Origin of the sequence: Clostridium uliginosum (assembly GCF_900112485.1) — a bacterium.
Classification (GTDB): Bacteria; Bacillota; Clostridia; order Clostridiales; family Clostridiaceae; genus Clostridium; species Clostridium uliginosum.
Window position 1 is genome coordinate 115,343 of record NZ_FOMG01000002.1, and the last position, 57,671, is coordinate 173,013.

The 57,671-nt window shown below is 27.2% G+C and carries 53 protein-coding genes and 1 tRNA gene (2 of these 54 running past the window's edge); 6 read left to right on the forward strand and 48 right to left on the reverse strand.

Features of this window, described 5'->3' with window-relative positions; translation table 11 throughout:
* The 3 genes from BM027_RS02025 to BM027_RS02035 form a co-directional block, all read right to left on the reverse strand.
* Positions 1-280, reverse strand: the 5' portion of a protein-coding gene (locus BM027_RS02025) for an RDD family protein (protein ID WP_090088326.1). 143 nt of this gene lie to the left of the window's left edge; 280 of the gene's 423 nt are visible here — the first part of the coding sequence; the start codon lies at positions 278-280; its stop codon lies beyond the left edge, outside the window.
* 21 nt (positions 281-301) lie between these two features.
* A complete protein-coding gene (locus tag BM027_RS02030; protein WP_090088328.1) occupies positions 302-997 on the reverse strand; it encodes a hypothetical protein in 696 nt (231 codons plus the stop codon).
* A gap of 236 nt (positions 998-1,233) precedes the next feature.
* Positions 1,234-1,860 carry a ComEA family DNA-binding protein gene (locus BM027_RS02035; RefSeq protein ID WP_090088329.1) on the reverse strand — a complete coding sequence of 209 codons (627 nt, stop codon included), beginning with the start codon at positions 1,858-1,860 and terminating at the stop codon, positions 1,234-1,236.
* Positions 1,861-2,049: 189 nt separating this feature from the next.
* On the opposite strand from BM027_RS02035, the gene BM027_RS02040 reads away from it, so the two are divergent.
* Positions 2,050-3,300: a D-alanyl-D-alanine carboxypeptidase family protein gene (locus BM027_RS02040; RefSeq protein ID WP_090088331.1), complete on the forward strand. Its 1,251-nt coding sequence runs from the start codon at positions 2,050-2,052 to the stop codon at positions 3,298-3,300.
* Between the two features lie 465 nt (positions 3,301-3,765).
* Here BM027_RS02040 and BM027_RS02045 read toward each other — a convergent pair whose 3' ends face one another.
* The 35 genes from BM027_RS02045 to BM027_RS02215 form a co-directional block, all read right to left on the reverse strand.
* Entirely contained in the window at positions 3,766-4,671 is a 906-nt protein-coding gene (locus BM027_RS02045) for an RluA family pseudouridine synthase (RefSeq protein WP_090088333.1), read from the reverse strand.
* Positions 4,672-4,775: 104 nt separating this feature from the next.
* Positions 4,776-6,059: an LCP family protein gene (locus BM027_RS02050; protein WP_090088335.1), complete on the reverse strand. Its 1,284-nt coding sequence runs from the start codon at positions 6,057-6,059 to the stop codon at positions 4,776-4,778.
* Positions 6,060-6,173: 114 nt separating this feature from the next.
* Positions 6,174-6,737 carry a bis(5'-nucleosyl)-tetraphosphatase (symmetrical) YqeK gene (yqeK, locus tag BM027_RS02055; RefSeq protein ID WP_090088336.1) on the reverse strand — a complete coding sequence of 188 codons (564 nt, stop codon included), beginning with the start codon at positions 6,735-6,737 and terminating at the stop codon, positions 6,174-6,176.
* 3 nt (positions 6,738-6,740) lie between these two features.
* Entirely contained in the window at positions 6,741-7,343 is a 603-nt protein-coding gene (gene nadD / locus BM027_RS02060; RefSeq protein WP_090088338.1) for a nicotinate-nucleotide adenylyltransferase, read from the reverse strand.
* A gap of 3 nt (positions 7,344-7,346) precedes the next feature.
* Positions 7,347-7,643: a ribosome assembly RNA-binding protein YhbY gene (gene yhbY, locus BM027_RS02065; RefSeq protein ID WP_090088339.1), complete on the reverse strand. Its 297-nt coding sequence runs from the start codon at positions 7,641-7,643 to the stop codon at positions 7,347-7,349.
* A gap of 124 nt (positions 7,644-7,767) precedes the next feature.
* Positions 7,768-9,054 carry a GTPase ObgE gene (gene obgE, locus BM027_RS02070; RefSeq protein WP_090088340.1) on the reverse strand — a complete coding sequence of 429 codons (1,287 nt, stop codon included), beginning with the start codon at positions 9,052-9,054 and terminating at the stop codon, positions 7,768-7,770.
* 331 nt (positions 9,055-9,385) lie between these two features.
* On the reverse strand, positions 9,386-9,685 hold the full coding sequence (rpmA, locus tag BM027_RS02075) for a 50S ribosomal protein L27 (RefSeq protein ID WP_090088342.1): 300 nt from the start codon (positions 9,683-9,685) through the stop codon (positions 9,386-9,388).
* 4 nt (positions 9,686-9,689) lie between these two features.
* Positions 9,690-10,079 carry a ribosomal-processing cysteine protease Prp gene (locus BM027_RS02080; RefSeq protein WP_090088344.1) on the reverse strand — a complete coding sequence of 130 codons (390 nt, stop codon included), beginning with the start codon at positions 10,077-10,079 and terminating at the stop codon, positions 9,690-9,692.
* A 4-nt stretch (positions 10,080-10,083) separates the two neighbouring features.
* On the reverse strand, positions 10,084-10,395 hold the full coding sequence (gene rplU / locus BM027_RS02085) for a 50S ribosomal protein L21 (protein WP_090088346.1): 312 nt from the start codon (positions 10,393-10,395) through the stop codon (positions 10,084-10,086).
* A 160-nt stretch (positions 10,396-10,555) separates the two neighbouring features.
* Positions 10,556-12,004, reverse strand: coding sequence for an Rne/Rng family ribonuclease (locus tag BM027_RS02090; RefSeq protein WP_090088354.1), 1,449 nt, complete (start codon positions 12,002-12,004; stop codon positions 10,556-10,558).
* Position 12,005: 1 nt separating this feature from the next.
* On the reverse strand, positions 12,006-12,761 hold the full coding sequence (locus tag BM027_RS02095) for a TIGR03936 family radical SAM-associated protein (protein ID WP_090088356.1): 756 nt from the start codon (positions 12,759-12,761) through the stop codon (positions 12,006-12,008).
* Positions 12,745-14,598, reverse strand: a complete 1,854-nt coding sequence (locus BM027_RS02100; protein ID WP_090088358.1) for a TIGR03960 family B12-binding radical SAM protein — start codon at positions 14,596-14,598, stop codon at positions 12,745-12,747. The genes BM027_RS02095 and BM027_RS02100 overlap by 17 nt, the downstream gene beginning before the upstream one ends.
* Positions 14,599-14,655: 57 nt before the next feature.
* On the reverse strand, positions 14,656-16,449 hold the full coding sequence (locus BM027_RS02105) for an HD domain-containing phosphohydrolase (protein ID WP_090088589.1): 1,794 nt from the start codon (positions 16,447-16,449) through the stop codon (positions 14,656-14,658).
* A gap of 517 nt (positions 16,450-16,966) precedes the next feature.
* Complete coding sequence (locus tag BM027_RS02110; RefSeq protein WP_090088359.1) at positions 16,967-18,451, reverse strand: response regulator transcription factor; 1,485 nt, start codon at positions 18,449-18,451, stop codon at positions 16,967-16,969.
* Complete coding sequence (locus BM027_RS02115; protein ID WP_090088361.1) at positions 18,444-20,180, reverse strand: cache domain-containing sensor histidine kinase; 1,737 nt, start codon at positions 20,178-20,180, stop codon at positions 18,444-18,446. Before BM027_RS02115 ends, BM027_RS02110 begins: the two co-directional genes overlap by 8 nt.
* Positions 20,181-20,625: 445 nt before the next feature.
* Positions 20,626-21,333, reverse strand: a complete 708-nt coding sequence (locus BM027_RS02120) for an MgtC/SapB family protein (protein ID WP_090088363.1) — start codon at positions 21,331-21,333, stop codon at positions 20,626-20,628.
* Between the two features lie 18 nt (positions 21,334-21,351).
* Positions 21,352-22,425, reverse strand: coding sequence for an ABC transporter ATP-binding protein (locus BM027_RS02125; protein WP_090088369.1), 1,074 nt, complete (start codon positions 22,423-22,425; stop codon positions 21,352-21,354).
* 14 nt (positions 22,426-22,439) lie between these two features.
* Positions 22,440-24,137 carry an ABC transporter permease gene (locus BM027_RS02130; RefSeq protein WP_341465513.1) on the reverse strand — a complete coding sequence of 566 codons (1,698 nt, stop codon included), beginning with the start codon at positions 24,135-24,137 and terminating at the stop codon, positions 22,440-22,442.
* A 196-nt stretch (positions 24,138-24,333) separates the two neighbouring features.
* Positions 24,334-25,359 (reverse strand): ABC transporter substrate-binding protein, encoded by a 1,026-nt coding sequence (locus tag BM027_RS02135; RefSeq protein WP_090088371.1) that lies wholly within the window; start codon positions 25,357-25,359, stop codon positions 24,334-24,336.
* 317 nt (positions 25,360-25,676) lie between these two features.
* Entirely contained in the window at positions 25,677-26,525 is an 849-nt protein-coding gene (locus tag BM027_RS02140) for a site-2 protease family protein (RefSeq protein WP_090088373.1), read from the reverse strand.
* A gap of 29 nt (positions 26,526-26,554) precedes the next feature.
* Entirely contained in the window at positions 26,555-27,373 is an 819-nt protein-coding gene (locus tag BM027_RS02145) for a M23 family metallopeptidase (RefSeq protein ID WP_090088374.1), read from the reverse strand.
* A 586-nt stretch (positions 27,374-27,959) separates the two neighbouring features.
* A complete protein-coding gene (gene mgsA, locus BM027_RS02150; protein WP_090088375.1) occupies positions 27,960-28,319 on the reverse strand; it encodes a methylglyoxal synthase in 360 nt (119 codons plus the stop codon).
* A gap of 215 nt (positions 28,320-28,534) precedes the next feature.
* Entirely contained in the window at positions 28,535-29,668 is a 1,134-nt protein-coding gene (gene rodA / locus BM027_RS02155) for a rod shape-determining protein RodA (RefSeq protein ID WP_090088377.1), read from the reverse strand.
* 157 nt (positions 29,669-29,825) lie between these two features.
* Positions 29,826-30,092, reverse strand: a complete 267-nt coding sequence (gene minE / locus BM027_RS02160) for a cell division topological specificity factor MinE (RefSeq protein ID WP_090088379.1) — start codon at positions 30,090-30,092, stop codon at positions 29,826-29,828.
* An 11-nt stretch (positions 30,093-30,103) separates the two neighbouring features.
* Complete coding sequence (gene minD, locus BM027_RS02165) at positions 30,104-30,901, reverse strand: septum site-determining protein MinD (RefSeq protein WP_090088381.1); 798 nt, start codon at positions 30,899-30,901, stop codon at positions 30,104-30,106.
* Positions 30,902-30,926: 25 nt separating this feature from the next.
* Positions 30,927-31,571: a septum site-determining protein MinC gene (gene minC / locus BM027_RS02170; RefSeq protein WP_090088384.1), complete on the reverse strand. Its 645-nt coding sequence runs from the start codon at positions 31,569-31,571 to the stop codon at positions 30,927-30,929.
* 547 nt (positions 31,572-32,118) lie between these two features.
* Positions 32,119-35,061 carry a penicillin-binding transpeptidase domain-containing protein gene (locus BM027_RS02175; protein ID WP_090088385.1) on the reverse strand — a complete coding sequence of 981 codons (2,943 nt, stop codon included), beginning with the start codon at positions 35,059-35,061 and terminating at the stop codon, positions 32,119-32,121.
* Positions 35,058-35,549, reverse strand: coding sequence for a rod shape-determining protein MreD (gene mreD, locus BM027_RS02180; RefSeq protein WP_090088386.1), 492 nt, complete (start codon positions 35,547-35,549; stop codon positions 35,058-35,060). The genes BM027_RS02175 and mreD overlap by 4 nt, the downstream gene beginning before the upstream one ends.
* An 11-nt stretch (positions 35,550-35,560) precedes the next feature.
* On the reverse strand, positions 35,561-36,403 hold the full coding sequence (gene mreC, locus BM027_RS02185) for a rod shape-determining protein MreC (protein WP_090088388.1): 843 nt from the start codon (positions 36,401-36,403) through the stop codon (positions 35,561-35,563).
* A gap of 4 nt (positions 36,404-36,407) precedes the next feature.
* Complete coding sequence (locus BM027_RS02190) at positions 36,408-37,427, reverse strand: rod shape-determining protein (protein ID WP_090088390.1); 1,020 nt, start codon at positions 37,425-37,427, stop codon at positions 36,408-36,410.
* A gap of 21 nt (positions 37,428-37,448) precedes the next feature.
* Positions 37,449-38,138 (reverse strand): RadC family protein, encoded by a 690-nt coding sequence (gene radC / locus BM027_RS02195; protein WP_090088392.1) that lies wholly within the window; start codon positions 38,136-38,138, stop codon positions 37,449-37,451.
* Positions 38,139-38,180: 42 nt separating this feature from the next.
* Positions 38,181-38,747: a Maf-like protein gene (locus BM027_RS02200; protein ID WP_090088394.1), complete on the reverse strand. Its 567-nt coding sequence runs from the start codon at positions 38,745-38,747 to the stop codon at positions 38,181-38,183.
* Positions 38,748-38,992: 245 nt separating this feature from the next.
* Positions 38,993-39,655 (reverse strand): SPOR domain-containing protein, encoded by a 663-nt coding sequence (locus tag BM027_RS02205; protein ID WP_090088396.1) that lies wholly within the window; start codon positions 39,653-39,655, stop codon positions 38,993-38,995.
* 159 nt (positions 39,656-39,814) lie between these two features.
* The gene (locus BM027_RS02210) at positions 39,815-40,327 is read right to left on the reverse strand and encodes a GNAT family N-acetyltransferase (protein WP_090088397.1); all 513 of its coding nucleotides are present in this window, start codon (positions 40,325-40,327) and stop codon (positions 39,815-39,817) included.
* Between the two features lie 354 nt (positions 40,328-40,681).
* The gene (locus BM027_RS02215; protein WP_090088399.1) at positions 40,682-42,136 is read right to left on the reverse strand and encodes an aminoacyl-histidine dipeptidase; all 1,455 of its coding nucleotides are present in this window, start codon (positions 42,134-42,136) and stop codon (positions 40,682-40,684) included.
* Between the two features lie 205 nt (positions 42,137-42,341).
* On the opposite strand from BM027_RS02215, the gene pyk reads away from it, so the two are divergent.
* Positions 42,342-43,760, forward strand: coding sequence for a pyruvate kinase (gene pyk, locus BM027_RS02220; protein ID WP_090088401.1), 1,419 nt, complete (start codon positions 42,342-42,344; stop codon positions 43,758-43,760).
* A 351-nt stretch (positions 43,761-44,111) separates the two neighbouring features.
* Here the strand turns inward: pyk and rpsA are convergent, their stop codons facing one another.
* On the reverse strand, positions 44,112-45,260 hold the full coding sequence (rpsA, locus tag BM027_RS02225) for a 30S ribosomal protein S1 (protein WP_090088402.1): 1,149 nt from the start codon (positions 45,258-45,260) through the stop codon (positions 44,112-44,114).
* Positions 45,261-45,732: 472 nt separating this feature from the next.
* On the opposite strand from rpsA, the gene BM027_RS02230 reads away from it, so the two are divergent.
* From BM027_RS02230 to BM027_RS02240, 3 genes are read left to right on the forward strand one after another with little or no spacing between them, the layout of a single operon-like run.
* Complete coding sequence (locus tag BM027_RS02230; protein WP_090088404.1) at positions 45,733-46,449, forward strand: hypothetical protein; 717 nt, start codon at positions 45,733-45,735, stop codon at positions 46,447-46,449.
* A 23-nt stretch (positions 46,450-46,472) separates the two neighbouring features.
* Complete coding sequence (locus BM027_RS02235; protein WP_090088406.1) at positions 46,473-47,126, forward strand: PspA/IM30 family protein; 654 nt, start codon at positions 46,473-46,475, stop codon at positions 47,124-47,126.
* 8 nt (positions 47,127-47,134) lie between these two features.
* A complete protein-coding gene (locus tag BM027_RS02240) occupies positions 47,135-47,791 on the forward strand; it encodes a DUF1292 domain-containing protein (protein ID WP_090088408.1) in 657 nt (218 codons plus the stop codon).
* Between the two features lie 219 nt (positions 47,792-48,010).
* Here the strand turns inward: BM027_RS02240 and BM027_RS02245 are convergent, their stop codons facing one another.
* The 9 genes from BM027_RS02245 to BM027_RS02280 all read right to left on the reverse strand — a co-directional run bounded on the left by BM027_RS02245 (position 48,011) and on the right by BM027_RS02280 (position 57,324).
* A complete protein-coding gene (locus tag BM027_RS02245) occupies positions 48,011-48,430 on the reverse strand; it encodes a CBS domain-containing protein (RefSeq protein WP_090088409.1) in 420 nt (139 codons plus the stop codon).
* An 86-nt stretch (positions 48,431-48,516) separates the two neighbouring features.
* Positions 48,517-49,428 (reverse strand): 3'-5' exonuclease, encoded by a 912-nt coding sequence (locus tag BM027_RS02250; protein ID WP_090088411.1) that lies wholly within the window; start codon positions 49,426-49,428, stop codon positions 48,517-48,519.
* 87 nt (positions 49,429-49,515) lie between these two features.
* Positions 49,516-51,309 carry a MutS-related protein gene (locus BM027_RS02255; RefSeq protein ID WP_090088413.1) on the reverse strand — a complete coding sequence of 598 codons (1,794 nt, stop codon included), beginning with the start codon at positions 51,307-51,309 and terminating at the stop codon, positions 49,516-49,518.
* A gap of 230 nt (positions 51,310-51,539) precedes the next feature.
* Positions 51,540-52,436 carry a metal ABC transporter solute-binding protein, Zn/Mn family gene (locus tag BM027_RS02260; protein ID WP_090088415.1) on the reverse strand — a complete coding sequence of 299 codons (897 nt, stop codon included), beginning with the start codon at positions 52,434-52,436 and terminating at the stop codon, positions 51,540-51,542.
* Positions 52,437-52,647: 211 nt separating this feature from the next.
* Positions 52,648-55,389 (reverse strand): AAA family ATPase, encoded by a 2,742-nt coding sequence (locus BM027_RS02265; RefSeq protein WP_090088417.1) that lies wholly within the window; start codon positions 55,387-55,389, stop codon positions 52,648-52,650.
* Entirely contained in the window at positions 55,379-56,512 is a 1,134-nt protein-coding gene (locus tag BM027_RS02270) for a metallophosphoesterase family protein (RefSeq protein ID WP_090088420.1), read from the reverse strand. The genes BM027_RS02265 and BM027_RS02270 overlap by 11 nt, the downstream gene beginning before the upstream one ends.
* Positions 56,513-56,656: 144 nt before the next feature.
* The gene (locus tag BM027_RS02275) at positions 56,657-56,839 is read right to left on the reverse strand and encodes an alpha/beta-type small acid-soluble spore protein (protein WP_090088422.1); all 183 of its coding nucleotides are present in this window, start codon (positions 56,837-56,839) and stop codon (positions 56,657-56,659) included.
* Between the two features lie 88 nt (positions 56,840-56,927).
* Positions 56,928-57,071 carry a hypothetical protein gene (locus BM027_RS18135; protein ID WP_175559921.1) on the reverse strand — a complete coding sequence of 48 codons (144 nt, stop codon included), beginning with the start codon at positions 57,069-57,071 and terminating at the stop codon, positions 56,928-56,930.
* 178 nt (positions 57,072-57,249) lie between these two features.
* Positions 57,250-57,324: transfer RNA gene (locus BM027_RS02280), tRNA-Trp, on the reverse strand.
* A gap of 176 nt (positions 57,325-57,500) precedes the next feature.
* Between BM027_RS02280 and BM027_RS02285 the strand changes: the two genes are divergently transcribed.
* A protein-coding gene (locus BM027_RS02285) for an NAD(P)H-dependent flavin oxidoreductase (RefSeq protein ID WP_090088424.1) crosses the window boundary here: on the forward strand, positions 57,501-57,671 show its 5' end (the start). 897 nt of this gene lie beyond the right edge of the window; 171 of the gene's 1,068 nt are visible here — the first part of the coding sequence; it begins with the start codon at positions 57,501-57,503; its stop codon lies off the right edge, out of view.

Consider the following 57,671-nt stretch of genomic DNA (forward strand, 5'->3'; position numbering starts at 1 on the left):
ATATAAAATCAAAAATTACTAATACAATTCCTGAAATTGCAAGTGTTACTATTTGATCAATTGCAGTTGAAAATAACTTTAATAATAATGATGGTTTATAATTAATTTCTTTTTTAATGTCTTCATTAATGCAGTCTTCGTTTTTTACTGTTATAAAATCTTCAACTTCATTATCTGAATTAGTTGATTTTTCTTGTGAGCTTTCATTTTTCATTGTTTCATCGTCTACTTTCTTATCTTGTATTTTGCTTTCATTAATATTGTTTTTGTCTTGATTCAAAATATTGTCCCCCTTAAAATTCTACTTTAAAGTAGTGTTTGGCTTTGTAAAATCATATTTTTTAGTAGCTAATTTATATAATATGTAATCTTTACTTACCGTTATTTCTTCTTTTAATCCATCTATACTATCTTTTATAATAATATCAGATTTTCCTTCTTTTAATCCATCTATTATTTGCTTATTTATTGATGAATAATCTCTTTTTTCTTTACCTGTAAAAGCTGCTATATATTTATTGAAAGATGTTTTTCCTAAATCAAAGTCTTGATTTTTAATAGTATCTTTACTATCAAATTTTAAACTTAATTTTAATTCTATATCACCTGATGATAAATCTTCACCATATATTTTCATTCCAAAATACATACTTTCAATTCTATTTGGTTCTGGATTTTTATTATCAAAATATATTGAATTATCATTTATAGTTTGATCATTTTCTTTTTTTACAGTTTCGTCTTTTGAATATTTTAATTCAAATTCCTTTGTTATATTCTCCATCTTAGTTAAATAACTATTAAAAAAGGATTTAGTTTGATCTAAACTATAATCTTCAGACCATGATCCTTTTAAATTTTCATCGTCACTGCTCTGTTCCGTTTTTCCTTTACTATTATTACTTTGTTCTGTGTTCTGTGTTTCAGAATTACCACATCCTATTAAGGAAGCTGCAATTATTAGACTCATTATTATACCACAAATTCTTTTGGACATTAGAAAATCCCCCTAATTTACAAGTTTTATTTTAATTGAATGTAGTTAAAGATATTATATATTTTTTCTAAAAACCATTGTTCATCTAAATTTTAATTTATCTAAATACTACCTATTTAGAATACCACAATACTAACATATAGTGTATCATTATTATGTTTCAACTATGTGTCAACTTCAAAAATTAAATCAAACATTATAAAGAGTAACTTTTTGTGTTATTATTTTTTTAATTATTAAACTTCTATTTCTTCTTTTAATTTTTCAAACATCTTTTGACCAATTCCTTCTATGTTTTTTAAGTCCTCTATAGAATTAAATCCTCCCTTAATTTGCCTATAATCAATTATCTTTTGTGCTTTTGCATCACCTATTCCATTTAGTTTTTTCAACTCTTCTAATTGTGCAGAATTTATATTTATTTTTCCACTGTTATTTGTTAAATTTCCTTTCACTTGTGGACAATTTATTGCAGTAACCACATCATTTTTATTACTTATATATATTAATTCATGATTTCGAAGTTTTTTAGCTCTATTAATGTTAGAAAGCTCAGCATTTCCTGTAAGCCCTCCAGCCTTTTCTATAAGATCTTTAATAATAGAATCTTCTTCTAATTCATATACATCTGGCTTGTTTACTTCTCCTTTTATCTCTACTACTATTGATTTCTTTTTTAATGTAACTTGTTTTTCTTTAATGTCTTCCATGTTATTTTGCGGTATATTTTCTTCCACAAAAATTTGTTTATCATTATTCTTTTTTAATTCCTTAAATCCACCTTTAAAATATGTAAATGTAGATATTATTAGAAATATTACTAATATTGAAATTATACCTATCTTCTTTTTTTCTTTAAGCACAGCATATTCCCCTCCTTTATATATTACATATACAAAATTTCTTTTCAAATGTCTTATATCAAAATTATTGACATAATATATTACCAATATGCTATTAAATATCTTTTTATAATATTTTTATAGCACAATAATCTTTTTTTTGGTAAAATTGAAATAATAAAAAATATGTAATACATTATGGAGAATATTATGAAAAACATTTTTAAAATATTTAGTGCGCTTTTTTTATGTTTAGTTTTATTTCCGTCTATTAGTGCTAAAGCATTAACAGATCCACCTCAAATAAATGCTGAAGGATCTGTTTTAATGGATGCGTCCACTGGTAAGATCTTATACAGTAAAAATGGTGATAAGGTATTAGAACCAGCCTCAACAACTAAAGTTATGACTGCAATAATAGCTTTAGAAAAATGTAAACTAGATGATGAGGTTACAATAGAAAAAGATTTTACACAAGTTGATGGTACAACTATAGGACTTTTAAAAGGCGATGTAGTAACTGTACATGATTTATTACTAGGACTTCTCTTAGAATCAGGAAATGATGCTGCTGAAGCTTTAGCCTATCATATTTCTTCTTCTCTTGAGGATTTTGCAATACTTATGAATGATAAAGCAAAAGAACTTGGCGCTTTACATACAAATTTTAAAAATCCTAGTGGATTACCTGATCCTGAACATGTAACTACTGCTAATGATTTAGCATTAATAATGAGAGAAGCTATAAAAAATAAAGATTACATTGATATTTCTAATGTAAAATCTTATGAAATTATACCTAAAAATGATTCTTCTAAAAAAATTTGGCTTAATAATAAAAATTATATGATAAACCAGGTATCAAAGTATTATTGTCCTTATGCAATCTCAGGAAAAAATGGATATACTACTAAATCTAATCATACATATACAGCCGCAGCACAAAAAAATGGACATGTATTAGTTGCTTCTTTTCTTAATGCATTAGATAAAAATCAAAATTTTCAAGATATGAAAACTGTTTTTAACTATGGATTTGATAATTTTGTTTTTGTAAATCTATACAAAGAAGGTCAGCAAGTAGATACATATAAAATAAATGATGATCTTACAATTCCTCTTCTTGCTACAAAAGACATAGATTATGTTATTCCAAAGGATGAAACAGAAAATGCAACTACATTTCTTAAGGTCGATGAAAAAGATCTCGATAAAGCTTCTTTTAATACGGGAGATGTGATTTTAAAAGGAACTCTATATTTAAATAATGAAGAATTTTGTTCTATGGATTTAGCTTCTGGTGTTTCAAAAGAATCTAGTCTTAAAGCAAACATAATTTCTCTTAGTAATAAATATAACTTAAAATTAATTATAACTACTACTGCATTAATTATAGGTGCATTAAGTTTATTACGTTACTTTACAAAAAAGAAAAGAAAAAGGAAAAAAAGTAAACATTAGTTTTAGTTCAAAAAATTAGGCTATGTTTTAGAATAGTGTTGATATTGTCACATTAATTGCTTGTCCGAAGCTTGTCTTTGGAGCAAGCTGGAATTGGACAATACTCATTTAGATGTTCTTAAGTGAGAGTCAAAATTTTATATTTTGTTGCTCGAACTTACTCAGTGAATGAATATGAGTCGAGTTTCCTATATTAATTCTTTAGCCCACTGAACAATATGTAACAATATCAACACGGTTTTAAAACATAGCCAAAAATTAAAGATATTGTGTCTGATGAATGAAATAAGGCATTGTAAAAAAACTAAAAATAAGAACTTTAGATATATAATGGAACCTATATGATAGACACTTATAAAAAGAGTCTATTTATATAGGTTCCATTTTTTAATATACTAAGGCACATTCAAAAAAATAATAGACCAGTAAGCTCGTCTATTTGGCCTATTATTTTATTTCATGTGCCTAAAGTCTTTTTATCTTCTCTAATAATTCTTTTATATCTTCTGGTAAATCTGCTCTTAATGAAAGCATTTCACCACATCTTGGAGAGTTAAAATCTAATCCATAAGCGTGAAGAGCTTGTCGTTTTATTAAATCTTCCTCCTCTTCTCCATGTCCATATAAAGTATCACCATAAATAGGATAACCTAAGTGACTTAAATGTACTCTTATTTGATGAGTTCTTCCTGTTTCTAAAAGGCACTCTACTAAATCTCCATGTTCAAAACTTTTAATCACTTTATAATGTGTTATACTTCTTTGTCCTCTTTCATCTACAACTCGCACATTCCCATACTCTAACCCTTCTGGTTTATAGATAGGCAAATCAATAGTCCCTTCTTTTTCTTTTAAATTTCCATGAACTACTGCTAAATATCTTTTTTGTAATTTCTCTTTCATATCCTTAGATAGTGTTCCATGTGAAAATTGATTTTTAGCTATTATAATAAGTCCTGATGTATTCATATCTAGTCTAGAAACCAACCTAACTATACACTTTTGATTAGTTTCTTGAAAATAATTTAATATTCCATTAGCTAGGGTTCCACTTCTATGATTTTTAGTTGGGTGGACTATCATAAATGGTTTTTTATTAATAACTAAAATATCTTCATCTTCATAAACAATGTCTAAATCCATTTTTTCTGGAATTATATCTTGACCTTCATCCTTATCTAAATCGATCTTTATAACATCTCCAGTTTTAACCATATAATTCATTCTCACTACTTGATTATTAACAAATATTCTTTGATCTTTTGATGCACTCCTTATTAATCTTGTAGATAATTCAAGTTTTGCTTTTAGGTACTCTCTTATTTTAATTTTATCTTCCACATCTTTAACTTGTTCTTGTAAAATGCTCATTTACCAAAGTTTCCCCCTTACAACATTATAGGCATTGTAAAATAAATAACTAGTCAGTATTTTTCTATATGTTGAGTTAATTATTTTCCTTCAAATGTCTAAATCTACTCTCCAAAATTTTTAAAGTCTTTACCTAAGATTATGACTATATCATAATCTTTATATTCTGCTTTTTCAGGCTTTTCTTCATGCTTCTCTACATTAAGATCTTCTGTAAGCATTTTTATAATAACTTCATTGTTAGATAATATTACACTATCATCCCTTATTTCAATATTACCAGTGTCAATTCTTCTATATCCAAGATTATTTAATTGTTGCTTTAATCCAGCTGCTAAACCATTAATCTTAGTTGCATTTAATATTTTTACCGTAATATCTTTCTTAGATAAATCTTCTGTACTTCCTCCAGATGATGATAATGAAGTTATTAAATCTTTATTAGAGTTTTTATCAAATACTAAAAAAGATTCACCATTTATAGTCTTTGGAACTCCTTGAGCAGTTTTCATAGTCATATTTTTACTATTTATTCTCATAAACTTAAGTCCATAAGATATAACTCTGCTACCAGGCATATTAGTTTCTATATTATCTCCTAAAGCTTTAATTATACTAGGAATTTTAAATAAAATAGTTGGACTTGTACATTTATCTACTACTTTTGAAATAAATTTTTGTTGATTTTCTATTCTATCCAAATCTCCATTAGCAAGTCCAGATCCATCATTATTTTTTCTCCATCTAAAAAATTCTTCAGCTTTTTTTCCATCTAATTTAACAGTTTCCCCTGCTTTAAAATTAATGTGAAGATTTTGTCCTTCATCATCATATATCATATTTCTTTCTATATTCATATTAATGCCTCCAATAGAATCAATAAATTCTCTAAAAGCATTATAATCTATCTTAACAATATAATTTACATTTATACTGAGTAATTTCTCTACTTCTGTTTTTATTCTTTGCTCTTTCCCAATTGCATAAGCTGCATTTATCTTAAAATTTTTACCATTTACTTCTATTAAAGTGTCTCTTGGAATTGATACTATCTGCATTTTTTTATTATCAGGATTATAATTTAAGACCATTATTGTATCGGTTCTTTTAATAGCAGTGTTTTCAACTTGTGTTGGATCTCCAATATCCATACCAAGCAACAGAATATTTATAGGTTTATTATAGGACACATTTGTAGCTTTAATCATATCATTATTATTTATCTTTCCTAAAAATAAAAATGCAGATCCAACTGAAACTATTATAAATGTTATTACTAATGCTACTAATGCTAAAACTGCATTTTCAATTAAAGTCTTAGAATTGATTTTTTTCATATTAAACTTTTTCCATATTTTTCTATTCTTATTTAACCCACTTCTCCCCATTTTTGTCACCTCTCATAGCAAAAAAATTATTAAATGGCTAAATTTATTTAATAATAATCCTTATTTATAAATAAAAAAGTATTCTTATTTTTTTGAATATTTTTAAAAAAATAATTACTTAATTAAAAAGTAATTTCTAGCTTTAATCGTATTTAAATCAATTAATAGCCCTCTATTTAATAAATCCTTAATACTTTCAGACAAACCATAAAAAACACCCTTATCTAAATTTTCAAATGTAAGTTCTCTTATATGCTCAACACCATCAAAATTTCTATTAGGCTCTATCATATCAGCTATATATATTATCTTTGTTAAAACAGACATATTTTCTTTGCCTGTCGTATGCCATCTTATAGCATCTAAAATTTGTTCATCTTCAATTTTTAGTTTATCCTTTGCTTCTATTGGTGCAATTACACTATGCCAAAGGGTAGAATTATTACTTTCAATTTCTGATAATACAATATTATTTTCTTTTATTAAGTTTTTCATTTCTTCTTCAGGTAAATTCTTAGCTACATCATGGGCAAGTGCTGCAATTTCTGCTTTTTCTTCAGAAATTCCATTTAATTTAGCTAAGGCTTTTGCAGTTTCTACAACGCCTAAAACATGCTTATATCTATTTGGTTTTAAGTTTAACTTAAGATATTTATTTATTTCTTCTATAGATAACAAAAACTACTCCCCCTTATATAATCCCTTTTTCTCAATAAAATCTATAATAGTTTTGGGCATAAAAAAGTCTACTCTCTCTTTGTTCTGTATTCTTTTTCTTATATCCGTTGAAGATATTTCAAGTTCTTTTAAATCTAATATTGTTATATTTCCATTATACTTTTTTTCTATATTTTTTTTTTGATAAATTAAGTCCTCATTTCTAAAACCTCCTCTTGCAAAAACCACAAGAGAACATAATGAAAATATTTTAGAAACCTCTCTCCAATTTTCTATATCCATTAAACAATCTGCACCTGTAATAAAAAACAACTCTTTACCATTATTCTTAAAATGCTCTAAAGTTTTATAGGTAAAACTAAGGCCCTTTTTTTCTATTTCATAATTTGAAATAGAAAATTCATCAAAGGGCTCTAAAGCTAGCTTTACCATTTCATACCTTAAAGAAGCATCCGTAACCCCCTTACCATTTTTATGGGGTGGACTTCCTGCTGGCATAAATATTACTTCATCTAAATTTAATTGTTTTTTAGCCTCATAAGCTATATACAAATGTGCATAATGAATTGGATCAAAGGTTCCTCCTATTATGCCATACCTTTTCATATTCTACTTAGTAGGTAATTCTATTTTTGGTTTTTTTGAGGACTTTTTATATAAAACCATCTTATTTCCTATTGCTTGAACTCCTTCAGCTCTAACTGCTTTACATATTTGGTCTGAAGTTTCTCTTGTATCTAAGCCACTATTTTCTAATACTTTTATTTTTATTAATTCTCTAACTTCTAATGCTTGTGACACTTGTTTTATAAAGTTTTCTTCTATTCCATTTTTACCAACTTGAAAAATAGGACTTATGTCATTAGCTAATCCTCTTAAATATGCTCTTTGTTTTCCTGTTAACATATATTTTTCCTCCTTTAAATTACATAGCATAGTTTTAAACTTATAAACTTATCTTTTTATTAAAAAGTATATATAGTCAAAGCTATGTAATCTATCCATTCATTTATTTTATTGTAATTTATCCCTATAGTAAATATTCAAATTCAAAATTATTTAATCTTACTACATCCTCATCTTTTATGCCCATTTCTCTTAATTCATCCATGATACCCTTGTTCTTTAATACCTTATGGAAGTATCTTAATGAATCTGCATCATGTATATTTACTGCACTTAGTAATCTATCTACAAAAGAACCTTCAATAACATATGTATTATTTTCTTCTCCCTTTTCAATAGCAATAGTGTATGTAAATCTCTTTTCTTCTTGTATATATCTTTCATCTTCTGAAATCTCTAATTCTTTAATTGGAATATTCTTCAACATCCTTGCTGCTTCTTTAATAACTTCATCAACACCGTTTCTCATAGCTGCTGACATCTTAAGTACTATATCAAATCCTAATTCTTGAACCTTTTTCTTGAAATCTTCAAAAACATCATCATCATAAACTAAATCAGTTTTATTAGCTACTACAATTTGAGGTCTATCCCAAAGTTTAACAGAATATTTCTTTAATTCTTCATTAATCTTAACAAAGTCTTCAAAAGGATCTCTTCCTTCAACTCCAGAAAGATCCACTATATGAACTAGCAATCTTGTTCTTTCTATGTGCTTTAAGAATTGTAATCCAAGTCCTACTCCTTCTGCTGCACCTTCAATTATTCCTGGAATATCTGCCATAACAAATGCATCTATTCCTTCAACAGCAACTACTCCTAAATTAGGTTTTATAGTAGTAAAGTGATAGTTAGCTATCTTTGGCTTTGCTTTTGTTGTCATTGATAACAATGTTGATTTACCAACATTAGGAAACCCTAATAAACCAACATCAGCTAATAGCTTTAGTTCTAAAACTACTGACATCTCTTCTCCTGGCATTCCAGGTTCTGCATAATGTGGTGCTTGCCTTGTTGGTGTAGCAAACTTTGCATTACCTTTACCACCTTTTCCGCCTCGTAGTAAAACAAATTCTTGATCTTTATGTGAAAGATCTACAACTATCTTATTACTTACCTCTTCTCTTATAATTGTACCCATAGGAACTCTTATAATAAGGTTTTCTCCTGCTTTACCATAGCACTTAGATCCGCCTCCATTTTCACCAGCTTCTGCTATGAATTTTCTCTTATACTTAAAATCTAATAACGTAGTAATCCCAGTATCAACCTTAAATATGATACTACCACCATCACCACCATCACCACCATTTGGTCCTCCAAGTGGTACATACTTTTCTCTTCTAAATGAAACGGCTCCATCGCCGCCTTTACCTGAGCTTATAAAGACTTTGGATTTATCTATAAACATATAATCACCCTTCTTAACTAAATTCTTTTTTAAATAAATTTTCTAAGCAAAACTCTACCTTGTTATTTTGTTTTATTTCTTAGTATTCCATTTGAATTTATACTTTATTATAACATATTAAAATTTTATCCGATTAACAGTCCAATATGCAATGTATATTTTGTGTTAGAGAACGAGAGAAGCTTAGTTGATAGTTGTACTATCAATGGATTGCATGGATAAAGTATGGTGTGAAATAGACTAGCATATTGACTAGTTAATTTTTTGGATATGCCTAAACACATATAACTTAAAAAGCACCCTTTAAAAAAGGGTGCTTTATCAAAAATAATTATTCAGCTATTGCTTCAACATCAACTGGGTAAACACTAGCTTTTTTCTTATCTTTACCCATTCTTTCAAATCTAACTATTCCGTCGATCTTTGCGAATAAAGTATCGTCTTTACCTCTTCCAACATTTTCACCTGGGTGGATTTTAGTTCCTCTTTGTCTATAAAGAATGTTTCCAGCAAGAACAAATTCTCCATCAGCAGATTTAGCTCCTAATCTTTGTCCTGCAGAGTCTCTACCATTCTTAGAACTACCTACTCCTTTTTTATGAGCGAATAATTGAAGGTTCATAATTAACATGTGACTACACCTCCTCTTTTAATAAAGTTATATATTCTTTACGTTTCTTACTTCCAAAGCTTTCATCTAAACTTAAAATTACACTTTCTAAGCTCTTTTCAAAAGTTTGTAGTAAAACTTGTGACTGTACTATTTCTTCTTCGTTAAAATCATTAAGATCTAACTTTAAGTATCCATCATCATTGATTTCATATGTTGAATTAAGTTTTAATACCTCATCCAATCCAATAATTACACTTTGTGATAAAACTGAAACAGAATTACATATCATATCAAAGGTCTCACCAACTAAAGAAACATCATTTCTAAAATCTCTATCAGCCGATAATGCATGATTATTGATTATAAATCCAATAATATTACTATTACTATAATTAATTTTAACATTAATCATAATATTAAGCTTCTATCTTTTCAACTACTAACTTAGTATATGGTTGTCTGTGTCCATTTTTTCTTCTATAGTCTTTTTTAGACTTATATTTGAAAACAATAACCTTCTTTTGCTTACCTTGAGCGGCAACCTTAGCTATAACCTTAGCTCCTTCAACAACTGGTGCGCCTACTTTTATAGTTTCACCATTTGCTACAGCTAAAACTTCTGTTAATTCAACTGTTGAGTCAACCTCAGCGTTAAGCTTTTCAACGTATAATACGTCTCCTTCTTGAACTCTGTATTGCTTTCCTCCTGTTGCTATTACTGCGTACATTAAAACACCTCCTCATAACGGTCTCGCCACTTTCGGTACAAAGTTTAATCTTTGTTTATAAAAAACCTTATGTGAGCGGTCTACAAAAGCCATTCTACCATAATCAACTTTCTTTGTAAAGTAATTTACACCAGAATGCCTATATTAATTGTTATTGTTATTAAAATTTCTCTATAGCGATTACTTTATGTCTTGCAACATTATCTTTCTGACTTTGAAATATTAATGGTTCAACCTTAAATCCTTCAATATTATCTACATAATTCAAATATATTTCTTTATTAAGTCCTTCTATTTCTTTTATAAAATTAAATATGTCCCCTTGTATTCTTTCTTTATAAACACTATCTATCTCAATATAAAAACATTCTATTGAATTTCCTTCTTGTATTCTTAAAATCTCATTTCTTACAAGTCCTTCTATATAAGAAAGTTTTAAAATCATTCCACATCCTTTACATAATAAACAATCTTCTTCCATGTATTCATAAATACTCTTTCCTTGTCTCTTCCTTGCAATTTGTACTAAATCCAATTCAGTGAAAGGAAAAATCCTGCTATTACCTTTATCTGATGATAAACTGTTTTCTAATTGTTGCATAACAACATTTTTTTGAGTTCTATCTCTCATATCTATAAAATCAATTAAAATGATTCCACTTAAATTTCTAACTCTTATTTGTTTTCCAATCTCTTTTGCAGCTTCTAAATTAGTCTCTAAAATAATCTTATTGAAATTCTTTCCTTTTGTGTTTTTTCCACTATTGACATCAATAACATACATAGCTTCTGTCTTATCTATAACTATATACCCTCCACACGGAAGATTAACTTTATTATGTCTTAATTTTAAAAGCTCTTTTTCAAGTCCATAAAAGTCAAATATATTTCTAACGCCAGAATATATTTCTAACTTAAGGTTTTCTTCTCCATTAATAAAAGCTCCTACCTTTTGAAAGTCAACTTCATTATCTACATATATTTTAGTTAACTCTTCACCTATAGAATTTCTCAAAAGCTTAAACAAACTTAAATCTTCTCCATAAAGTTTCTTTATATCAACTGAATATTTCATACTTTTATCTAAATTCTTAAAGTCTTCATATAACTTATTTATTTCTCTTTGAAGCTCATCAATACTTACATTAGCACCCTCAGTTCTGATTGTTATTTCTACATCCTTTAATAATTCTATTTTATTTACTATTTCACATTTCTTATCTTCATCATTTATTCTTTTAGAAAAGTTTATTCCTTTTTCATAACAAGTCAAAACAATATACTTCCCGGGAATACTTACTTTTGAGCTTAACTTTGCACCCTTATCATTTAAAGGTTCCTTAATAACTTCCACTAGTATATCTTGGCCTTTTTTTATATCTCTACTTTTAAGCTCTTCACTATAGTATAAATATCCTTCTTTATCTAAACCTAAATCTACAAAAACAGAATTAATAGCAGGAAGAATATTTTTTACCCTTCCTTTATAAATCTCTCCTATTATAGGTTCATTTTTCTTTTCTTCAACAATACTTTCTACTAATTTTCCATCTTCTCTTATACCAATTCTTAATAAAAACTCTCTTCTTTCTATGAAAATCTCTTTCACTTTAATCACATCCTAAATGCATTTGGATATTATTTACTTCTAAGTCATATTTAATTTCTGACGCCTTATATAAAGGTACTAACTTTTCATCCTTTGAAAAATACATTTCTTCTCTTTTTATTTCAACAAATGATTCTAATTTAGCACTTGAAGTTCTCTCTTGAATATACTTAACCACTAAGTCTGGTGCTAAATGCTCTCTACTTCCTGAATTTATTACAATGTTAAGTATCAAGTCACTGTCCTTAAGCCAGAACTTAAATTCTTGAATCATTGACTTTATATCAACTTCTCTTTCACCTTTTTTACTCTTTTTTATTGTTCTCCATTCTTCTTGATTAAGAAGTATATTTATTTCTTCTTCTAAATTGCTCACATCTTCATAAGGAACTTTTATAATATATCTACAAGCATCAATCAAAGCCATGCCTTGAGGAACTTTTTTTTCTCCTTCAACATAAGGTATTTTAGTTGCCGTTTTAAACTTTATTCCACTTGAAGATACTGAATTTAATTTATCAACAATATCTTTTTCATCAACCTCTTCTACTAACACTATATCCATATATTCACCCTCAGAATATATTCCAACTGCTAAAGGTTGTGCAATAGACATAGCCATATGGGGATTAAATCCTCTCGAATATTGAATAGGTAATTCTGATCTTCTAATATTTTTTTGTATTGTTCTCATTAAATCTAAATGAGAAATAAATTTAACATTTGCTTCTTTAGTATATTTAATTAAGTATCGCACCTTCGAAACATTCTCCTTCCTTAAAGTTTGTATTTATTCCACATCCTGTACAACCTTTTCTACAGTTTTGTGTTAATTCTGCTCTTTTTGCTTTTTCATTTTCATTCTCCAAATACTTTCTATTTACTCCAATATCAATAAAGTCCCAAGGTAATATTTCTGAATAATCTCTTTCTCTATAAACATAAAATTCTCCATCGACATTACACTCTTCTAAGGCCTCTATCCATGTATCATATTTAAAGTATTCTGACCAGCCATCAAATTTTGCACCTTTTTCAAAAGCTTTTACTAAAACATCACATAATCGTCTATCTCCTCTTGCAAATAAAGCTTCCATAAATGACGTTTTTTGAGCATGATAATTATAATTTATACTTCTAGATTTAAGTGCACCCCTAACTGCTTGGATTTTTTCTCTCATATTTTCCATTCTTTCCATTGCAGTCCATTGAAATGGTGTAAATGCCTTAGGTACTAATATTGATGTACTTACAGTAATTCTGAGACCTTTATTCCTAACTCCCTTAGGCACTTCATAATATTGCCTAACAACCTTTTCTGCTAATTCTCCAATAGCTTTGCAGTCTTCTATCTGTTCATATGGTAATCCAATCATAAAGTAAAGCTTCATACTACTCCATCCAGATTCAAATGCACTTCTAGCTGCACCTAATATCTTCTCTTCGCTTAATCCTTTATTAATTATATCCCTCATTCTTTGAGAACCTGCTTCAGGTGCAAAAGTTAATCCTGTCTTTTTTACCTTTTGAATTTCTTTAATTAAGTCTACTGAAAATGCATCAACTCTTATTGAAGGAAGCGCTATTGCAACTTTATTTTCTTGATGTTCACTCATTAATTCCTTAATTAACTCCTCAATTTCCGAATAGTCACAAGTACTTAAAGACGAAAGCGAAATTTCTTGATATCCTGTATTTTTAATAAGCTCTCTAGCTTGCTTTACAAGATCTTCTCTCTTTTTTTCTCTAATTGGCCTATAAATCATACCTGCTTGACAAAATCTACATCCATTAGTACAGCCTCTAAAAGTTTCTAGTACTACTCTATCATGTACTATTTCAGAATAAGGTACTATAAATTTATCTGGAAAATCAACCTTAGTAAAGTTATTAATGATTCTCTTAGTAACTTTTTTAGGTACATCATCATACTTTGGTTTAAATTCTTTTATAGTTCCATCTTCATTATAAGTAACATCATATAATGAAGGTACATATATACCTTGAATCTTAGATATTTCTCTTAAAAATTCATTTTTCTTGTTCTTACCTTTATACTTCTTATAAACATCTAAGACATCATTCATCATTTCTTCGCCTTCGCCAATTTCAAAGAAGTCTACTATATCATATAATGGTTCAGGATTATATGCACTAGGTCCACCTGCCATAACTAAAGGTTCATCTTCGCCTCTTTCAGAAGCTCTTATAGTAATTCCTGACATATCGAGCATATTTAAAATATTTGTATAACTCATTTCATATTGAAGAGTAAAACCTAAAATATCAAATTCATTCAAAGAATCCTTAGTTTCCAATGTAAATAAAGAAATATCATTCTTTCTCATTTGCTCTTCCATATCTGGCCATGGTGCAAATGCCCTCTCACAATATGTATCTTCTCTTTCATTTATAGTATGATAAAGAATTCTGCTTCCTAAATGAGACATTCCAACCTCATAAACATCAGGAAAACAAAACGCAAATCTTATGTCAACTTCATTTATATCCTTAACAACTTCATTTAATTCTCCACCAGTATATCTACTCGGCTTTTCAACCTTAAATAATATATCATCTGAAACTTTATTCATTAATAAATTTCCTCCTCAAAACACAATTTAATAATTATCAACAATATATAGTATACATCAGGATTGCCAATGTTTTTTTAATACTTTTTCGATAAAAACTTTTACTAACTCTAAATCAAACTGAGTACCTGCATTTTTTTGTAATTCTCCTATTGTAAATTCCTCTGATAAAGCATTGCGGTAGCTTCTTTCACTAATCATAGCATCATATGCATCTGCTATAGCTATAATTCTTGATTGAATTGGTATATCCTTTCCTTTTAACCCCTTAGGATATCCATTTCCATTCCACATTTCATGATGTAAAAGTACATATTGTGCAATTTCTGACATATCATTTACTGTACTTAGTATTCTATATCCTATTTCCGAATGTCGCTTAATCTCTTTCCATTCATCACTCGTAAGTTCACCAGATTTGTTTAGAATATCTTCTTCTATAGCTATTTTACCTATATCATGTAGTAATCCAGCCATCTTAAGTTCCTTAATTTTTCTTTCAGGTAAACCAAGGCCTTCACCCATACTTTTGCATAATTCTGAAACCCTAATTGAATGCTGTTCTTCCCTTTTATTTTTTTCATTAAGAGTATTAATTATAGCATTAATTGTTTTCCCTCTCATACTTGGACTTTCAAAAAGTTTTTTCTTATACATATAATCTTCTGCCTTTTTAAATACTTCTTTACTATCTTCTTCTTTATTTTTTTTAGTTTCATAACCAAAAGATATTGATATATCTAAATTCTCTGTTTTTTCTTTTAATGCTAATTCATTAATATTTTTAATAATTTGTTCTGCTTTATAGGCATCTGTTTTTGGTAATAAAATAATAAACTCATCCCCGCCTAGCCTAGCAACAATATCCTGAGCTCGACATCCTTTTTTTATTATTTCTGCAGCTTTCCTAATAAGTTCATCTCCCACAGTATGACCAAATGAATCATTAATTAGCTTTAATCCATTTACATCACCTAAAACAATGGTTAACGGTAGTTTTTCTTCTACATCTAATCTTTTTAACTCTTCTTCAAAAAATCTTCTGTTATATAAGTCTGTTAGTTCATCATGATAACTTAAATATTCTAGGTTATTTTCCATTTCCTTTTTCAAACTAATATCTCTTGATATAGCTAAAACTTCTTTTTCACCATTTTTAACCATTCTGATTTCATAATATCTCTCTTTATCTGTATGGTTTAATTTATACTCAAAACTTTGTACATTACCACTTGTAAAAACTAATTGTAACTTTTCATAACCTATTTCTACTACTTCTTTAGGCATAATTTCAGCTATACTTTTACCAATGAAGAATTCCTTTGGCATTAGCAAAAGCCTATCATCACTAGCCTCACAATCTAAAAAAACACCTTCAGAGTTAATCATAAATAATAAGTCAGGTATTGCCTCAATAATTGCTCTGCTTTTTTCTTCACTTTTACTTAACTGTTTTTTACTTTCACAAATTTGATCGTATTGAACCCTTAATTCTTCCTTAGCTACAGTTAATTTTTGCACATATGCTTCAAGCTCTTCATTAGCCTCTTCAAGTACTTTATAACTATCTTTAAGTTGTTCTTCTGCAAAAGAAATTTTTTTAAGAAAGTTATTTATTAATGAATAAATAATACTTGTAGTTACAATAACATATACCCAACCTTTGTATGTGTTAACAATTACCAGAACATTTTTATTATTAAAAAGCGCATTTGTAGCTCTATCAGAAAAATAAATCCAAATTAACCCAATTATCAGATATATTATACATATTTTGATACATTCACATTTAAATTTATTTTTATTATCCTTTAAAATCAAATAAATTTTCTCTCTAATTGATAAAAACATAAGCCTCATCCAATCCCCATTATATTTTAACAAACTCTTTCTTCGTTTGTTATCATTTTATATATTAAAATATAGTCACATTATATATTAAAATATAGTCACAATTTAATATAAAGTATACCCTTTGTCAAGGACATTATAGAAAAAGACTATGCTAAGACAAAAAGATGATTTCTGCATTTTTTACCACAGTCATATTTTTAGATTTCATTAATATATACAGTTATTATAATAATTTAGATACCTCATTTTTATATAATATTTCAACTTCTTCTTTTATAAGGCACATTCAAAAAAATAATAGACCAATACGTTTGTATATTATTTTCTTTCATGTGCCTAAATAGTTTATTGTTCACTTTTATCTGCTCCTGATATTATTTATTCTATCATACATAAAAATATCCTATAGATAGACTGTTTTTAAACTTGTCTATTCTATAGGATACATTTTAATATTAGGAGCTGTTTTAAAACCGTGTTGATATTGTTATATAAAGCTCATGGACGGTGAAATTTACTTTATCTTATAATTACTAGGAATATCTCCTGTATATTTTTTGAAATTATATGTGAATTGTCTATAATCACTATAACCCACTTCTTTTGCTATTGTTGCTAATGAATATCTTTTTTTTAATAATTCTATAGATCTTTCTATTCTAAGTTTTCTTATATACTCTAAAAAACCAATACCTAAAACTTGCTTTAGCTCCCTAGATAAATAACTTTCATTTAAATACACACTATTAGCAACAACTGTTAGGGATATATTCTTATTATAATTATCATTTATAAATTTAATAGCTCTTTTTATACTGCTGTCCTCTAATTCTCCTCTATATTCTCTTACATTTTCAATCGCTAAATCTATAAATTTCTCTAAGTCATTTTTCAAATCAATCATTTGCCTATAGTCATTTTCTAACTCTATATTTTCTAAATTATTAATAGAAATATCTAAAGCTTTAAGTCTTTCCTTAATTTTTAAAATCAATTCAAATACAAGCTTAATTATTACTCTTTTTTTTATCATATAATCACTAAATATTTTAAATAACTCATCAATGTTTTTATCTGATGTTTTTGTATTTGCATTTAATATCTCATCAATTATTGCTGTTATTATACTATTCATTTTTTCGTAATTACTATATACGTTAATTGGTTTTGTCTCTTCTAAAACGTTACCATATCCTTCATAGAAGCATCTTCCGTATAGCCCCTTTGCTATCCTATAAAGTTCTTTTAGTTTTATTGCAGGTCCTACTTTGGTTATTGATATTGTAATTACTCCTTGTATATCTTTCTTGATTTTTTTTATTAATACTTTAAAGTCTATATCCATATCTCCATAAAGTATTAATCCTATTCTATTGTCATGTGGTACAAATACATAATATTTCTCTATATTATCTAAAACCCACTTTTTTATTATGGATATAAATTGTATATTTAAAAATTCTTTATTTTTATCAATAAAATGTTCATAACTATCATTATTTATAAGTACTACTTTCACACTTTTTAAATTATCTAAATAATTATCCACTTCCTCTATAGGACTTTGACCCCTCATAATACTTAACAAATGTTTTTCAACTGTTGATTTATCAGATTCTTTTTCTTTTTTAATAATATTAACTGCATTCATAATTGCTTCTGTAAACTCTGGTACTTGAATTGGTTTCAAAATAAAATCTAAAGCATTTATTTTTACTGCACCTCTAGCATATTGAAATTCGTCATGTCCTGTGATTACTATAAATTTTACATTAGGTAAGAATTGTTTAATTCTTTTAGCCATCTCTATTCCATCTATTTCTGGCATATTTATATCTGTAACTATAATGTCTGGATTAATTTCTTTAGCTAATTCAATAGCCTCATAAGCATTTGTTGCTTCACCGCAAACACTGCAGTTCATATTTTTCCATGGAATTATACACCTAAGTCCTTTTCTAGAATAGTATTCATCATCAACTATAACTACTTTAATCACTTATTTTCTCCTCCTTTTTAGGTACTATTACAGAAAATACAGTAAATTCTTCTTCTTTAGTATAAAATACCCCATAACGTTCTCCATAAAATAGTTTTATTCTTTTGTCAAGATTGTTAAGTCCAATTCCTTCACCTTTTGTTTTACTATTTTCAATTCCAACTCCATTATCCTTAATTTGAAAGCATAGATTGTCCCCGTCTTTGAATCCATTAATAATTAAAGTACCCTGTCCTACTTTTTCTTCTAATCCATGTACGATAGCATTTTCAACCAATGGTTGTAGCATTAATTTTAAAATTCTATATTCTAAAATATCTTCTTGTATGTCAATATTAATTTCAAATCTATCTTTATATCTATAATTTTGTACAGTTAAATAACTATTTATTTGTTCACATTCTTTCTTAACGGTTACAGTATCCTCATTACTATTAACATTATATCTAAAAAAATTAGCTAATGCATCTGTAGCTTCAACTACAGAATCAATTTCTCCAAGTCGTGCCATCCAGCTTATTACACCTAATGAGTTGTAAAGGAAATGTGGGTTTACTTGAGACTTTAATGACTTAAATTCAGCTTGTTGAACTAAAAGTTCCTTTTTATAATCTTCTAAAATAAGCCTGTCTATTTCCTTTATCATATCATTAAATCCCCTTGATAGTTCTCCAATCTCATCGGCAGTATAATTTTTTATTGATACTTTAAAATTTCCCTTTTCAACTTCTTTCATTAATGTTCTAATTTCTACGATTGGTTTAGAAATTTTTTTAGACATAATAATAGCAAAGCAAACTGCTATTATTACCACAAAAAATGTTAATATAATTATTAATTTTACATTACTTAATATTTCTCCTAAAAAATATTCTTTAGGTATTAATTCCATAACCTTTATTTTTGTTTTATTAGCACTAGTATAATATCCTAAATAATCCTTTCCATTCATAGATATTTCTATAACTCCAGAATCAGCATTCATTTTAAGTAAATATTCAGAATTTAGTTTAAATCCAGTAGAACCTTTGTAATTTTTATCCGTAACAATATATCCATTATCATCAAGTATCATAACATTTGAATTTTTTACGAATGATGTAGCTTCAAAAATATCATCAAAATAACTATCGTAAACATCTGCTATAACATATCCTATTATTTGTTTTGTTTTTTTATCCACTATTGACTTTCCAATAGAAAGAACAGTGTCTTTAGAATTTTCTCCATCCACTCTTCTATGAATTTTTTTTACAACTCGATCTTCATTTTTACTCAATTCTTCATAGAAATCTCCTCTTGCATCTGTATAAATGGGATAATAATAATTTGTGGTTGAAAACCTACTAGTTTTATCTAAGCTAACAATATGAAGTGGTATTTCTGTGCTCTGAGTAGCTAATATAGCTTTTGAAATTTTATATAGTTCTTGTGTATCATCAAATCTACTTTCTACAGTGTTTTCTGATTTATTCTCTTTTTCCATTATACTCTGTACATCATAGTTCTCAGCAATATAATTAACCATCTTTTCATATGTATTAATATTGGTATCTATTAATTCTGCCGCTATTTTTATATTACTATTTGTAAAAGAATCTATTTTCTCATAAGTTGATTTTATAATAAATACTGTATCATATATCCATAATGAAATTAATGGAATTATTCCAACAATTAAAAATGCAATAAGCAATTTTCTTTTAAAGGTAAAATTGTTCTTCAGCATATCAAATCTCCTATTTGAACTATTATTTTTCTAAGATGCTATATTTTACATATAAAAAATAATTCTTTTGAATGGGCCTTATATCATAAATAATAAACTATTTACTAAAAAAAATATAGTGACCTAAGAAACCTTAGATCACTATATTTTAGACATTTTTAAATAAAATTAATTAGTCGTCATATTATTTTTTTGGCTATGTTTTAGGAGAGTGTTGATATTGTTATATTTTGCAAAGTGGACATTGAAATTTGACTTTTAAAACAGCATCATTTTTTAAATGCTTTAAGGCACATTCAAAAAAATAACAAGTCAATATGCTAGTCTATTTCGTGTCATGCTGCGTCAGTAGAATGGCCTAATAGCTCGCTATTAAACCATTCTACTTCCTTACCTGACGCAAAATATACATCGCATCTTGGACTTGTTATTTTCTTTCATGTGCCTAATCTTTTACTTCATAAATTTGATTTATATATTGATTTGCTCCACACTGCAATAAAAATTCATTTAAAGTAAAATATTTCGGAATTTTAATTGTAAGCAAACAACTTTTTATCTTTTTACTTTCTTCATCTTCTTCTACATAAAACTCTAGATTTATAATTTTTATACCTTTTGTTACTATACATTGCTCAATACACTTCATAGCTTCACTCTTATCAATATAACTCATGTAAACTTTGTAGTTACCAGCATTAGTTATAAATTTTTTTTCAAATTTCTTTAGACTTACTAATACTAATACTATTGATATTCCACCTAATATACTTATAGAATAATATCCAAACCCAATAGCTAAACCAACACAAGCTACTACCCATAATGATGCAGCTGTTGTAAGTCCTTTTATTGATCCTTTAGTATGAATTATAGTTCCTGCGCCTAAAAATCCTATTCCACTTACAACTTGAGCACCTAATCTTCCCATATCTATTTTTATAGAATTAGCTAAGACCTCATCTGTGCTTATCATTATTATAGATTGACTCACCATTTCAACTTGTATTAATGAAATTATAGTGGCACCTAGTGCAACCAAAATATGAGTTCTAAAACCTGCTGGACTATTTGTTGCCTCTCTTTCATATCCTATAACTCCACTAATTAAAATTGATAGTACTAACCTTAATCCAATTTCTTGTAAAGGCATAAATTTTTCCTTCCCTAATTATATGATATGAACATTATTCTTATCAAAATTAACAAATATATCTTGTCCTTCTTCATATATTGTTTTAATCTGTGGATTAAAGTCTTCACATTTTAAAATGGCGTTATCTAATTGTATTGTATAATCTTGAAATGCTCCCATAAATGTTGAAGCTATTATTTTTCCTTTAAATAATCCTGTGTCCCCTATTTGAATAGCTTCAGGTCTCAATACTAGCTTGCAAGCTTCCCCTTTCTCTTTTGTTCCTTTATATGGTAATTCAAATTTTACATCTTCAACCTTAATTGTAGCCAGTTCACCTTTCATTTCTGCTATCTCTCCAGATACAAAATTTGCTGTCCCAATAAAGTCTGCAACAAATTGTGTAGCTGGTGTATAATAAATTTCCTTAGGAGTTCCAATTTGTTCAACTATGCCTTTATTCATTATTATAATTCTGTCTGAAAGACTCATAGCTTCAGATTGGTCATGTGTTACATAAATAGCTGTAATACCAACCTTCTTTTGAATTTTTCTTATTTCAGTTCTCATGTATACTCTTAATTTAGCGTCTAAGTTAGATAGAGGTTCATCAAATAATAGTACTCCAGGTTCCATAACTAGGGCTCTTGCAAGAGCCACTCTTTGTTGTTGTCCACCAGATAATTGATTTGGATATCTTTGTTCCATTCCATTTAACCCAACTAATTCTATTATATTTTTAACTTTTTTATTTAATTCATCCTTATCAATCTTCTTAATTTTTAATCCATATGCTATATTGTCGTAAATATTCAAATGAGGGAATAATGCATAACTTTGAAATACCATGGCTGTATCTCTCTTATCAGGAGTTAAATTATTTATCTTATCTCCCCCTAAAAAAATATCACCTTCTGTAGGAATTTCAAATCCTGCTATCATTCTTAAAGTAGTTGTTTTTCCACAGCCTGATGGTCCAAGTAATGTTACAAACTCCCCTGCCTTTATATCAATTGAAATATTATCTACGGCTTTAAATTCAGAATTTCCACCATGGATTAAATATATTCTTGTTAAATTCTTTATGTTTACGCCTTTACTTCTTTGCATATCTATCACTCCTATTATAATAAACTATCATCATTCTTGCTTACACCAAATTTATTTAATACGAAATACATTAATCCAATGGCAATTAATACTATTACAATTAACACTGTTGAAAATGCTGATGCTACACCAAATCTCCCATTATCTACTTGAGATAAAATTGATGCTGTAAGCAATTGATATTTTGGTGTCACCAAGAAAATTACTGCACTTACTGCTGTCATACTTCTTACAAATGTATATACTAATCCACTAAAAAACGCTGATTTTATTAATGGCAATGTAACTGAAGTAAATATTTTTGTTGAATTAGCTCCTAAGTCTTGTGCTGCTTCTTCTATAGCTGGGTCTATTTGTTGTAATGATGCAATACCTGATCTAACACCAACTGGTAAGCTTCTAACAATAAATGCTATAACTATTATAAATGCTGTTCCTGTTAATACTAATGGTTTTGTATTATATGCATTTACATATCCCAAACCTAATACTGTTCCTGGAACTGCCATTGCTAAAAGTGAAGTAAATTCTATAAAGCTTCTTCCTATAAACTTCTTTCTTACTATTAAAAATGCAATAATCATACCAAGTACTCCTGTTATTGGAGTTGCATAAATTGATAATAATGTAGTATCTCTTAATGGTTTTATTCCTAAATTAAATACATATTTGAAATGATCTAAAGTTAATGTGTAATCTATTCCCATTACCTTGAATACTCCACCTAATGGTACCAATACATAAAAGGAAATTACAAAAACTGCAATTAATAAACATACTATATCAACTGGCCAAACAATTCTATTTTCCGTTATTAACTCCCTTTCCCTTGCAGCTTTTCCTGTAACTGTTACATAAGACTTCTTTTCTATCCAGAATTTTTCTACTACAAAAAGTAATACTGATAATGTTAGTAGCACTACTGCTATTGCAGCTCCACCCCTCATATCATAGTTTCCTATAGCTTGCATATAAATTTTTGTAGCTAAAGTAGAGAAGTTTCCACCTATAACCATAGGATTTGAAAAATCTGCAACAACTTCAATAAATGTAAGCAAAAATGCATTTGCAAGACCTGGTAACATCAATGGTACTGTTATTGTTGTGAAAGTTTTCCATCTTGATGAGCCCATACTTCTAGCAGCTTCTTCTAATGATGGATCTATCTTTTTTAATAAACCTATTAATAAAAGATATGCCACTGGAAAAAATGTCATAGTTTGAACCATTACAATTCCTTTAAAACCATATATATTTGCATCTGTAATTCCTAATAATTGTCTTGTTATAATTCCAAATTGACCAAACAGCATAATTGCTGACAATGCCAAAACAAATGGCGGGGAGACTATTGGTAATATTGATACCACTTTGAAAAGCCTTTTGAAATGAGATTTTAAATATGCATCTGCATATGCAAAAATAAATCCTATTATCGTTGATAATATTCCTACAGTTACGCCTAAAACCAATGTATTTACTAAGGTCTGCCTAAAATCTATATCTTTTAATGTTTGCTCATAAGCACTAAGTGAAAATCCTCCATTTTCAATAAAACTAACTTTTAATACAGAATATAAGGGATAAATTATAAATATAGATAATGTAATTATTAAGAATATTATAGTTGTTAGCAGTATTGGATCCCTACATATCTTTCTCATATTATCTAAATTGTGTCTTGCACGCATTTTGCGCTTACTAATTCCCACTATATATCACCTCATATGAATTATTATTCATGAAAATGTCTCAAAATAAGATTTTAATATATATTTCTTTAATAATGTATATTAAATATTTTACTTAAGGCATCTCTAAATAAATAACTAGTCAATCTTATTGTCTTTTACTAGTTATTTATTTTACGATGCCTAAATCTAATTTTGAGACAACTCTTATCATTGGTTATTTAATTGCATTATTCCATTTCTCTACAAGTTCACTTCTTGTTTTTCCTGCCCATTCTAAATCATAATCTATTAATTTTGTATCTTTAATTTCATTTGAAAGTTCAGGCGCGGTAGCAGTTTTATTAGTTAAAAATTGATATGAACCAACTGTTTGACCGATTTCTTGTCCTTTTTTGCTTAAAACAAAATCAGTAAACTTTTTGGCAGCGTCTTGATCTGGGCCACCCTTAAGTATTGCAGTTGCTCCTATTTCATATCCTGTACCTTCCTTAGGTCCAGTTAAAACAATATCCTTCATACCTTCTTCTCTATATTTAATTCCATCATGTAAGAATGAAACTCCAACCATTACTTCTCCTTGGCCTGCAAGCCTTGCTGGAGCTGTTCCTGATTTTTCATAAGACTTAATATTATCATTAAGTTGTTTCATATATTTAAGGCCTTCTTCTTCTCCTTTAAGTTGAATTATTGTAGCAAGCGCTGTATATGCTGTTCCTGATGATCCTGGATTAGCAATAGATACTTGTCCTTTAAATTGAGGTTTTAATAAATCATCCCAACTCTTTGGAGCTTCTACGCCTTTTTCAGCTAATAACTTTTTATTTGAAGCAAATCCTAAGTATCCAACATAAATTCCTGTCCATGCTCCATTCTTATCTTTATATTTTTCTGGAATATCCTTTGAATTTTGTGAAACATAGTTTTCTAATAAACCATCTTCATTTGCTTGCACAAATGCATCTGCTGGCCCACCATACCACACTGAAGCCTTAGGATTATCCTTTTCTGCTTTTATTCTTCCAAGAATTTCACCTGAAGACATTCTAACAGCTTCAGCATTAATTCCAGTTTCATTCTTAAACTCTTCTACAACTTTAACCATGTGATCTTCCATTAATCCACAATAAATAGTTAGTTTTTCTTGTTCTTTAGCTGAATTACTTGAGCTTCCACATCCAGTAAACAATCCTGCAATCATTAGTGTAGCTATTGAAAGTGCTAGTAGCTTCCTTTTATTCATTGATTATTCCCCCTTGGATTTTCTTTTATGATCTTATTATATAGTAAACCTTTACTTGTTTTGAATATAAGTAAATATTTCTTACCTATATGTAAAATTTTCGTTGTTATAATTAGTTTTTTTATTACATAGCTATAAACAAAAACTAATTTAGGCACATGGAATAAAATAACAAAGAAATTGGATGAATACTTTTAAAATAGGATTAGAAAAATTATACTTTACAGTTAGTACTATTTTTCTAATCTTATGGAACAAAGTATACATCCAATTTTAATTATTTATTGATTTGAAAAAATAACACTTACTCTGCGTATCTATTTTCTTACTATTATATATTCCTCTAAAGTAATATTTCCATATTCTTTCAATGCTTTTATAAGTTCGTCTTCATGAATTATATCTAATAATTCCATATCATCATTAAGAACATAAAAGCTATTAAACTTATTTTTATCTACTAAAGTTAATACGTTAACTAAGCCTTTTTTATAATATACTGAAATACATTTGTTTTCTATATAATCATGTTTTTGAAGTTTTCTTACTTTCTTTATCATATCTCCCATAATTATATACATGGTTTTTTCTTTTTCTAAAAATGTAGTATATGTCATCAATATTGCTGCTAAAAACAGGCTTATATTCACCTTATGTAAAAATAACATTATATTAAATACTATAAACAATATAATGGAAATACTAAAACTAAAAATCTCAGTTATTTTTTTTGATTCCTTATATAAAAATTTTCTTGATAGCAATATTTCATATATTCTTGAACCATCTAAAGGATAAGCTGGTAACAAATTAAAAACTCCCAAACTTAAATTAATATCTATGCTAGTTTTTATAAAATCGTAACTAAAATATTGTTCTAAAAAGCATAGAAATACTGCCATAAAAAGATTAAAACAAGGTCCAGAAAAATATAATATCAACTTATTTCGTTCGGATAACTCATCAATATCACTAAAATCTGCATTTACCCCTAATATATTAAGTTTGAAATTGTAAAATTTACATTTAAATTTATTTGCAACTATAATATGAACACATTCATGTGCTATAATCCAAAAAAAACTAATAAAAATTGTACTCTTAAAATCTAAAGTAGCAATTAATATTAAAAGCTCTATAACAAGTATCTTATACCATTTTTTCATGTTCAACTCCTGTGTCATTGCTAAAGTCTTTATGCATTTTGTAGATTAGAAAAATCTAAATATTCAGTAGGATCTTGCTCCTTTCCCATATAAATAAATTTAAATATCATACCACTTTTTTCGCTACCTTCAATTTTATTGCAATCACCTAAATACTCACCTTTTTTAACCTGATCTCCTTCTTTAAGATTTACATTTTTAAGCATTCCATAATATGTTTCTACTCCATTTCCATGATCTATTAAAATATCCTGTTTACCTTCACCAGCAGTTACCTTTCTAATAGTCCCGTCCATACTGCAAACTACTTGTTGTCCTTCTTTAGCTTGTATTAAAACACCCTGTATATCTCCTTGTAATTTCACATAAGAAGCAAGTACCGGCAAACAATATTCATCTTTGATTTTATCTTTAACTCTAACTTCTCCTATAACTTTAGCTTTAGATTTAAATACATCAATATATTCTATTGCTTTATCTTTTAAATTAACTGTTTTTAACCTATTAAAAGTTTCAATAGCATTATTGTATGTAATTTTGTGATTTAAAACTTGTTTTGAAAAATTGTATACTTCTTTAGTTTTTTGCAAAGGTATAACTTTTAATGAAAAAAATAATACAAGTAAAACCACAGATGCAGTTAATTGTCTTATTAGTTTTGTTGTAACACTAGTTTGTTTTTTAATATTATCTGAGCCCATTCCATATGTTTTTCCTTTAGAATTACTCCTAGTGTTATTGAATGGAAGATACTCATTGATTTTACTATTATGTCCAACACTTCTCCCTTTACCTTGCTTCATAATATTTTTATAATATTTTTCATACTGAGATCTATAGTCACTCATAGTTTCTCCTCCAATAATCGTTTATTATTTTTTAATAATACCCTAGGCACATTAAAATGAATAACAAGTAAGTCAGCTAGTCTATTTCGTGTCATACTGCGTCAGTAATATTACTCCATAGTCTGATATAAACTAATCTTTCCTCTTTGTTTGGCATAAAGTGAAACTTTTCAGGTGGAATTTTATATTTCAGATGAACTTATACCTTCAAGTAGCACCTCATCTTAAGACAAAATATACATCGCATCTTTGACTTATTATTTTCTTTAATGTGCCTTATTAGATTATATTTAAAAATAATAAAAATTATGAGAACTAATTGCAAGTTTTAATCTTTGGCTCTGTTTTAATATAGTGTTGATATACTCCTCTACTGTTATTATTATTCTATATAAAAAAATAGAACCTATATAAATAGACTCTTTTTATAAGTGTCTATTTATATAGGTTCCATTTTAAATATCCTAAAGACTTTTTTATAATTTAAGTCTTTGTAGCGCAAATTACTAAAGTTCTATTTAGACATATTCAAAAAAATAACTAGTTAGTATGCTAATCTATTTTCTTTAATATACCTTATAGATGCTTAAAATTCTTTAATTACAATATTGGCTGTAGCTACATTAGTAACCACAGGTACATTGTGTACATCACATACTCTTAATAGAGCTGATACATCTGGTTCATGTGGTTGTGCTGTAAGTGGATCTCTAAAGAATATTACTAAGTTAATTGTCCCTTCAGCAATACGCCCACCTAATTGTTGATCTCCCCCATATGGACCGGATAGATATCTTTTCACTTTTAGTCCTGTAACTTCAGATATCATTTTTCCTGTGGTACCAGTTGCTACTAATTCATACTTAGATAAAATTTCTTTATGTTGCTTAGCAAATTCTATAATTTCATGTTTTTTCTTATCATGTGCTATTAACGCAATTCTCATATTTCCACACCCCTTTTAAAGCATTTAAAATAATATAATAAATCAAATATTTATACTATATTTTGTTTCACACATTAATATAAATTTTATTATTTTTTAAAGATGCCTAATATATACGTTCTAATTAATTATTTATAAAATTAACTTCTAGTTAAATGCTAGACACTCTGAACAAATTTAAATAAACACTAATTTTAAAAACGTATATATCTAAGTTAAAAATATATTTTTTTTCTTCTCATACCAACATTTAATACTAATGCTACTGACATAACAGTAGTAAGTAATGAACTACCACCATAACTAATTAAAGGTAAAGTTATACCTGTAATTGGTAACAACCCTACTGTCATTCCCACATTTTGTAATATAGCAAATAAAAAATATGACACTATTCCAATACATATAACAGAACCAAAAATATCTTTTGAAGTTCGTGCTATAGAAATCATTTTATAAATTAGAAATCCATATAGAGTCAATAAAAGCATTGCTCCTAACAATCCCCATTGTTCTGCTATAGCTGAAAATACGAAGTCTGTCTGTACTTCTGGAACATTTTGAGCTGCATATCCCGTAGTTCCATCATTTTTTAAAGAAGGTCTACTTCCAAGTATCCCACCTGAACCTATACCTATCAACGACTGAGTTAAGTGATACCCTGATGTAGCATCAGCAGCCTCAGGATTTAAAAAAGCTGTAAATCTTTGCTTTTGATATGGTTGTATAACCCCTGAATTCCATACTATTATAATAGCCAATACTAATGCTAAAAGACCTCCTCCAATAACCTTCATATTCAAACCTACAGTATAAAATATACCTAATACTATGAAAAAACAAACCATTGTCATTCCCATATCTGGTTGAGTAACTATGAATATAACTGGAACCATTGCATAAAACACCAGAATGAAAAAGTTCTTAACATTATTTATTTCACCATCCATCTCATCTAGTTTTTTAGCTAACATTAATATAATTCCTATCTTTGCAATTTCTGCTGGTTGAAGATGAATTGGCCCAAAATTAAGCCACCCTCTTGCTCCATTAACAACTACTCCTGCAAACTTTGTTATCAAAAGTAACACTACAGAACCCCAATAAAAAATTGGTACATAGTCAAAAATTATTGTATAATCTACTGCAACAAAAAAATATAATGCAACTACAGATATTATAAGCCAAACAAGTTGGGTTCTAGCAATCGTAAATGCAGAATCGGGATTACCTTTTGTACAAAGATATAAATTTAATACTCCATATAGAATTAAAAGCATTGTAGAAATTAATATAGTCTTATCAATTTCTTTAATTAATCTTAAATCAATTTTTAAATTTCTAAACAATTTCTCACCTCGAGTAAATAGAGATTTTATAATAATCATTATAGTATATTATGTTTCTCTATAAAAAACTATCTATTCAAGAAATTATAATAAAATCTTAATAATCTTATATCAATTTTATATAATATCTTGAGTCTCTATAAAACTAAGTTTTATTTTATCTTCTTATATTTTTAATAGGAATATTTGCAATTAATGCAGAGGCGTTTTCTCCTTCAATATCATCACTTTTATTTACAGATATCTCAACATCATCTACCTGTATTTCTATATATTTAGATATTACTGCAAGTATTTCTTTTCTTATTTTTTCCAACGTCTCTACAGGAATTTCACCTCTATCATGTATAAGAATAAGTTTTAATCTATCCTTTGCCACTTCTTTTGGTGTTGGTTTACTACTCAATCCCCTGAAAAATCCCATATCTATGCCCCCTATTTACGCTTAAATAGCTTAATTAATGATGTGAAAAATCCTGCTTGTTCTTGATGTAAGTTCATAATTTCAATTTTTTCACCAGTAATTCTTTTTCCTATATTCTTAAAAGCTTGCCCTGAAAATGATCCTTCTTCTAAAACAATAGGCTCTCCCTTATTAGTAGAAACAGTTATGTTCTTATCATCTGGGACAACTCCTAACAATTCAATTGATAGAGTTTCTATAATATCAGTTATGTCAAGCATATCTCCATTTTTAGTCATTTCATAATTTAGTCTATTTATTATTAACTTATGATCCTCCAGTCCTTTTGCATCTAGTTTTCCAATAACTCTATCTGCATCTCTAACTGATGTTATTTCTGGATTTACAACAACAATAGCACTATCTGCTCCTATAACTGCATTTTCAAATCCTTGTTCTATTCCTGCTGGTGAATCTATTATTACATAATCAAATTCTTCTTTAAGCTCATTTACTATTTTTAACATTTCTTGTGGACTTATATCATCCTTATCTTTTGTTTGAGCTGTAGGTAATAAACATAGATTTTGAAATCTCTTATCTTTTATAAGAGCTTGCTTCAATCTACATCTACCTTCTATTACATCAATTATTGTATATACTATTCTGTTTTCTAGACCTAATAATACATCTAAATTTCTAAGTCCTGTATCTCCATCAATAACTACTACTCTTTTTCCAATTGCAGCTAAAGCTGTACCTATATTAGCTGTCGTGGTTGTTTTTCCAACTCCACCTTTGCCTGAAGTTACTACGATAGATTCTCCCATTTAACATTCTCCTTCGACCTTATATTTATATATATTTATTTGGTAAATATGGTTCAACTATAATTATACCATCTTTAATTTTTGCTAATTCAGGATATTGTGGTTTTTCTATATCATCTGGTGAAATAGTTATTACATCTGCAATTCTTAAAATTTCTGGTTGCAGTAAAAAAGCAGCAATAACAGATTTTCTATTACCAGTATTACCAGCATTCACACACCCTTTTATAGCTCCTAAAACAATTACATTTCCACTTGCATGAACTTCTGCTCCACTATTAACATCACCAATTATAACTATATTTCCTTGGTAATTTATACATTGTCCACCCCTAATAGTACGTCTTATAAATTTAGTTTTTCCTTCATATACACCATTGAACATTTTCATTTGTTTACCATTGTCTTCTTGATCTATTTGTTCAAAAATAATTTCTTTTAATTCTATTTCATTTAAAAGTACTTCTTTAAGTTGTTCAATATTTTTTTTATTAATTAAACTTAAATTCAAATTTAAAATTAAGGTTGTATCTTTATAAAAATTCTTGCCTTTTGAAAGTTTTTTCACTAAAATTTCAAGCATATCTTCAAAACAACTAAATTTCTCCATATCAATTGTTGCATTTATACCTTCTTTATTACCTTTTATCAAAACACCATCATTATGCATTGCTACCTCCAATCAAGTGATTCTTAGTCTCAGGTGACGTAGCTTTATAAGAAAGACTTTATTTTTACCATCTGAGTCTTAGAAGAACTTCTCTCCTCACAGTTGTTCGTCAAGTAAGTTCGAGAATCCAAATACAAGATTTAAACTCTCACTTATCCAGGCGCATAGCACTGCTTAAGTTCTACTTTTATAGATAAGTAGGCAGTATTAGCAATGATAGCGGTCGGATAAATTTTATATATAAAAAATCTATTAATATTTCATTTTTGTAAATACTACAACCTAGTTTAAATTATAACATTATTCTAATATTTTTGTATATATTTTTAATTAGTTTTAAGCATATGAAATAAAATTACTAGGTGAAGTAATAATAAAAAAATAGAAACAACATCTATTTCAGAAGACTAGAAAAATTTCACTAATAGCTTCTTCCACAAATGTTATTTCTATTTCTTTTTTTGAATATACATCATACAATTAAATTATTTGTATGATAAGACAGACGCCTTATTTTAATTTAATTTTGTACGTTTTTAGATCAAGTTTAATCTTTAATTTTAGTTAAAGTCTCATTTTTAGCATTACTTGCACTTTCTGTCTGAATCTGTTCTTTAGTCTTTGAATATGGATTATCAATAACATATTTTTTGAAAGAAGCTGATTCTGAAGCATAATTTGGCCTCTCTTGTAATAGTTCATCTTTAAAATAGGCTTCATAAACTGCTCTAACTGCTGGTGCAATGTATCCACCATGACCTCCATCAAACACTACTGCAACTACAGCTATTTTAGGATCATCGACTGGAGCATAACTTATATATGTTGCATAAGGTGATCTTCCTCTTTCATGTTGATCTTCTGCAAAGTCTGCTGTACCAGTTTTACCAGCTGTTGGGATTGGGAAGCCTGCAAATGCTGCTTTTGCTGTACCACCTTCTTCATTATTAACCGCTGACATACCTTCTTTAATAACCTTTAATGTACTATCTTTAATATCTATTTTATTTAAAACTTCTGAATTAAATTCTTGTACTACATTCCCATCATTATCTGTAACCTTATCTACCAAATGAAGTTTATATCTTGTTCCACCATTTGCAAGTGTGGAAACATAAGAAACTAATTGTAGTGGAGTAAAGTTATTCATACTTTGACCTATAGATGCATAAACAAGTTGACCAGGTGTTTTTATTTCTCCAGACTTATCATTAATCGTAAACTGTGCTATACTCTCTGCTACAGTTGATGCTTGATTATCTAAATTTGCTTTCTTTCCTGATGCTTCAAACTTTTGCACTCTACTCTTATATTCATCAGAATGTTCCATTATATTTTTAACATCCTTTTTAACATCCTTAGCAAAATCATCATGACTTAATTGCTTTTCATCAGTTCCAACTTTACTTAAAATGTCTGAAACCTTATCTTTTATGGATTGTTTAGCACTCTTAACTTCTTCATTATCATCTTCTGATACTCTTATATCAAATGGAATGAAAGTAGCTCCCGTTCCTTTATACTCACCTTTTTCTAAATAATCAACTAGTTCATATTTATCATATGCTATAGATATCTCTTTCCATGATTTAAAATTATATGTTTGACCAAAACTTTCTTCTATTTCTATTCCAGTTGTATGTTTTTCTTTGCTATTAGGATCAAAACCTAATCCAAATTGCCAAGCATATTTTGCAATAGAATCTAATGCACTAGGGTCCCCTCCATTTAACTTATATAATTTATATGCAGTTTCATAGAAGTAATAGTTAATAGAATCTTGTATTGCTTTCGCTAACCCTACTGGTCCATAAGTAAAACCACCATTCCTGTACTCTATACCTGATGGAGCAAACCCCTTACCAAATGTTTCAGGATGTTCATCAAACTTACCTCTATCTACAATAATTTCATCTGGCTTTATTGCACCTGATTCTATACCTGCAACAGCTGTAAGTGGCTTAAATGTAGAGCCCGGTGGAATTAATGACATTGTAGCATAGTTATAAACTGCACTTGGATATAAATAATTTTTATCTGTTCTGTATCCATCTTTCATTGGGAATAAATCCTCTACAGTTTTATTTAATCCCATTCTTTGTATTAATTCTTTTCCAAAAGCATCTAAGTCAGGATTAAAATATTTCTTGTATTCCTCTGGTGTTAACTTTCCTGGAACTGTAAACAAATTCGGATTAAAACTAGGATAACTTACTAAAGATAAAATTCTTCCTGTTTTAACCTCAACTGCAATTAATGCTCCTCTTGTTGCATTTTTATAAGAATAACCATTATCCGAAGAATTGGTTTGTATATTCTTAATTCCATCTGCTAAAGCCTGTTCTGATGCATACTGAATATTATCATCTATTGTAAGATGAACATCATTGCCTGGATAAGATTCAAGTTTAAATAATTCTTCAGTTACTCTTCCCTGAGAATTTACTTTAACAGTAGTTCCTCCCTTAACGCCTTTTAATTGTTCTTCAAATGAGGATTCTATTCCTGTTTTACCTATTAAATCTGATGAAACATCATATCCTCTAAGTTGATAGTTTTCTGTTTTAGAACTATCAATAGATGATACATATCCTAACACAGAAGATGCTAATTCATTATTAGGATAATATCTTATTGGTTCTAAACTAACACCTATACCAGGTAAATCAATAAGTTTTTGATATACTACAATTGCAGTATCTTTCTTAATATTACTTGCAATAGTTACAGCTTTATAACCTTTAAAGCTCTGCATTTTTATAGCATCTTTTATAACTATAAAATTTCTAATATCCTTTAAAGAATACCCATTATTTAATAAAATATTTGTTATTTCTTTTCCATCCATTTTATCATATATTTTACTTTGTTCTTTTGTAGGATTTGGATCAACACTAGAAATTAAATTATAACTTTTAACCAAATAGTAAAAAGTATCTTCAGCACTTATTTTGGCTAATTCATTATCTACTTTTTCAATTTGTTTATCGCTTAATTCCTCGACACCTTTAAATAACTCTTTTTGTATTGAATCATTTAATCCTCTATCTCTTTTAAATCTTATTTCTTCATGCTTTTTTGAATCTGCATCTGATGTTTTATATTCAAAGTATATGTTATTATTATCATCTATTTTTAAAAATAAATTATCTTGAAAAGCCTCATTATTTTCATTCAGTATTTTTAAAAGTTCACTCGTTGTAGAATAAAATTGTTTATCTGCATCAGTAGTCTTTGTATATGTTAATGCATATGTTTGTATATTGGTAGCTAATATATTACCATTTTGATCATATATCTTTCCTCTAGGAGCTTTTTCTGATACGAATCTTGTAGAATTAGCATTTGCTTTTTCTTTATAGTTATCATAATTTAAAATTTGAAGATATATTAACTTTGTAGTAATTGCACCAAAGATTATAAACATAATAATAGACAAAACTTTATATCTAGAAAATTTTTTTTTCTTTGTTGGCTTATTTACTATCATTTAAACCTCCATGGACGTCTTTTATATTCCTCATTAGGAATTTTCATCACTAATCTATACCCAAGGAACATTATTACTGCATTATATAATCCCATAATAAAACTTCTTGTTAAATCAACTCTTATCTTTATAAGATAAAATATTATAAAAATTCCTATGTATTTTAATAAAGTAATAATAAAAACTGAAATTACAGGTATTAATCTCTTACTTTTAAATATGCTTTCTCCAATTATACTGGCTAATAAACATAAAAGTAAATTCAAAAATGAATTTACTCCAAAGCCATTGAAAAAGAATATATCTTGTAATACTCCACTTAATACCCCTATAAAAACAGCTTTTGATTTTCCATTTATAAGTGCATATGCAATAGCAAATGTAAATAATAAACTTGGATATATTCCATTAATTGAAAAAAAAGGCACTAAAGAATTATCCAGTATAACTAATGCTATAGAAACTAATGTAACTATTAATTTTTCCATAATTAAAACTCCTAATATTTAATTTCTCTTGTATCTTTAGGAGACACAATAAACAATTCTTCTAGTTTATTAAAATCAACATACGGCTTTACAACAGCTGTTTTCATTACTTTTATTTTATCTTCATCAACATGAGTAACCTCTCCAATTTTAATATCTTTAGGATAAATCCCACCTACTCCAGAAGTCATAATTACATCACCTTCTTTTATATCAGAATCCATTGGAAGGCTATATACTTTTGTTAAATTTCTATTTTGGTCCTTAAATCCTTTTAAATATCCTGTTGTTTCTCTTGTGCTTTGGTCCATAACACTAACTGCTATATTTTCATTAATTATTGATTGAACTGTGCACCAATTATTTCCAACGGTAGTTACTTGACCTACAAGTCCCTTAGCTGAAATTACAATCATACCTTTTTTTATTCCTTTATCTTCACCTTTATTAACTTGATATCCGTCTAAAAAATTTCCACCACTATTTCCTATTATATCGCAACCTATATAATTATAGTTGTCTTTTTCATTTGCAAAATTTACTATTTCTCTTAATCTTCCATTCTCTTCTTCTAATGCAGAGTATTCTAGTATTTTGCTCTTAAGTTCTTCATTTTTATTTACTAAATCTTTATTCTGATTTTTTACTTCTGAAAAATTTAAGAAGAAATCTAATGTTTCTTTAACTCTATCAGTAACTTTATAAATTACCATTTGTACAGGCTTTAAAGTATTCGCCGCTCCATTTTCAATCATACTTTTATTATCTCTCTTGACAGTATAAACTATTAACCCTAAAAAGCTAACTGACAGCACTATAATAGTTACTGCCAGTTTATTCTTAAGAAGCTTCACTTAATTAACCTCTTTCATCTCTACTAATTTTATCAAAATCTTCCAAAGCTTTTCCAGCTCCTAAAACTACACAATCAAGAGGTGCCTCTGCTATATGTACAGGCATATTTGTTTCTTTATTTATTAATACATCCAAGCCTTTTAATAAAGCTCCTCCACCGGCTAACATAATTCCTTTTTCCATTATATCTGCCGCAAGTTCTGGAGGGGTTTTTTCTAAAGTTGTCTTAATAGCTTCTATAATTGCACATACTGGCTCTTTTAATGCATCTCTTATTTGAGCTTCAGTAATTTCTATAACCTTAGGAAGACCACTTATCATATCTCTTCCTTTTATTTCCATGAATTTACTTTCTTCATCCTCAATTATATGAGCTGAACCTATTTCCATTTTAACTTGTTCTGAAGTTCTTTCTCCTATCATTAAGTTAAATTCTTTCTTAATGTAAGAAATAATTGCTTGATCTAACTCATCTCCAGCTACTCTTAATGACCTACTAGTTACTATTCCGCCTAAAGAAATAATAGCAACTTCTGTTGTTCCACCACCAATATCTACTATCATACTACCAGTTGGTTCACTTACTGGTAAGCCTGCTCCGATTGCAGCAGCCATTGGTTCTTCCATCAATATAACATCTCTTGCTCCTGCAAGTTTAGTTGCTTCTTCAATAGCTCTTTTTTCAACTTCAGTAATTCCTGAAGGATAGCAAACTATTATTCTTGGGCTCTTAAATGCACTCTTTGTAGATACTTTCTCAATCAATTTTTTAAGCATTATTTGAGCTACATCAAAATCTGCAATTACTCCATCTCTTAAAGGTCTTATTGCTACTATATTACCTGGTGTTCTTCCTATCATAAGTTTTGCTTCAGCACCTACAGCTAGTGTCTTTTTAGTTACATTATTCATAGCAACAACAGATGGCTCCCTTAACACTACTCCTTTACCTTTTACAAAGACTAAAGTATTTGCTGTTCCTAAATCTATTCCCATGTCTTTTCCAGATCCAAAAAATCCCATTATATTTTTTCCCCTTTCAATCTATACGAGTCCTTTTTCTTTCAAACTAATAAAGCTATCTTTTCCTATTATTATGTGGTCAAGCAATTCAATTCCCATAATATTACCACACTCTTTAATCCTAAGTGTAATATTTACATCTTCCTTACTAGGTGTTGGATCACCTGATGGATGATTATGAGCTATAATTATCTTTGCACTGCTCATATTAATTGCTTGCTTAAATATTTCTCTTGGATGAACAATAGATGTATTCAAACTTCCTTTAAAGACATCTTTTGTACCAATAATAATATTTTTTGTGTTTAAAAATATTACTTTTAATATTTCTTGTTTTAATTCACACATTTCTCCAATAAGTACCATTGCTACATCTTTTGGAGTTGTGATTTTAACATCTTTATCTGTAGATTTTAAAGTTCTAAACCTTTTAAAAAGCTCAGATAAAGCTAATATTTGAGATGCTTTTCCTTCTTTTATTCCTTTAATTGAAGTTATATTATTGAGAGATGCATTTAACACGCCATCTAGTCCCTCTAATTCTGATAGAAGTCTATTACTTAATGCGAGTACATTTTCTCCTCTAGTACCTGTTCTTAATATAATCGCCAATAATTCTGAATTACTTAAAGTTTCAGCTCCATATGATAGCAATTTTTCTTTAGGCCTTTCATTTTTAGGTATATCCTTAATTTTAAGATTACTGTACATTATTACACTCCTCTTAACATAAGATACCCCATTCCCTTTTAACTATTTAATTTGTTCAAGCATAGTTTTTACTTTATTTAAAGGTAGCCCTACCACATTGTAATAACAACCTTTAATTTCTTTTACAAATACCCCACCTATGCCTTGAATACCATAAGCTCCAGCTTTATCTAAAGGTTCTTTTGTTTTTATGTATTCTCTAATTTCTTTATCACTTATTTGTGAAAAAGTTACTTCTGTACATAAGCTATCTTTTATAGTCTTATTTAATGCTGTATTAATTACTACAACTCCAGAGTAAACAAAGTGACTTCTTCCTTGAAGAGATTTTATCATATTAAATGCATCTTCTTCATCTTTTGGCTTTCCTAATATCTTACCATCCAATGTAACTACAGTATCCGCAGATACTATTATTGCATTTTCATTAATCTTATTTTTAATATCAAGAGCCTTTCCTAAAGCTATACTTTGAACATATTTATCATTAGAACCTTCAAAAATTATCTGACTTTCATCAAAATCACTAACCATTATATCAAACTTTTTTACCAATCTTGTTAGCAATTCCTGTCTTCTTTCTGAAGCAGAGGCCAATATTATTTTCATATACTCACATCCTCTAAAGAACCATTACTAAATAATTATCCCCAATTCTTACTAATTATAGACATATTTTTATTCCTTAATTAATCAAAATTTAGTTATTAATTATTAAGGTGTAGTAAGTAATTGTCACAAGATGTCAATCATTACTACACCAATATAGTTTATCATTTAAGCTGTTGTTAAACAAGTATGTTAAGGCAAGTTATAAGCTTTTTATAGAAATTTAATTTTATTGTAATAAATTATTATACTTTATATTTTTTGATTATTTCATAAAAATATTTCAAATTAATATCAACATTGGTTTTATCTATTTTTTCTGGTAAATTATTAACATATTCTCCAATTAATTTTAGTTCCTTAAAGTCATCTGAATTTTCACTATTAATAATTTCTAAGCACCATGCTTTATACTCATAAGTTTTTATACTTTTAACTTCTGATTCTTCTAGCTTATTACTTATTTTCAAAAATCCTTCAATTATTTCTGCTATTTTTTTATTCTCTAAATTATTATTAGGAATTCTAAAATTAACCTTAACAAGATTTATCCCTTGAGATGTTAACTTTTCTAATTCATTTAATCCATCTTGTTGCAAATACAACCCTATAATTACTCTATATTTACCTTCCTCTTCAACTATATAAGTGTTGTACTTAGAAGGTATATTCTTAATAATAGCTTCTGCATTTTCTTTTTTAGCATAATAACCATATTGTAAAGCTATAAAATCTTCGTTATTAGTAACACTAACGCTTTGATTCAAATTATTACTATTTGATTTACCTTTAAATACAGATTTACTAAAACACAATCCAATTATAATAGATAGTCCTGCAATTATTGCTATAGTACATAAAAACTTTATCTTTCCATGTTTTTTATACTCATATCTTGTATATCTCATATAATACCCCCTAATTTTTATAAATATAATTCTAAAGAATGAATTCATAATAAATCCATTAACTAAGTTATTTATATATACTATAATTATTCTTAAGGTTACAATTATATGAATTATGTTAGGCATTTTAAATAAAAAACATTTTTAAGCTTGCTAATATTATGCCAATTTAGTTAATATTATTAAATCTGCTGTGTTTTCTTCAGTATCTTCAAAGAAATCTTTTGATATCCTTAGCTTAGTAAAACCTGCCTTATTCCAAAAATTAATTGCTTTTTTATTTTCTACGTTAACTCCTACCTTAAAAAGTTCTATATAATAAAATTTTTTAAAATATTTTAAAATTTCTTTTAAAATTTCATTACCTAATCCCTTATTTCTAAATTTTGAATCTATTATATACAACCAAATAAACAATTCCGATTTTTCTTCCAATTCAAATCTTCCTTTAAAAACTCCACATATTTCATTATTTTTTTCTATTTTAATAAACAGTTCCTCTTCAGTCAAATAATATTCTAAAAATCTTCTGTAGAATAATTGCCTATCTAAGGAAAATGCATCCTCATTACATTTATCATTTAAAAGAATCCACTTATTTAACTCATCTATGTCTTCTCTTTTAACACTTGTTATCTTAAAATCATCATAATTAAATTCAATGTTTACCAATACACTACTCTCCTCTGTCTTATTTTGTTATTTATTACAATTATTCTTCATTTAAGTTGTATATCCTTTATTAAAATTAGAAAACAAATAAATTAAAAATAAGAGGCTCTATTTTAAAACCGTGTTGATATTGTTACATATTGTTCATTGAGCTAAAGAATTAAACTTAAGAACATCTAAATGAGTATAGTCCCATTCCAGCTTGCTCCAAAGGCAAGCTTCGGACAAGCAATTAATGTGACAATATTCATTAAGAGTTCTAAAAGTTAAATTCTAATGCCCAATCAACAAAAATGTAACAATACCAACACTATATTAAAACAGAGCCAAATAAAAATAATTCTAAAACGTTTTTTATTTAATTTTCTTTAAAACTTCTAATAGATATTCCCAAACTCTCTCTACAGAGGATATACTCATATGTTCATTTGGAGTGTGTATATCAACTAAGTCAGGTCCAAAGCTTATCATGTCTAAATCTCCTAGCTTTTCCTTAAATAATCCACATTCTACACCTGCATGAATAGCTACAACTTCAGCTTCTTTTTTATACATAGTTTTATAAACATCTTTGCATATTTCTCTTATTTTTGAATCATCTTTATACTGCCACTCTGGATATCCAGCAGTATTTGAAATAGTACCACCTAAGATTTCAGTTAAACTTTTAATTCTTTGAACTATCTCTTCTCTCAAAGAAAAAACTGAACTCCTTACTGCACTATCATATTCAATACAACTATCATTAGTTGTAAGAACACCTATATTTGTTGAACTCTCTGTTAATTCTTCTATCTCAGAGCTTACTGTGTTTATTCCATTTGGATACAAGTATAATAAATTGATTACGTTTTTTGTAGTATCTTTTGAAAATACTCTTTCAACATTTTCTTTTAATTCTATTACTTCTAACTCTATGCTTGGATCTTTTAATTTAAATTCATTTTTAAGATCTTTTCTTAATGTAGATATGATATTTAAAAATTCATCTTCATTATTAGAATTTATTAAAACTTTTGCTTCTGCTTCTCTAGGAATAGCATTATTTTTAGATCCTCCATTTAATGAAATTATATTTAATTCCATTTGATTTAATATATTCTTCAGAACTCTTCCTATTAATTTAATAGAATTTCCTTTTCCTAAGTGTATATCTGCACCAGAATGTCCACCCTTTAATCCTTTAATTCTTATTTCATATTCTTTTGTACTTTCTTTTGGATTTTCCCATTCTATATTTAAACTAGATTTAGTTCTAATTCCCCCTGCACAACTAACTAAAAGTTTTCCCTCTTCTTCTGAGTCTAAATTTAAAACAATTTTTCCACTTAAAGAATCTGGTGATAATGCTATAGCACCACTCATACCTGCTTCTTCATCAGTTGTTAATAATATTTCAAGTGCTGGGTGTTCTAAAGTATTATCTTCTAATAATGCCATTGCATAAGCTACTGCAATACCATCATCACCTCCTAATGTGGTTCCCTTTGCATAAATATAGTCATCTTTAATTTCTAATTCTATAGGATCTTTAGTAAAATCATGTATAGTATCGTTATTTTTTTCACATACCATATCCATGTGTCCTTGAATTATAACTGTCGGTGCATCTTCATAACCTTTTGACGCTGGTTTCTTTATAATTATATTTAATGCATCATCTTGTATTACTTCTAATCCTAGATTTTTACCAAATTCAAGTAAATAATCACTTATTCCCTTTTCATTTCCAGATCCTCTAGGTATTTTAGATATTTCTTCAAAATAATAAAAAACTTTTTTGCAATTAATTTGTTGTAATTTTCTCATAATTCTTCTTTCCTTCCTAAATGTGTGATAAAATTAACATAATGTATTTTCTTAAGTTTATAATAAAATATATATTTAATTATATTATCTATATATTATCATAAAATATAGATAAATTTGTATTCTTTAAATTTAATTTTATTATTTACTTTAGTATTACATAAATATAATTAAGTTACTTAAAATTTACAGGTGAGGTGTTAATATGCAAAAAACAAAAATGATTTTTACAATTGGACCAGCAAGTGACAATGAGAAGACCTTAAGAAAATTTATTGAGATTGGAATGAGTGCTGCAAGATTAAATTTTTCACATGGTACTCATGAAACACACAAAGAAAAAATTGACTTAATAAAAAGAATAAGAAAAGATATGGGATCTTCTACTGCACTAATCTTAGATATCAAAGGACCTAAGATTAGAACTCATAACTTTATAAATGATGGTGTAGATCTTAAAGATGGACAAGAATTTTCTTTTATTTGTGGAGAAGAAATTCTTGGAGATGAAACAAAATGTTCAATATCTTATGAACAACTTTGCAAGGATGTAAAAATTGGTGGAGACATTCTTGTTGATGATGGTCTTTTAAAGTTTAAAATTACAGGAGTTGAAGGAAAAGCTATTAAATGTACTGTAATTGTTGGTGGAAAAATTCAAAATCATAAAGGTGTCAATGTTCCTAATGTAAACATAAACTTACCATCTATAACAGAAAAGGACATAGAAGATATAAAATTCGGATGTGAAATGGGAGTTGACTTCATTGCTGCTTCTTTCATTAGAAAAGCTAGTGATATTACAGAAGTAAAGAAAATTTTGGCAGAAAATAATGGTAAGCATATTAAAGTAATAGCTAAGATTGAAAATCAAGAAGGTGTAAATAACATTGATGCTATTATTGAACAAACTGATTGTGTTATGGTTGCAAGAGGAGATATGGGAGTTGAAATTCCAATTCAAAAAGTTCCTATAATCCAAAAAATGATAATCAGAAAATGTAATGATGCTGGTAAGGTTGTTGTAACTGCAACTCAAATGCTTGATTCCATGATTAGAAATTCTATTCCAACTAGAGCAGAAGCAAGTGATATATGTAATGCTATATTTGATGGAACTGATGCAATTATGTTAAGTGGTGAAAGTGCTTCTGGACATTTCCCTATTGAAGCTGCACAAACAATGTCAGAAATTGCAAAAGAGGCTGAAGCACATTTAGATTATAATCAATTAACTACAAGATTAAGAGAACCTTCTCTTAATGATTATGCTGGTGCAATAAGTTATACAGCTTGTAGAACTTCAAACTTATTACATGCTTCAGCAATTGTTGCTGCTACAAAAAGTGGTGCTACAGCTACACTAATTTCAAGATATAGACCAAAATCACCTGTTATCGCAATAACACCTTATGATAAAGTAAGAAGAAGTTTATCTTTAAATTTTGGAGTTTTGCCAATACTTTGTGAAATGTATAATACTACTGATGAAATTTTAACAGAAGCTAGAAAAGCTGTCTTTAACTTAAACTTTGCTTTACCAGGTGAAGATATTGTAGTTGCTGCTGGAATGCCAACAACTCAAACTGGTGGTACAAATATGTTAAAGATTGAAAAGCTTTAATATATTAACTATATAATTATTATTTTTTAAAATTATTTATAAACTATCTAAAACATATGGAGGCATAGTATTTTAATATATACTATGCCTCCAACTTTTTATTTATTTTATTCGCTATGTTTTAGAAAAGTGTTGATATTGTTATATAATAGCGCACTGGCATTGAAAGCTGCTTTGTAGAACTCTTAATGAATATTTGTACTATTAATTGCTTGTCACAATCTTTGATTGGGAACATGCATTAATAGGACTACTATTCATTTTAGAGTTCTTAAAGTAAATTTCACAGTCCATGAGCTTTATATAACAATATCAACACGGTTTTGAAACAAAGCCATTTTATTATTAGGCTTATTCAAATTTAAAGTCTTTAAATAGTTCTCCTAATGATACTCCATCTTCTTCATCTACATATTTAAGATATTCCTTATTACTTTCATTTACATCTTTTATACTTAAAGCTAATTTCTTATCGTTTTTATTAAAGTTTAATACTTTAACTTTTATATTTTGATTAACTTCTAAAATATCTGAAGGTTTTGCTATATTATCATCAGTAATTTCGGAAATATGAACTAATCCTTCTACTCCTTCAAATATTTGAACAAATGCACCAAATGAAGTCAATCTTATAACTTTGCCGTCAAAAATATTTCCTTCTTTAATTTCATTTTCATGTAATGTCCATGGCTCTTTGTTTACATCTTTTAGTATTAAAGATAATCTTTCTTTTGATAAATCAATAGATCCTATGTATACCTCAACTTTATCATTTTCTTTAACTATCTCTTCTGGTTTATTTACTCTATTCCATGATAAATCAGAAATATGAATTAATCCTTCTATTCCTCCAATATCTACAAATGCACCATATTTAACTAGCTTCTTAACTACACCTGTTCTCTTTTCTCCTTCTTTCAAAGAGTTCCATAAAGCTTTTTTATTAATTTGATACTCTTCTACTTCAATGATCTTTCTTGAAGCTACTACTTTGTTATTTCTAAAATCTAATTCAATAATCTTAACTTCCAAATCATTATTTACTAAAGTCTTTAAATCTATCATATTTCTTGATGCTAAAGAAGCTGGAATAAATACTCTTATATTACCATAATAAGCAAGTAATCCTCCTCTAATTTCTTCTTTTACATATACCACAATATTTTTTTCTTCTTCAAATGCTTTTTTTATTTCCTCTCTTTCTTTAATAGCTAAAACTTTTATTAATGAAAGTTCAACATATCCTTCTCCATCATTTGGAGATATAACATATACATCAATTTCATCATCTATTTTAAGTACTTCACTTGGACTTTTATCATCTAATGATAATTCTTGTTTAGATATTAATCCGTCAAAAGCATAATTTACATTAACTACAGCTTCCTTATCATTAACTTCTATAACTTTTCCTTTTAAAATTTCACCCTTACTTATTTTTTTTACATCATAATCATCTAAAAAATCATTCATAATATTATTTGTTGTTAAATCTGACATATTACCACTCCCTTAATATTATTTTTAATAAGGCACATGAAAGAAAATAATAGACCAAAGATGCAAAATAGACAAGCATACTGGTATATTATTTTTTTGAATGTGCCTAATGCCTAAACTTAATTAATATAATTTTAATCCAATAAATAAATTTACACAAGCGCCATGCCTTCTAATCACTTTAGGCATATTAAAGAAAATAGCAAGTCAAAGATGCGACGTATATTTTAATGTGCCTTATAGTATTGTTATGATATAATAATTTAATTAGATAAGTTTAAATAAATTAAGTTTTTATATAAAGGTTGTTTAATACTATATAATATACTTTGTATTACTATTAAATGTAAGATACTATTAGATTTAAAGAGTTAATATTGTCTATTTAATCTTTTTACTGCTTTTTTGATTCTTTTCCCATATTGTATAGATTGAATCTTTTTCATATAATAAATACATAATCTTTTAGGGGGTGCTCACTATTTCCAAGATTAATAAAAAACATATATTTACTATATTTTTAGTCTTTTTATTTTCACTTACAAGTTTACCTTTAGATGTACTATCAGTTACAAAAATAACTCAACAAAATAATACATTAGCTTATGCTAGTAGCACTATGTTACCATCAGACACTACTAATGTGTTATCAAAAAACAGTAGTGGAATATATTGCTCATCAAAATCCAGTTCAGGTGGATTTAAATCTGGAGGATTTAAAAGTTCTTCTAGTAATAAATCTTCTAGTTCAACAACAAAAACTACTAGTGATAAAAGTGCTGAAGGATTTAAATCAGGAAGTTTTTCAAATAAAGCTGATAATAGTACATCATCTGATAAAATAGATTCAACAAACACAGATAAAGCAGCTACTGATTCAAGTAAATCAAGTACTGGTGCTTCAAAAGGCTTTAGTAGTGGATCTTATTCATCTACTGATAAATCTACCACTAATGAAAATACAGCTGACTCATCAAGTACAAATAGTAACAATCAGCAAAGTGGCTCTCAAACATATAGTTCGCCATCAAATTCAAGAGGATTTAGTTGGTTTGGGGGAAGTAGTTATTACAGACCTTTCTATTTTGGTTCTGCTTCAAGCTTATTTATTAATGCTTTAAGCCTAGGTGCAATATTTATATTAATAATTATATTAATTAAATTATATTTAAAGAAAAACAGAAAATAATATATACTTTAGGAGGTATTAACATGGGAATTTTTTCAAGAGTATCAAATATGTTTAAGGCTAAGGTGAATGACACTTTAGATGAAATGGAGAATCCAATAGAATTACTTGACCAAAAATTAAGAGATATGGATGAACAATTTAGTAAAGCAAAATTAAATTCTGCCCAAATCTTAGGAAATGTTCATGAAATCGAAAAGAAATTAAATGTAGCAAAAAAGGAATCAGATGACTTTGATGCAAAGGTAAAGTTAGCTTTATCTAAAGGTAATGAAGAGTTAGCTAAAAAAGCTCTAGCTAGAAAAGTTGAAGTTGATAAAAAGTGTGAATCATTACAAGTAAGCTATGATAACTCAAGAGTTCAAGCTGATACATTAAAGAAAAACTTACGTGAACTAGAAGAAGAAATTACAAAGACCAGAAACTACAGAGATGAAGCTGCTGCAAGATATTCAAATGCTCAAGCTTCTGAAAAAGTAAATGAAATTCTTGCTAATGTACAAACTAAAGATAATTCAATACAAATTGATAGTATTGAGAGAAAAATTCAAAGAAAAGAATCTCTTGCTCAAGGTTTAGGAGAATTAAGAGACTTAGATGATTTTGATAGTGAATTTAAAAAATTAGACGAAGTTGATTTAGATCTTGAATTAGAAAAATATAAGAATAATAAATAGGTGTTTTTATGAGTAAAGATATTGATTTCATAAATGATGAACGCACTTATTGGGGGAAAATATATACTGATATAGCTTATGCTATTAGTGAAATATCCCCTTTTCTCTCTGAAAATATCTTAAAATCAAGAAAATACTATATTAAATCATCTATATTGCAAGAATATATTAGACTTTTAGATTCTGCACAATTAGATTCTAAGAAAGTAGGATTTTTAAAAATTTTTAAAGGTAATCCGTCTATAGATACAGCTCAAAACTATAAAATTAAAAATAGAGAATCATTTAATGAATTAGAAAAATGTTCTAGCTGTGCATGTTTAAATTGTGTTTTTGATTGCAAATTTAAATCATGTACAAGTTGTAGATATGGTTCTTTTATAAAATCTTGTGATAAAGAAAAGGCTAATGTTAGAAAACATGATAACTTTACTGTAGATTTAACTAATAATGATACAGGGTCTTCTGCAAAGTATAAGGTTTTGGCTACTATAGAAAATTGTTCTTTAGATAACCAATATATTTTATTAGAAAATATATTGTCTTCTGATGATAAGTTAGTCTTATATTACTATCCAGGCATTAAAGGAGATTCTTTCGGAGAAATAACTAATGTAGATGAATTTGACTTTATAGTTGAAACTTATCAAAACTCAGATTACTAAAAATGACTGTAATAGATTTGTTTTTATTCAAATCTATTTAGGCACATAAAAATAAATAACTAGTCAGTCTTCTTGTCTTTTTTGAACTATACTACATCAGCAAATGTAGCTAATAACAGAAGTATTAACTACATTCACTTCCTTGTCTAGTTTAAAAAATTCCAAGAATCCTTGACTAGTTATTTATTTTACAATGCCTTACATTCATTTTTCATATACCTAAATTATATCTTTGCTCTTTTTAATTTCATTAAAACAATAGTTTATTATATCACTTCTCTTAATTATACCTATAAATATTCCATTATCATCAACAACTGAAACAAAATTTTGGTTTATAGCTAATGATATTAGACTTTCAATATTTGCATTAATTGAAACAGATTTAGGAGATATTCTTCTATGGATATCTCTAACCTTTACAGACTCAGTATTCTTAAAATTTAAATCTGGAGTATTTTTCAACTTCCACAATAAATCTCCTTCTGTTAATGTTCCTACATACTTACCTTCCTTATCTATAAGCGGAATAGCTGTATAACCGTGGCGTTCCATCTTCTCCATAACTTGTCTCATTGTTGTTTCTTCACTTTCATACACCACTTCATTCTTTGGAGTAAGAAAAAAGGCTATATTCATAATAAAATCCTCTCTTGTAATTATTAATTTTATTCTCTAATTATATTTTAACATATTTTAAATAAAAATGCTTTAATCTAAAACCGTTATTTCAAAGTATTTAATTTTTCAAGTTTATAACTATAATTTAAATATGCTTCTTCTTTTATAACTGTATTAATCTCATTATAAACCTCTTCTCCTTTAAGAGTTCTTTTTATAATTATTTCACTGAGCACCTTATTTTTACACTTTGAACAAATTCCTAGAGACACAAATCTCCAACTTAAAAGTTTAAATGATTCTTCCAAATTAATTTTACTACTACATTTAGGACACTTTAAGCTAACCTTGTTCTCATCTATTTCAATGCTTTCTAAATTATTAACTTGTATAGCAGGCATATTATATATGTCTTTAACAATATAATTTTTAACTATTCTTGAATTATATATATGTTTAAATACTAATAGCGTGTACTGTGCATCATTTAAAGCATCATGTAACTTTTTATCATCAACTTTAATCTTTAATTCATCTAAAGCACTTTTAAGTCCTAGAGCCTTCTTATGTGCTAGTATCTTTGTTGAATACTCTTGAAGATCTAAATACTGTCTAATCCAGCTTAAATCAGTATAATTATGATAATTAGAATTTATAATCAACTCAACTATATCATCCTTTGCCCATGAGCAAATAACATCTCCCTCTTCAATCATATCTTTCAATTTACTTATTGCTTCCTTAAAAGAAATACCTTTTTCAATTAAAGTATTCATTTTTATTTTGGTTATTTCAGTTACTACAGGATTCATAATAGGAAATATAGTTGGCTTAATATATTCTCTCATTTCGCAAACTGTCTTCATATAATTATCTACTTTTACAGCACCTATTTCTATAATTTCATTTTCTAAATTTATTGACTCTAAATCCTTATATACCTCAAAAAAATTCTCTTGATATTTAGTTATATTTTTCAAATTATTAAACTCTAAATCAATAATAATATACCCCATACTCCATACCCCTTTTATCTTAGGCATTTTTAAAAAAATAACTAGTGAATATGATGCATATTTTCACTATTATTCTTTTCATATGCCTTATATTAATTCTATTCCTGCTAGTTTCATTAAATGAATTGCATTTTGAGTTTCACTTTTTCCTTTTCTTAATTTATAATCAAAATGAATTTTATTATTTTTATAAAATTCTCTAAAATTATAATTTATTATTTTTTTATCTTGATTCTCTAAATCACAAAGTTCTAAATCATGAGTAGAAACAAGTCCTATACCACCATACTTTATCAATTGATTAATTAAAACTATTGCTCCAGTATGTCTGTCTTTTGAATTAGTGCCTTTAAATATTTCATCTAAAAGGAAAAATACTTTTTCTCCTCTTTTACATGCCTCTATTAATGTTTTTATCCTTAAAATTTCCGCATAAAATGAAGAAATACTCTCTTCTAAGTTATCCTTAGTTGTAATACATGTATATATACTCATAATTCCACAGCTAAAGTTTTGTGCATTAACAGGAGCTCCTATATAGCTAAGAACTAAGTTAGACCCTAATGTTCTTAAAAATGTGCTCTTACCCGACATATTAGAGCCAGTAATTAAAGCTACTTTTTGTTGATCTTTTAACGAAAAAGTATTTTTAACTGCTATATCACCAAGTAAAGGATGCCCTATTTCATTTCCATATATTTCATTACTATCTAAAATAGATGGACATGTCCAATCACAATTGTCAAAAGAAATATTAGCTATACTATTTAATGCATCAAATTCATTCATCACTTTTAACCATGTATCAATATTATCTCCATTTCTTTCTCTCCACAGTGCTAAATTTCTCATAATAAACACATCAGAAAATATCAATATATTTAGTATTAAATAAAATGCATTATACGAACTATCTCCTATCCAATCTAATAAATTAGAAATTTTCTTCATTTCAATTTTACAACTTATATCATTATTACTTAAGTTATTCTTTAGTTTTTTTAAGTAGTTAGAATTAAACTCTTCATCTTGAATCAATGCTAGTAGTTCACTATATTCTTTAATATTGTTTTTTATATTATTGAATAATTCAATATCTGTATTTATATCTTTAGTTAAAAATTTAATAACAATAAAGTCAATCATAAATACAAGTAAAAGAAATGATACTGGCAATATATTTACTACTGCTAAAAATATTGAAGAAAAATTTATAAATATAAAAATACAGCTAATTATAATGGTTATAAAATTCATAGAACCTTTTTTCTTTCCCCATTCAATTAATTCTTCTAGTTTTCTATCTGACGATTTCTTTAAAGATCCTTCTAAAATAAACTTTTGTCTCCACTCAACCTTTTCTCCTAATTCCTTTATAGCACATTGTTTTTCTAGTATTTCATTCTTATTTAAATTTTCTTTTAAACTTAATAAATCAACTAATTTTTCTCTTCCACCTATGCTTACAGTTGAATTAATCCATTGAAAAATTGAATTTTGTCCAAATATGTTTAAATCACTTATAAATGGATGATTGTAATCCAAATACTCATTTCCATTATCTTCTGACTTTCTAAATTCACCTGATAATCTTTTTAATCCTTTTTGATTAATATCTATCATAACATCAATTCTTTTTTTATCTTCTAATTTAATATTATGATATAATGCTACTCCAATAAAAATAGAAATAAAAAATAAACTATTAAATATTAGTGATGTATACTTGTCAGCTTTATATAGTAAATAATCTATTAACATCATAGCAATAACTATAATCAATCTACTCCAACTTATTATGTTTATTTTCTTTAAAAGCACATTACTTTTTTTACTATTCTTTTCTACATTGTTTTCATAAAAATCCTTTGCTTTAATCATATACTCTCCTTTACCATCGGTATTTTTTTAAAATAGCTCCTGCTAGTTCTTTAAAACGCTCTATAATAATATAATTTTACCATATTTCATGTTAATATGTGTAAAAAATAAGCTGTCTCATTATAGAAATAATTTTCTATTTTGATACAGCTCACTATATTTTCATGTAGGCATCTTTGACTTATTATTTTCTTTAATATACCTAATATGAATATGTTTTAATAATTACTTTATTTTTGACTTAAACAATTATATATTTCTTCTAAGTCACTTTTCATAGCTTCTAAATAGCTCTTATTGTCTTCTTTAGATTCTAATGTGTATATAGGTACAACACTAGCTCCTACTTCTGATGCTAATGTTTCTGAAACTTTAGGACTTGCTAAAGACTCAGAAAAAATAGTTTTTATTTTATTATCTTTACAAAAATTAACTAAACTCTCTAATTCTTTTGGAGTTGGTTCTCCCTCTCCATATAAATTTTCAACAGATTTTTGCGTTAATCCAAAATCTCTACACAGATATCCAAATGCTGCATGACCTGTTATAAAATCTTTTTTAGCCAAAGATTCAAACTTAGGTAAATATTCATTATATAATGATTCTAATTCCAATTTAAAACTTTCATAATTATCTTCATAAACTTGTTTGTTTTTTTCATCTAAACTTATAAGTGTATCTTTTATATTTTCACATTGTTTTTTTGCTTGTGTCAAACCTAACCATGAATGAGGATCTACTAACTCTCCCTCTTTTCTGATTTCAACACCTTTACTAGAATCTACTACTAATACTTTCTTACCATCTAACACATTATTTACTTGATCAGCCCAGCTTTCCATCCCTAATCCATTGTAAATAAAAGCATCACTATTAATTAAATTTTCAAAGTCCTTAGTTTTAGGCTCATAGTCATGAGGTTCCATATTATCTGGCACTAGACAATTAACCTCAACATTATCTCCACCTATCTTTTCTGTGAATTCCTTTAACGGATATATTGACACCATAACTTTAACTTTATGATTATTATCATCTGTATTTTGTGGTGATGCTTTTTTTGTTGCACAACTAATTAAAAAAGTGCTAATTAGTATGCATGACAGTGCTGATATAATTTTTTTCATATTTTTCTCCTCTTTGCATATGATTGGCATTTGCAATTATTTTACCTTATTATTTTATATTTGTCAAATTATAATAATGAAGATTTAACTTAGATATTATAATTATTTTTAATATTTAAAGTTGCTAAATATTCTTAATACTTAGCTATATTCAAAAAAATAACAAGTCAGTATGCTAGTATATTTGACTTGTTATTTTCTTTCATATGCCTTAACTCAATTTAATCAAGTTATACTCTATATTATTCTTATCTAAAATGTTTTCCTCTATTCCTTGGCAAGTAAAAAATATTGTTTGATTAAAGTTTTCATTAATTAGTAACATTAAAGCTTTTTCTCTTCGCTCATCATCATATTGTACGAAAGCATCATCTAAAAATATTGGTACATTTTTATTATTAAATAACATTTCTATAAATGATAATCTTAATGATAAATATAACTGATCTCTAGCTCCATTACTTAGTATATCCCCATCAAATAAAGTTTTATCATTTCTAACTTTTAATTTATAATCTTCAGAAATTTTAGCCTCTCTGTATCCACCCAAAGTTAAAAAATTAAATTTATCTAAAACTTTACTATTTAATTGAGGACCTACATTTTTTCTTACTTCTCCAAAAGCTTCTTGTAGCTTACAACTAGCTAACTCTAATGCTTTAAATTCTTTTTCTCCCTTATTAATTTTTTCTTCAATAATGGTAACTTCTTCTTCTATTGTTGAAAGCTCTCTTTTACCTAAATATATTTTCTCTATACTATGCTCTAAATCTTTTATTTCTTTTTCTACCTTTAACAGTTCTTCAGATTTTTTTCTTAACTCTTTATCTATTTCTTCATCCGATTGATATGAATATTCTATATTATTGCTTATTAATTCTTTCATTTCTTCTTTTATTTCATTAATATCTCTATCTTTTAATAATACCTTATAGGTTTCTTCTATACTACTTAGGTTACTTTTAATTTCTTGCATCTGATTTATTTTTTCTTTATACTCCTTTAATCTAATATGAAAATCTAATATATCTATATTATCCATTCCCATTCCAACTGTTTTTTTTCTTAAATCATCTTCTCTCTCCTGTAATTGAACACTAATTGTTTTTATCTCAGACTTAATAACATTTATTTCATATTCTAAAGGTAGTAATTCTTTTTTTAATTTTTCATATATACTTATATTATCTAATATTTCTTGCAAAGATTTACATCCAAAAACTTTAAACAAAGAAAATATTATACTTTCGTTTTTATCATATTTTTGTTTTAAATTATTAAAGTTTATATTATTTAGTTCTTCTGTTCTCTTTTTTATATGTAAAATAATATTTTCTTCATAATTTTTATAAGAATCATATTTAGTTACTTTTTTTATAAACTGTTCATAGCTTTTACAATTAATTTCTTCTATATATAAATTTAATTTTCTTTCATCCTTATCTACTCTTTGTTTTATATCTTTTATATCTTTTGCATTTTTTTCACTTAATTCTTTGCTTTTAATAATTACATAATACTTCAAATAAAATTTAATCAAAAAAATAAAAATAGGTATTAAAATAATTATCATCGGAATATTTTGTCTAATAATTCCAAATAAAAGTAGTATTATTCCTATTATTGATAAAATATATATCATCATAATCTTCTTTTTAATATGGCTCATAGTATTACTTGATCCATAGTTATCTGATTGAGTTTCTATTTTATATTTTAATTCTTTCAAGCCATCTTTATAAGAAGTTGTTAATTCATCTATTTCACTTCTATATTTAGAAAACCATTTTAAATCTCCAACCATCATTTCTTGAGCTTTTAATTCTTTTTTTAACTGTTCTATGGAATTTTCAATACTATTAAACATATTTATTTTTTCTTTTAGATTTTCTTGTTCTATTTTTAAAACATATACTTTTTCTTTTATATTATCTTCTTCAATGTCCTTAAATGCTTGGTAATCTTTAAATTCTTTATTCTTATCTTTTAAGGCTTCTTCTAACACATAAAGTCCTTCTACTTTTTCTTGTCTTACATCTGCTAAACTTAAATATCGTGTATATTCTTTATTAACTTCCTCTAAAAATTCTTGTGTTAAAATTTGATTACTTTTTTTTAGTTGTATATTTATATCTTCTTCTTTTTTTCTAAGTTCTTCTCCTTTTCTTAAATACTCCGTAATCTCTTTATAATCATCTTGAAGCTTAACTTTCTTCATATATTTTTTATATAAATCTAAATTTTGAGTTTGTTCTTTAATATACTCTTTTAATTTTTTTTTCTTTAATAGATCTTCTTCATTTTCAATATTTTCTTCTGCAAGTTTATAGCCTTCCCATACTTCTTCCTTAAGAGAATCCCTTTTCTCCCTCAATAAATCTAATTCTCCTAATTTTCTAGTAGTAACTAATTGTTTTTTTCCATTGTCTAGAGTTTCAATTGCCTTTCGCACAGATATATTTTCTTCTCCAGAATTATATATATTAGTTATTTTCTCCATTATTTCTTCTTCTTTATCTTTACTAAACATAACTCCAAGTTGACTTATAAAAAGTGTTTTAGTAAATGTAGATGAATTTATTTTAAAAAAGTTCTTTCCAGGTTCATTATTATACTTAAGTTCTATAATATCTCCTGTTACTTCCTCTAATATTTCACATTTATCTTCTTTTTTGGTTAATCCAAAACTTCTTCTTATTATATATATTTTTTCATCTTGCTCTACTGTTAATTCCCCACATATTTTTTCGCCAGTTAAAGGAGTATATTTTTTTCTATCATTAAGTTTGCCTCTATTGCTGTCAAAACCATAAAGCCATATTTTTATAAAATTTTCAATTGTACTTTTACCTTTTTCATTTTCTCCATAAATTAAATTAAATCCATCTTTAAAATCTAATATTTTTCCTTTAATTCCAGCAAAATACTCAATATTAACTTTTTTAATAATTATAGTCTCTCACCTCTTCTCCAGATAAGCTTTGTAGTCCCTTCTTTAAAGCTAATTTTATTATTTCTTTATCCTCTTCTGTCTCAGCCTTTTCTAATTCTTCATACATTTTTTTTGCAAATATACTTTTTATTGAATAACCTTTCAATAATTCATCCATATCTAATTTAACTTCAGTCTTATCTATTATCTTTATAAAATAAAAATCATTTTTCAATGCTTGTTCTATTAATTCTTCTTTTAAATTAAATTCTTCAGAAATTTCTCCAATTAAAATTATTTTATAACAGTTATTTCTTATATCTTTTTCTTCTATTGAATTTAAGATTCTTTCCTTTATTTCGTTATAAGTAAAACAGTTATCTATATTAATTTCTTTTTCATAATAATTTCTAAGTGATGTTTTAATAAATTTAAACTCACAATATTTATCTAAAACATCTATTAATACAACACCTTTATCTCCAAGTTCATCAAATCCTCTTCCTTGGGGACATCCACTATAACTATAGTAAGTGTTTTTTATCTTTTTAATATCTGAGTACTTATGCCTATGACCTAATGCTATATAATCCATATTGCTTTCTCCTATTTCTATTTCAGTAATAGGATTGTAAGAATTGTTTTGACCTAAATATGTAATTTCTCCATGAAGAAGCATTATATTGTTATATCCTTCAATTCTTTTAACGTTTTTTAATAAAGATTCTTCTATATAAGTTGAATTAAATCCAGCTCCCCACACAACAGTATTTAAATCTTCTATAACAACTTTTTTCATATCACCTTTAAAAACATGTACATTTTCAGGCCAATCTACAATATTATAGAATGATCTTTCATTAAATGGATCATGATTTCCAGGACTTATGAAAACTTTAACTTTATTTATTCTTTCGAAACAATTTTTAATAAAATAAAGTGTACTTTTATTTACAGATAAATTATCAAAAATATCTCCTGCAATTAATAAAATATCTACTTTTTCTTCCAACGTAATATCTATTATTGTATTAAAAACCTCTTTTAATTCTTCTTTGCTCCTTAAGGCTTGATTATGAGGCATTCCACTAAATGGCGTATCAAAATGTAAATCGGCAGTATGTAAAATTCTTATTTTATTCATAGTATCACCTTTTCATCGAACTTTAGTTCTCATTTTACCATAAATTATTATATCTATAAAGACAACAAAACAAAGGATACACCACATAAAATGTAGTGTACCCTCCGCTTTGGAATACGTTTAAACTATTTTTACAATAATTTATTAAATTGTACTTTCGTATTCCTTTACCATTCTTTTAACCATTTCGCCACCTACGGAACCACATTGTCTGGAACTTAGATCACCATTATAATCTTTAAATGGTACTCCAATTTCACTAGCTACTTCGTTCTTTAATCTAGCTAACCCTTGCTTTGCTTCTGGAACTAATACGCTTTTTGCCATAACAATCCCCTCCTCGGCTTTGTGGTATATTTGATTTGTAGATAAGAACTACTTTATGCATTTCCTTTCTACACTATTATGTTATCCATTATGAATTAATATATTCTTGGTAAATAAATGAATTTATTCCTTTTAATATGCCTAAAATTTTTTCACTATCTTCTCGCTCACTTATATATTGTTTGTAAACATTTTTTAAATAAATTATAGGTTCCAAAATTTTAAATTTCATGTATATATCCCTTAATCATTGCATACTATAATGTTTATATAAGTATTCTTTTTTATATAAATATTATAGTACACTATATTTTATTATTATGTACAGTTTAAATAAATCAACTCAAATTAAAATTAAATTAAAAAAAGAGAAAATTAGAATTTTTATATTCTAACTTTCTCTTTTACTATGGCAGGGGCACTAGGATTTGAACCCAGAACCAATGGTTTTGGAGACCACTACTCTACCGTTGAGCCATACCCCTAAGACATTTTTATTATATCATATTTGTAATAATTATGTCAATAATAATAAAATATTAATATTATATTATTTTTTTAATGGGTTGTTTAGTATTAAATATTACATTATAATATAGTAAAAAGCTTTGATTGTCAAAATATTTTATTGTCAAAGTTAGTATGAAAGGATAAATGTGTAATGGAATTTAATTCACTTAAAATAGGAAATTTAATTGCTCGTATCCCTATTATACAAGGTGGAATGGGAATAGGTGTCTCATCTTCTAAACTTGCTTCAGCTGTAGCAAATGCTGGAGGCATCGGAATTATTTCTGCTGCTCAAATAGGATATGAAGATGATAATTTTGAA

Bases quoted from the DNA above. Each gene is read 5' to 3' on its own strand.
- BM027_RS02030 (WP_090088328.1), bottom strand. From the start codon at position 997: ATGTCCAAAAGAATTTGTGGTATAATAATGAGTCTAATAATTGCAGCT.
- BM027_RS02040 (WP_090088331.1), top strand. From the start codon at position 2,050: ATGAAAAACATTTTTAAAATATTTAGTGCGCTTTTTTTATGTTTAGTT.
- BM027_RS02045 (WP_090088333.1), bottom strand. From the start codon at position 4,671: ATGAGCATTTTACAAGAACAAGTTAAAGATGTGGAAGATAAAATTAAA.
- BM027_RS02050 (WP_090088335.1), bottom strand. From the start codon at position 6,059: ATGGGGAGAAGTGGGTTAAATAAGAATAGAAAAATATGGAAAAAGTTT.
- nadD (WP_090088338.1), bottom strand. From the start codon at position 7,343: ATGAAAAGGTATGGCATAATAGGAGGAACCTTTGATCCAATTCATTAT.
- yhbY (WP_090088339.1), bottom strand. From the start codon at position 7,643: ATGTTAACAGGAAAACAAAGAGCATATTTAAGAGGATTAGCTAATGAC.
- obgE (WP_090088340.1), bottom strand. From the start codon at position 9,054: ATGTTTATAGATAAATCCAAAGTCTTTATAAGCTCAGGTAAAGGCGGC.
- rpmA (WP_090088342.1), bottom strand. From the start codon at position 9,685: ATGTTAATTATGAACCTTCAATTATTCGCTCATAAAAAAGGAGTAGGT.
- BM027_RS02080 (WP_090088344.1), bottom strand. From the start codon at position 10,079: ATGATTAATGTTAAAATTAATTATAGTAATAGTAATATTATTGGATTT.
- rplU (WP_090088346.1), bottom strand. From the start codon at position 10,395: ATGTACGCAGTAATAGCAACAGGAGGAAAGCAATACAGAGTTCAAGAA.
- BM027_RS02100 (WP_090088358.1), bottom strand. From the start codon at position 14,598: ATGAATAAAGTTTCAGATGATATATTATTTAAGGTTGAAAAGCCGAGT.
- BM027_RS02105 (WP_090088589.1), bottom strand. From the start codon at position 16,449: ATGTTTTTATCAATTAGAGAGAAAATTTATTTGATTTTAAAGGATAAT.
- BM027_RS02115 (WP_090088361.1), bottom strand. From the start codon at position 20,180: ATGCTGAAGAACAATTTTACCTTTAAAAGAAAATTGCTTATTGCATTT.
- BM027_RS02120 (WP_090088363.1), bottom strand. From the start codon at position 21,333: ATGCCTTTACAAGAAATTGGATTAAGGTTAGTACTATCAATTTTAATT.
- BM027_RS02125 (WP_090088369.1), bottom strand. From the start codon at position 22,425: ATGCAAAGAAGTAAAGGCGTAAACATAAAGAATTTAACAAGAATATAT.
- BM027_RS02135 (WP_090088371.1), bottom strand. From the start codon at position 25,359: ATGAATAAAAGGAAGCTACTAGCACTTTCAATAGCTACACTAATGATT.
- BM027_RS02140 (WP_090088373.1), bottom strand. From the start codon at position 26,525: ATGAAAAAATGGTATAAGATACTTGTTATAGAGCTTTTAATATTAATT.
- BM027_RS02145 (WP_090088374.1), bottom strand. From the start codon at position 27,373: ATGAGTGACTATAGATCTCAGTATGAAAAATATTATAAAAATATTATG.
- mgsA (WP_090088375.1), bottom strand. From the start codon at position 28,319: ATGAGAATTGCGTTAATAGCACATGATAAGAAAAAACATGAAATTATA.
- minE (WP_090088379.1), bottom strand. From the start codon at position 30,092: ATGGGATTTTTCAGGGGATTGAGTAGTAAACCAACACCAAAAGAAGTG.
- minD (WP_090088381.1), bottom strand. From the start codon at position 30,901: ATGGGAGAATCTATCGTAGTAACTTCAGGCAAAGGTGGAGTTGGAAAA.
- minC (WP_090088384.1), bottom strand. From the start codon at position 31,571: ATGCATAATGATGGTGTTTTGATAAAAGGTAATAAAGAAGGTATAAAT.
- BM027_RS02175 (WP_090088385.1), bottom strand. From the start codon at position 35,061: ATGATAGTAAATAAGCCAACAAAGAAAAAAAAATTTTCTAGATATAAA.
- mreD (WP_090088386.1), bottom strand. From the start codon at position 35,549: ATGGAAAAATTAATAGTTACATTAGTTTCTATAGCATTAGTTATACTG.
- BM027_RS02190 (WP_090088390.1), bottom strand. From the start codon at position 37,427: ATGGGATTTTTTGGATCTGGAAAAGACATGGGAATAGATTTAGGAACA.
- radC (WP_090088392.1), bottom strand. From the start codon at position 38,138: ATGTACAGTAATCTTAAAATTAAGGATATACCTAAAAATGAAAGGCCT.
- BM027_RS02200 (WP_090088394.1), bottom strand. From the start codon at position 38,747: ATGAAAATAATATTGGCCTCTGCTTCAGAAAGAAGACAGGAATTGCTA.
- BM027_RS02205 (WP_090088396.1), bottom strand. From the start codon at position 39,655: ATGAGATATACAAGATATGAGTATAAAAAACATGGAAAGATAAAGTTT.
- BM027_RS02215 (WP_090088399.1), bottom strand. From the start codon at position 42,136: ATGAGAAAATTACAACAAATTAATTGCAAAAAAGTTTTTTATTATTTT.
- pyk (WP_090088401.1), top strand. From the start codon at position 42,342: ATGCAAAAAACAAAAATGATTTTTACAATTGGACCAGCAAGTGACAAT.
- rpsA (WP_090088402.1), bottom strand. From the start codon at position 45,260: ATGTCAGATTTAACAACAAATAATATTATGAATGATTTTTTAGATGAT.
- BM027_RS02235 (WP_090088406.1), top strand. From the start codon at position 46,473: ATGGGAATTTTTTCAAGAGTATCAAATATGTTTAAGGCTAAGGTGAAT.
- BM027_RS02240 (WP_090088408.1), top strand. From the start codon at position 47,135: ATGAGTAAAGATATTGATTTCATAAATGATGAACGCACTTATTGGGGG.
- BM027_RS02245 (WP_090088409.1), bottom strand. From the start codon at position 48,430: ATGAATATAGCCTTTTTTCTTACTCCAAAGAATGAAGTGGTGTATGAA.
- BM027_RS02250 (WP_090088411.1), bottom strand. From the start codon at position 49,428: ATGGGGTATATTATTATTGATTTAGAGTTTAATAATTTGAAAAATATA.
- BM027_RS02255 (WP_090088413.1), bottom strand. From the start codon at position 51,309: ATGATTAAAGCAAAGGATTTTTATGAAAACAATGTAGAAAAGAATAGT.
- BM027_RS02260 (WP_090088415.1), bottom strand. From the start codon at position 52,436: ATGAAAAAAATTATATCAGCACTGTCATGCATACTAATTAGCACTTTT.
- BM027_RS02270 (WP_090088420.1), bottom strand. From the start codon at position 56,512: ATGAATAAAATAAGAATTTTACATACTGCCGATTTACATTTTGATACG.
- BM027_RS02275 (WP_090088422.1), bottom strand. From the start codon at position 56,839: ATGGCAAAAAGCGTATTAGTTCCAGAAGCAAAGCAAGGGTTAGCTAGA.
- BM027_RS18135 (WP_175559921.1), bottom strand. From the start codon at position 57,071: ATGAAATTTAAAATTTTGGAACCTATAATTTATTTAAAAAATGTTTAC.